56 protein-coding genes and 1 tRNA gene (2 of these 57 only partly in view) are annotated in these 55976 nt (G+C 62.9%); 31 read left to right on the forward strand and 26 right to left on the reverse strand.

What is annotated here, in order from left to right:
* The 9 genes from xylA to ACI3KW_RS14960 all read left to right on the forward strand — a co-directional run.
* Window positions 1-381, forward strand: partial view of a xylose isomerase gene (gene xylA, locus ACI3KW_RS14920; protein WP_404848722.1) — the 3' portion only. Its footprint begins 927 nt before the window's first position; only the last 381 of its 1308 coding nucleotides appear in the window; its start codon lies off the left edge, out of view; the stop codon is at window positions 379-381.
* A gap of 125 nt (window positions 382-506) precedes the next feature.
* Window positions 507-2117 carry a glycoside hydrolase family 43 protein gene (locus tag ACI3KW_RS14925; protein ID WP_404848723.1) on the forward strand — a complete coding sequence of 537 codons (1611 nt, stop codon included), beginning with the start codon at window positions 507-509 and terminating at the stop codon, window positions 2115-2117.
* A gap of 275 nt (window positions 2118-2392) precedes the next feature.
* A complete protein-coding gene (locus tag ACI3KW_RS14930) occupies window positions 2393-3244 on the forward strand; it encodes a DUF2189 domain-containing protein (RefSeq protein WP_404848724.1) in 852 nt (283 codons plus the stop codon).
* A gap of 72 nt (window positions 3245-3316) precedes the next feature.
* On the forward strand, window positions 3317-3622 hold the full coding sequence (locus ACI3KW_RS14935; RefSeq protein WP_113123488.1) for a hypothetical protein: 306 nt from the start codon (window positions 3317-3319) through the stop codon (window positions 3620-3622).
* A gap of 84 nt (window positions 3623-3706) precedes the next feature.
* Window positions 3707-6421, forward strand: coding sequence for a DNA mismatch repair protein MutS (gene mutS, locus ACI3KW_RS14940; RefSeq protein WP_404848725.1), 2715 nt, complete (start codon window positions 3707-3709; stop codon window positions 6419-6421).
* The gene (locus ACI3KW_RS14945) at window positions 6402-9200 is read left to right on the forward strand and encodes a [protein-PII] uridylyltransferase (RefSeq protein WP_404848726.1); all 2799 of its coding nucleotides are present in this window, start codon (window positions 6402-6404) and stop codon (window positions 9198-9200) included. Before mutS ends, ACI3KW_RS14945 begins: the two co-directional genes overlap by 20 nt.
* A 171-nt stretch (window positions 9201-9371) precedes the next feature.
* Entirely contained in the window at window positions 9372-10934 is a 1563-nt protein-coding gene (murJ, locus tag ACI3KW_RS14950; protein ID WP_404848727.1) for a murein biosynthesis integral membrane protein MurJ, read from the forward strand.
* Between the two features lie 78 nt (window positions 10935-11012).
* Window positions 11013-12044 (forward strand): tryptophan--tRNA ligase, encoded by a 1032-nt coding sequence (gene trpS, locus ACI3KW_RS14955; protein ID WP_404848728.1) that lies wholly within the window; start codon window positions 11013-11015, stop codon window positions 12042-12044.
* 71 nt (window positions 12045-12115) lie between these two features.
* On the forward strand, window positions 12116-12586 hold the full coding sequence (locus tag ACI3KW_RS14960; protein WP_404848729.1) for a universal stress protein: 471 nt from the start codon (window positions 12116-12118) through the stop codon (window positions 12584-12586).
* Between the two features lie 12 nt (window positions 12587-12598).
* On the opposite strand, the gene ACI3KW_RS14965 is transcribed toward ACI3KW_RS14960, so the two are convergent.
* Window positions 12599-12901: a DUF3817 domain-containing protein gene (locus ACI3KW_RS14965; protein ID WP_404848730.1), complete on the reverse strand. Its 303-nt coding sequence runs from the start codon at window positions 12899-12901 to the stop codon at window positions 12599-12601.
* A 138-nt stretch (window positions 12902-13039) separates the two neighbouring features.
* On the opposite strand from ACI3KW_RS14965, the gene ACI3KW_RS14970 reads away from it, so the two are divergent.
* A complete protein-coding gene (locus ACI3KW_RS14970) occupies window positions 13040-13606 on the forward strand; it encodes a NifU family protein (protein WP_113123494.1) in 567 nt (188 codons plus the stop codon).
* Window positions 13607-13746: 140 nt separating this feature from the next.
* On the opposite strand, the gene ACI3KW_RS14975 is transcribed toward ACI3KW_RS14970, so the two are convergent.
* The 3 genes from ACI3KW_RS14975 to ACI3KW_RS14985 all read right to left on the reverse strand — a co-directional run bounded on the left by ACI3KW_RS14975 (window position 13747) and on the right by ACI3KW_RS14985 (window position 16364).
* Window positions 13747-14772: a hemolysin family protein gene (locus ACI3KW_RS14975; RefSeq protein ID WP_404848731.1), complete on the reverse strand. Its 1026-nt coding sequence runs from the start codon at window positions 14770-14772 to the stop codon at window positions 13747-13749.
* A gap of 75 nt (window positions 14773-14847) precedes the next feature.
* The gene (gene ybeY / locus ACI3KW_RS14980) at window positions 14848-15321 is read right to left on the reverse strand and encodes an rRNA maturation RNase YbeY (protein WP_404848770.1); all 474 of its coding nucleotides are present in this window, start codon (window positions 15319-15321) and stop codon (window positions 14848-14850) included.
* Window positions 15318-16364, reverse strand: a complete 1047-nt coding sequence (locus ACI3KW_RS14985) for a PhoH family protein (RefSeq protein ID WP_390888832.1) — start codon at window positions 16362-16364, stop codon at window positions 15318-15320. Before ACI3KW_RS14985 ends, ybeY begins: the two co-directional genes overlap by 4 nt.
* A 188-nt stretch (window positions 16365-16552) precedes the next feature.
* Between ACI3KW_RS14985 and ACI3KW_RS14990 the strand changes: the two genes are divergently transcribed.
* On the forward strand, window positions 16553-16783 hold the full coding sequence (locus tag ACI3KW_RS14990; RefSeq protein WP_404848732.1) for an AbrB/MazE/SpoVT family DNA-binding domain-containing protein: 231 nt from the start codon (window positions 16553-16555) through the stop codon (window positions 16781-16783).
* Window positions 16780-17190, forward strand: a complete 411-nt coding sequence (locus ACI3KW_RS14995) for a type II toxin-antitoxin system VapC family toxin (RefSeq protein ID WP_404848733.1) — start codon at window positions 16780-16782, stop codon at window positions 17188-17190. The genes ACI3KW_RS14990 and ACI3KW_RS14995 overlap by 4 nt, the downstream gene beginning before the upstream one ends.
* A gap of 35 nt (window positions 17191-17225) precedes the next feature.
* Here ACI3KW_RS14995 and fabA read toward each other — a convergent pair whose 3' ends face one another.
* Entirely contained in the window at window positions 17226-17756 is a 531-nt protein-coding gene (gene fabA, locus ACI3KW_RS15000; protein ID WP_113123500.1) for a bifunctional 3-hydroxydecanoyl-ACP dehydratase/trans-2-decenoyl-ACP isomerase, read from the reverse strand.
* Between the two features lie 75 nt (window positions 17757-17831).
* Window positions 17832-19229, reverse strand: a complete 1398-nt coding sequence (gene miaB, locus ACI3KW_RS15005) for a tRNA (N6-isopentenyl adenosine(37)-C2)-methylthiotransferase MiaB (protein ID WP_404848734.1) — start codon at window positions 19227-19229, stop codon at window positions 17832-17834.
* Window positions 19230-19345: 116 nt separating this feature from the next.
* Between miaB and ACI3KW_RS15010 the strand changes: the two genes are divergently transcribed.
* From ACI3KW_RS15010 to ACI3KW_RS15020, 3 genes are all read left to right on the forward strand, one after another.
* Entirely contained in the window at window positions 19346-19549 is a 204-nt protein-coding gene (locus tag ACI3KW_RS15010) for a hypothetical protein (RefSeq protein WP_404848735.1), read from the forward strand.
* 256 nt (window positions 19550-19805) lie between these two features.
* Window positions 19806-20381 (forward strand): HPF/RaiA family ribosome-associated protein, encoded by a 576-nt coding sequence (locus ACI3KW_RS15015; protein WP_113123502.1) that lies wholly within the window; start codon window positions 19806-19808, stop codon window positions 20379-20381.
* A 47-nt stretch (window positions 20382-20428) separates the two neighbouring features.
* The gene (locus ACI3KW_RS15020; protein WP_113123503.1) at window positions 20429-20896 is read left to right on the forward strand and encodes a PTS sugar transporter subunit IIA; all 468 of its coding nucleotides are present in this window, start codon (window positions 20429-20431) and stop codon (window positions 20894-20896) included.
* Window positions 20897-20968: 72 nt separating this feature from the next.
* Here ACI3KW_RS15020 and ACI3KW_RS15025 read toward each other — a convergent pair whose 3' ends face one another.
* Window positions 20969-21256, reverse strand: a complete 288-nt coding sequence (locus ACI3KW_RS15025; protein WP_404848736.1) for a DUF1150 family protein — start codon at window positions 21254-21256, stop codon at window positions 20969-20971.
* A 15-nt stretch (window positions 21257-21271) separates the two neighbouring features.
* The gene (locus ACI3KW_RS15030) at window positions 21272-21691 is read right to left on the reverse strand and encodes an Hsp20 family protein (RefSeq protein WP_404848737.1); all 420 of its coding nucleotides are present in this window, start codon (window positions 21689-21691) and stop codon (window positions 21272-21274) included.
* 147 nt (window positions 21692-21838) lie between these two features.
* On the opposite strand from ACI3KW_RS15030, the gene ACI3KW_RS15035 reads away from it, so the two are divergent.
* Window positions 21839-22678 (forward strand): glycosyltransferase family 2 protein, encoded by an 840-nt coding sequence (locus ACI3KW_RS15035; protein WP_404848738.1) that lies wholly within the window; start codon window positions 21839-21841, stop codon window positions 22676-22678.
* Between the two features lie 62 nt (window positions 22679-22740).
* On the opposite strand, the gene ACI3KW_RS15040 is transcribed toward ACI3KW_RS15035, so the two are convergent.
* Window positions 22741-23283 carry a TetR/AcrR family transcriptional regulator gene (locus ACI3KW_RS15040; RefSeq protein WP_404848739.1) on the reverse strand — a complete coding sequence of 181 codons (543 nt, stop codon included), beginning with the start codon at window positions 23281-23283 and terminating at the stop codon, window positions 22741-22743.
* A gap of 89 nt (window positions 23284-23372) precedes the next feature.
* Between ACI3KW_RS15040 and ACI3KW_RS15045 the strand changes: the two genes are divergently transcribed.
* The 12 genes from ACI3KW_RS15045 (at window position 23373) to ACI3KW_RS15100 (ending at window position 39793) form a co-directional block, all read left to right on the forward strand.
* Complete coding sequence (locus ACI3KW_RS15045; RefSeq protein ID WP_404848740.1) at window positions 23373-24896, forward strand: MFS transporter; 1524 nt, start codon at window positions 23373-23375, stop codon at window positions 24894-24896.
* 138 nt (window positions 24897-25034) lie between these two features.
* A complete protein-coding gene (gene rpmI, locus ACI3KW_RS15050; RefSeq protein ID WP_035099236.1) occupies window positions 25035-25235 on the forward strand; it encodes a 50S ribosomal protein L35 in 201 nt (66 codons plus the stop codon).
* 22 nt (window positions 25236-25257) lie between these two features.
* A complete protein-coding gene (rplT, locus tag ACI3KW_RS15055; RefSeq protein ID WP_113123509.1) occupies window positions 25258-25659 on the forward strand; it encodes a 50S ribosomal protein L20 in 402 nt (133 codons plus the stop codon).
* A 110-nt stretch (window positions 25660-25769) separates the two neighbouring features.
* Window positions 25770-26900 (forward strand): phenylalanine--tRNA ligase subunit alpha, encoded by a 1131-nt coding sequence (gene pheS, locus ACI3KW_RS15060; RefSeq protein WP_404848741.1) that lies wholly within the window; start codon window positions 25770-25772, stop codon window positions 26898-26900.
* Entirely contained in the window at window positions 26901-27533 is a 633-nt protein-coding gene (locus ACI3KW_RS15065; protein WP_404848742.1) for a DNA polymerase III subunit epsilon, read from the forward strand.
* A gap of 12 nt (window positions 27534-27545) precedes the next feature.
* A complete protein-coding gene (gene pheT, locus ACI3KW_RS15070; protein WP_404848743.1) occupies window positions 27546-29972 on the forward strand; it encodes a phenylalanine--tRNA ligase subunit beta in 2427 nt (808 codons plus the stop codon).
* 41 nt (window positions 29973-30013) lie between these two features.
* Window positions 30014-30706 carry a nucleotidyltransferase family protein gene (locus tag ACI3KW_RS15075; protein WP_113123513.1) on the forward strand — a complete coding sequence of 231 codons (693 nt, stop codon included), beginning with the start codon at window positions 30014-30016 and terminating at the stop codon, window positions 30704-30706.
* Entirely contained in the window at window positions 30703-33717 is a 3015-nt protein-coding gene (addB, locus tag ACI3KW_RS15080; RefSeq protein ID WP_404848744.1) for a double-strand break repair protein AddB, read from the forward strand. Before ACI3KW_RS15075 ends, addB begins: the two co-directional genes overlap by 4 nt.
* Complete coding sequence (addA, locus tag ACI3KW_RS15085; RefSeq protein ID WP_404848745.1) at window positions 33714-37157, forward strand: double-strand break repair helicase AddA; 3444 nt, start codon at window positions 33714-33716, stop codon at window positions 37155-37157. Before addB ends, addA begins: the two co-directional genes overlap by 4 nt.
* Window positions 37158-37239: 82 nt before the next feature.
* Entirely contained in the window at window positions 37240-37563 is a 324-nt protein-coding gene (gene trxA / locus ACI3KW_RS15090) for a thioredoxin (protein ID WP_035099248.1), read from the forward strand.
* A gap of 173 nt (window positions 37564-37736) precedes the next feature.
* Window positions 37737-38060 carry a thioredoxin gene (gene trxA / locus ACI3KW_RS15095; RefSeq protein WP_113123580.1) on the forward strand — a complete coding sequence of 108 codons (324 nt, stop codon included), beginning with the start codon at window positions 37737-37739 and terminating at the stop codon, window positions 38058-38060.
* A gap of 113 nt (window positions 38061-38173) precedes the next feature.
* Window positions 38174-39793 carry a glycoside hydrolase family 3 protein gene (locus ACI3KW_RS15100; RefSeq protein ID WP_404848771.1) on the forward strand — a complete coding sequence of 540 codons (1620 nt, stop codon included), beginning with the start codon at window positions 38174-38176 and terminating at the stop codon, window positions 39791-39793.
* A 14-nt stretch (window positions 39794-39807) separates the two neighbouring features.
* Here the strand turns inward: ACI3KW_RS15100 and ACI3KW_RS15105 are convergent, their stop codons facing one another.
* The 15 genes from ACI3KW_RS15105 to aroA all read right to left on the reverse strand — a co-directional run bounded on the left by ACI3KW_RS15105 (window position 39808) and on the right by aroA (window position 52752).
* Window positions 39808-41100, reverse strand: a complete 1293-nt coding sequence (locus ACI3KW_RS15105; RefSeq protein ID WP_404848746.1) for a bifunctional folylpolyglutamate synthase/dihydrofolate synthase — start codon at window positions 41098-41100, stop codon at window positions 39808-39810.
* Between the two features lie 78 nt (window positions 41101-41178).
* Window positions 41179-41637 (reverse strand): preQ(1) synthase, encoded by a 459-nt coding sequence (gene queF, locus ACI3KW_RS15110; protein WP_404848747.1) that lies wholly within the window; start codon window positions 41635-41637, stop codon window positions 41179-41181.
* Window positions 41638-41755: 118 nt separating this feature from the next.
* Entirely contained in the window at window positions 41756-42730 is a 975-nt protein-coding gene (accD, locus tag ACI3KW_RS15115; protein WP_113123518.1) for an acetyl-CoA carboxylase, carboxyltransferase subunit beta, read from the reverse strand.
* 231 nt (window positions 42731-42961) lie between these two features.
* Window positions 42962-43783 (reverse strand): tryptophan synthase subunit alpha, encoded by an 822-nt coding sequence (gene trpA / locus ACI3KW_RS15120; RefSeq protein WP_404848748.1) that lies wholly within the window; start codon window positions 43781-43783, stop codon window positions 42962-42964.
* 2 nt (window positions 43784-43785) lie between these two features.
* Complete coding sequence (gene trpB / locus ACI3KW_RS15125; protein WP_404848749.1) at window positions 43786-44997, reverse strand: tryptophan synthase subunit beta; 1212 nt, start codon at window positions 44995-44997, stop codon at window positions 43786-43788.
* 57 nt (window positions 44998-45054) lie between these two features.
* Window positions 45055-45702: a phosphoribosylanthranilate isomerase gene (locus ACI3KW_RS15130; RefSeq protein WP_404848750.1), complete on the reverse strand. Its 648-nt coding sequence runs from the start codon at window positions 45700-45702 to the stop codon at window positions 45055-45057.
* A 7-nt stretch (window positions 45703-45709) separates the two neighbouring features.
* Window positions 45710-46075 (reverse strand): lipopolysaccharide assembly protein LapA domain-containing protein, encoded by a 366-nt coding sequence (locus tag ACI3KW_RS15135; RefSeq protein ID WP_404848751.1) that lies wholly within the window; start codon window positions 46073-46075, stop codon window positions 45710-45712.
* Window positions 46076-46105: 30 nt separating this feature from the next.
* Complete coding sequence (locus tag ACI3KW_RS15140; protein WP_035099264.1) at window positions 46106-46387, reverse strand: integration host factor subunit beta; 282 nt, start codon at window positions 46385-46387, stop codon at window positions 46106-46108.
* A gap of 37 nt (window positions 46388-46424) precedes the next feature.
* On the reverse strand, window positions 46425-47390 hold the full coding sequence (gene sppA / locus ACI3KW_RS15145; protein ID WP_404848752.1) for a signal peptide peptidase SppA: 966 nt from the start codon (window positions 47388-47390) through the stop codon (window positions 46425-46427).
* A gap of 63 nt (window positions 47391-47453) precedes the next feature.
* Window positions 47454-47786, reverse strand: coding sequence for a BrnA antitoxin family protein (locus ACI3KW_RS15150; RefSeq protein ID WP_404848753.1), 333 nt, complete (start codon window positions 47784-47786; stop codon window positions 47454-47456).
* Window positions 47767-48063 (reverse strand): BrnT family toxin, encoded by a 297-nt coding sequence (locus ACI3KW_RS15155; RefSeq protein ID WP_404848754.1) that lies wholly within the window; start codon window positions 48061-48063, stop codon window positions 47767-47769. The genes ACI3KW_RS15150 and ACI3KW_RS15155 overlap by 20 nt, the downstream gene beginning before the upstream one ends.
* 133 nt (window positions 48064-48196) lie before the next feature.
* Complete coding sequence (locus ACI3KW_RS15160; protein WP_404848755.1) at window positions 48197-48697, reverse strand: GNAT family N-acetyltransferase; 501 nt, start codon at window positions 48695-48697, stop codon at window positions 48197-48199.
* 71 nt (window positions 48698-48768) lie between these two features.
* Entirely contained in the window at window positions 48769-50490 is a 1722-nt protein-coding gene (gene rpsA, locus ACI3KW_RS15165) for a 30S ribosomal protein S1 (protein ID WP_113123524.1), read from the reverse strand.
* A 162-nt stretch (window positions 50491-50652) separates the two neighbouring features.
* Window positions 50653-51294, reverse strand: coding sequence for a (d)CMP kinase (locus ACI3KW_RS15170; protein WP_404848756.1), 642 nt, complete (start codon window positions 51292-51294; stop codon window positions 50653-50655).
* 108 nt (window positions 51295-51402) lie between these two features.
* Window positions 51403-52752: a 3-phosphoshikimate 1-carboxyvinyltransferase gene (aroA, locus tag ACI3KW_RS15175; RefSeq protein WP_404848757.1), complete on the reverse strand. Its 1350-nt coding sequence runs from the start codon at window positions 52750-52752 to the stop codon at window positions 51403-51405.
* Window positions 52753-52931: 179 nt separating this feature from the next.
* On the opposite strand from aroA, the gene ACI3KW_RS15180 reads away from it, so the two are divergent.
* Entirely contained in the window at window positions 52932-53336 is a 405-nt protein-coding gene (locus tag ACI3KW_RS15180) for a TIGR02300 family protein (RefSeq protein WP_113123526.1), read from the forward strand.
* A gap of 140 nt (window positions 53337-53476) precedes the next feature.
* Window positions 53477-53552 (forward strand) — tRNA-Ala (locus ACI3KW_RS15185).
* 88 nt (window positions 53553-53640) lie between these two features.
* Here ACI3KW_RS15185 and dmeF read toward each other — a convergent pair.
* Both dmeF and ACI3KW_RS15195 read right to left on the reverse strand, forming a co-directional pair.
* On the reverse strand, window positions 53641-54588 hold the full coding sequence (gene dmeF / locus ACI3KW_RS15190) for a CDF family Co(II)/Ni(II) efflux transporter DmeF (protein WP_404848758.1): 948 nt from the start codon (window positions 54586-54588) through the stop codon (window positions 53641-53643).
* A 9-nt stretch (window positions 54589-54597) separates the two neighbouring features.
* A complete protein-coding gene (locus ACI3KW_RS15195) occupies window positions 54598-54864 on the reverse strand; it encodes a metal-sensing transcriptional repressor (RefSeq protein WP_113123529.1) in 267 nt (88 codons plus the stop codon).
* 113 nt (window positions 54865-54977) lie between these two features.
* On the opposite strand from ACI3KW_RS15195, the gene ACI3KW_RS15200 reads away from it, so the two are divergent.
* Window positions 54978-55976, forward strand: partial view of a winged helix-turn-helix domain-containing protein gene (locus tag ACI3KW_RS15200; RefSeq protein WP_404848759.1) — the 5' portion only. It continues 144 nt past the right edge of the window; the window shows 999 of its 1143 coding nt (coding positions 1-999); its start codon is at window positions 54978-54980; the stop codon falls past the right edge of the window.

Below are 55976 nucleotides of genomic sequence, written 5' to 3' on the forward strand. Positions count from 1 at the left end.
CCCAACAATGCGGGCGAAATGGCTCTGGCCTTCTATTACATCCTCAAGCAGGGCGGTCTGGGCAAGGGCGGCTTCAACTTCGACGCCAAGGTGCGCCGCCAGTCGCTGGACCCCGCAGACCTGCTGCATGGCCACATCCTGGGTCTCGACACCCTGGCGCGCGGCCTCAGGGGCGCCGTCGCCCTGATCGAGGATGGCGAATATGACAAGCTGCTCGATGGCCGCTATGCCGGCTGGGACAATGGCTTGGGCAAGGACATCCTTGCCGGCAAGCTGAGCCTGGCTGACATCGCCGCCAAGGTGCATGCCGATGGTATCAACCCGCAGCCCAAATCCGGCCGCCAGGAATATCTCGAAAACCTAGTCAACCGCTTCGTCTAAGCCAAAACGCTGACCCCTTCCCTGCCAGGGAGGGGGTCTGTCAACCATCGCAGACCCCTCATCCGGCGCTGCGCGCCACCTCTCCCACAAGGGGAGAAGGGAAGCGGTGGCGGGGAGGAGGAAATATGCCCCAGATCACCAATCCCATACTGCCCGGCTTCAATCCCGATCCGTCCATCCTGCGGGTGGGCGATGATTATTACATCGCCACCTCGACCTTCGAGTGGTTCCCGGGCGTGCAGATCCATCGCTCCAAGGACCTTGCCAATTGGGACCTGGTCACCCGCCCGCTGACCCGCAAGGCGCAGCTCGACATGCGCGGCGATCCCGATAGTTGCGGCGTCTGGGCGCCCTGCCTTACCCATGACGGGGAAAAATTCTGGCTGGTCTATACCGACGTCAAGCGCAAGGACGGCTCGTTCAAGGACGCGCATAATTACATCGTCACCGCGCCCGCCATCGAGGGACCCTGGTCCGATCCCATCTATGCCAATTCCTCGGGCTTTGACCCCTCGCTGTTCCACGATGACGACGGCAGGAAGTGGTTCGTCAACATGCTGTGGGACCATCGCACGCGGCCGCTGAAGTTCGCCGGCATTGCGTTGCAGGAATTCGATCCCGCCCAGGGCAAGCTGGTCGGCCCGATCAAGAATATCTACCAGGGTACCGACCTCAAACTGGTCGAGGGCCCGCATCTCTATAAGCGCAACGGCTGGTACTATCTGCTGACCGCCGAAGGCGGTACCGCCTATGACCACGCGGTCACCTTTGCCCGTTCGCGCAATATCTGGGGACCATACGAGACCCACCCGGACAAGCACATCCTGACCTCCAAGGACGCGCCCTTTGCCGCCCTGCAGCGTGCCGGCCATGGCGATCTGGTCGAAACGCCCGAGGGCAAGACCTATCTGGTGCATCTGACCGGCCGCCCCACCACGCAGAACCGCCGCTGCGTATTGGGCCGCGAAACCGCCATCCAGGAAGCCTATTGGGGCGAAGACGACTGGATTCACGTGAAACACGGGCCGGTCCCCTCGCTGCATGTGGAAGTGCCCGGCACGTTCGACAGTGCCAAATACTGGGCCGAGCAGCGCTACACATTCGAAGGCGCGCTGCACAAAGATTTCCAATGGCTGCGCACGCCCGAGCCGGATCGGATTTTTGCCCTCAAGGATAACAAGTTGCGCCTGTTCGGCCGCGAGTCGATCGGCTCGTGGTTCGAGCAATCCCTCGTCGCCCGCCGCCAAACCCATTTCTCCTATGATGCGGAAACCGTGGTCGATTTCGCCGCCACCGACGAGCGCACCATGGCGGGCCTGACGGCCTATTACAGCCGCTACAATTTCTTCTATCTGGCCGTCACCGCCCATTCCGATGGCCAGCGCGAATTGCTGCTGATGAGTTCGGAAATGAGCTGGCCCGACGGCAATCTGCGCTTCCCGGCCGATCCCGTGCAGATTCCCAACACAGGCAAGGTCAAGCTGGCCCTGAGCATTCGCGGGCCCAAGCTGCAATTCTTCTATGCGCTGGAAGGGCAGGATTTGCAGCCCATCGGCCCGGTGCTCGACGCCTCGCTCCTCTCGGATGAATGCGGCGGCCACCAGGCTCATGGCAGCTTCACCGGCGCCTTTGTCGGCATGGCCGCGCATGATCTGAATGGCACGGCGAGTCCCGCTGATTTTGATTATTTTGTCTATCGGCCAGTCGAGGACCCGACGGATCGCTACGAGGTCTGACGAGGAAAGCCCGCCTCCCCTCGCCACCCACAATGTCATTCCCGCGAAAGCGGGAACCTCTGTTTGCTTTCCGGCATCCAAAACAGAGGTTCCCGCCTGCGCGGGAATGACCCGGTAGTGTAGCGGCCACGCAGTCTTCACAATTTTCCGAGCTGGGGCGACAATCTGCCGCAGCTAGGCTATTCTTCCTCGTCTAACAGGTCGCGCTTCGTGGCCGAAGCGATGTTACCCGGTCATGCAACGCGACCTCCCCATGTTCTGGAGGAGGACATTTCATGGCGAATTTTCACGTCATCGGTGGCGCCACCGAGGTGCTGGACCACCCAACAGTTCGTAAAATCACCCTGGCCGACCTGATCGATGCCCTCAAGCGCGGCGCGTCCGATTTCTGGGCCAAACCATCCCATTATGTGCTGCTCACTTTGATCTATCCGATTGTCGGCATCGTCTTGGCCGTGTGGATGTCGGGCTATCACACCTGGCCCCTGCTCTATCCGCTGATGGGCGGCTTTGCCCTGATCGGCCCCTTTGCCGCCATCGGGCTTTATGAAATCAGCCGCCGGCGCGAATTGGGGCTCGATACCTCCTGGATCCACGCTTTCGAGGTGCTGCGCTCGCCCGCCATCGCCTCGATTGCCGCTATCGGGGTATTCCTCTTCGCCGTGTTCACCCTCTGGCTGACGGCGGCGCAGGGGCTTTATGAAAACCTCTTCGGCTCCTCCGCTCCTACCCAGCTCAGCGCCCTGATCAATCAGGTGCTGACCACGCCGGAAGGCTGGACGCTGCTGATCGTGGGGAACCTGCTGGGCCTGGCCTTTGCCGTGATCACGCTGTGCACCACGGTGGTGGCCTTTCCGCTGCTGCTCGATCGCGATGTCGGCGCCTATGTCGCTGTGACCACCTCGATCCGCGCGGTGCTGAAAAACCCCATCCCCATGCTGGCCTGGGGCCTGATCGTCGCCATCGGACTGGCGCTGGGGTCGCTGCCGCTGTTTGTCGGGCTAGCCGTGGTGATCCCGATTTTTGGCCATGCCACCTGGCACCTCTATCGCAAGGTCATCGAGCCGGTCGAAATGGCGCCGCGCCCGCGTCGCCGTGCATCTACGGCCAAAGCAAGAACTCGCTAAAGCCTGAACATTCCGCCATAATCCTGGGCACCGGTTCCTCTGGCCGGTGCCCTTGTCTTTGGCCGAGATGTCATGCGTCGCTTCCTGATCACCGCCGTACCCATCATCCTTGCCGTGCTCTGTGCCCTCGCCATCGTGCCGTGGCTGTTGGGCGTTCCGGGCACCGACAATAATTACGCCAAGGGCTGGACCATCGGCTTTTATGCCCTGCTGGCCTATCTCACCGTCTTCATCGTCCTGGCCATTTTGCGCGTCGCCGCTCATCTGGGCTGGTTCCGCTTTCCCGCCCATACCGCCGATAGTCTGTCCTGGTCGGCCGTGCTGGGTTTCGTCATCGCGCAGGGCCTTGCCTGGTGGTTGATTCTGGCTGGCAATTGAGCGGGACAATGGCCCTTGCGCGGTTGTATCGGGCTGCAACCTGCCCTAGTTTGGCCGCTTCCTGCCGCATAGTTTAAAGCATTCATGGACCAGTCGCTCCCCGACTCCGCATCCCTCTCGCCCGCCCCGGCCCTGACGCCGATGATGGCGCAATATTTCGAGATCAAGGCGGTCAATCCGGGCTATCTGCTGTTCTACCGCATGGGCGATTTCTACGAGCTGTTCTTCGAGGACGCCGAGATCGCCAGCGCTGCCTTGGGCATTGTGCTGACCAAGCGCGGCAAGCATCTGGGCCAGGATATCGGCATGTGCGGCGTGCCCATCCACGCCGCCAATGACTACCTCAACAAGCTGGTCAAACTGGGCCACCGCGTCGCCATTTGCGAACAGGTGGAAGACCCCAAGGAAGCCAAGAAGCGCGGCGCCAAATCGGTGGTCAAACGCGATGTGGTGCGGCTGATCACCGCCGGTACGCTGACCGAAGACGATCACCTCGATGCCCGCGCATCCAATTTCCTCGCCGCCCTCGCCATGGTGCGGCATGGGGAAACCGATTTCGCCCTGGCCTGGACAGATGTGTCGACCGGGGAAAGCTTCACCGCCGATCTCGCCGCCGATCAATTGCAGGACGAATTGGCCCGCATCGATCCGGCCGAGCTGATCCTGAGCGAGGCGACGCGCCTGGCTTTGGTGGAGCGGCATCTATTTGCGCCCGCCTGGCTGCCGATCAGCCATATCGCCCCGGCGCAAAGTTTTGACAGCGAAGCGGCATCAGCCACTTTGCGCGACGCTTTTCCCGGCGGTGCTTTCGACCCATCCGCCCTCTCCCGCGCCGCGCGCTCGGCTCTGGGCGCCATCGTCGCCTATATCAGCGACAGCCAGAAGGGCGTCGGCGTCGCCCTGCGCGCGCCCGTGCTGGGCGCTACTGCCCGCAGCATGGCGATTGATCAGGCTACCCGCGCGAGTTTGGAACTGCACCAGACCCAGCGCGGCCAGCAACGCGGCTCGCTGCGCAATGCCATCGATCTCACCGTCACTGCCCCCGGCTCGCGCCTGCTCTCGGCGCGATTGGCGGCGCCGCTGGCTGATGCGGTGGCGATCAATGAACGGCTCGACGCCGTCTCGGTTCTGGCCGGCGATACCATGCTCAATGGCCGCCTGCGCAGCGATCTCAAGGCGGTGCCCGACCTGGCCCGCGCGCTGACGCGATTGGCACTCGATCGCGGCGGGCCGCGCGATCTGGCCGCTATCGGCAAGGCGGTCAGCGCGGCCCTTGCGCTTTCAAGCCATTTTGCCCGGCTCGATGATGTTCCCACGGTCCTTGCCCGGCTGTCGGCGACCCTGGCCGCTGCGCCCGCGCCGCTGGCCTCCATGCTAGCGCTGGCGCTGGATGATGAATTGCCGCTATTCAGCCGCGATGGCGGCTTTGTGCGCAAGGGCTATGACCAGACCTTGGATGACGAGCGCGCGCTGGCCAGCGAGACCCGTGCTGTCGTCGCCGCGCTGCAGGCGCGGTTGATCGAGGAAACCGACGTCCGCTCGCTCAAGATCCGGCATAATGGCGTGCTCGGCTATTTCGTCGAAGTGCCCGCCGCCCACGGCACCAAGCTGCTCGAAGAGCCGCATCGCCAGAGCTTTATCCATCGCCAGACGCTGGCCAATGCCATGCGCTTCACCACGACCGAATTGGCTGATCTCGAGGGCCGCATTGCCCGCGCCCATGAGGCGGCGCTCGATATCGAGCTGAGGATTTTTTCGAGCCTGCGCAGCGAGGCTCTCGGCCGCACCGATGCCTTACGCGAACTCGCCGATGCCCTGGCCGAACTCGACGTCACCGCCGCGCTGGCTCATCTCGCCGCAACCCGCAATTATGCCCGGCCGGAAATCGACACTTCCCTGGCCTTTGAGATCAAGGCCGGCCGCCATCCGGTGGTCGAGAATATGGTGCAGGCCGAGGGCCACAGCTTTGTCGCCAATGACGCGGACCTCTCCGGCGCCGACGATATCGGTGGGGGCCGGCTCTGGCTGGTCACCGGCCCCAATATGGGCGGTAAATCGACCTTTCTGCGCCAGAACGCGCTGATCGCCATTCTGGCGCAAATGGGCAGCTTCGTGCCCGCCGCGTCAGCCCATATCGGGGTTATCGACCGGGTCTTTTCCCGCGTCGGCGCATCCGACGACATTGCCCATGGCCGCTCGACCTTCATGGTCGAAATGGTCGAAACCTCGGCCATTCTCAATCGCGCCACCCGGCGCTCGCTGGTGGTGCTGGACGAAATCGGCCGCGGCACCGCGACCTTCGATGGTCTCTCCATCGCCTGGGCGGCCGTCGAAGCCTTGCACGAAACCACCGGTTGCCGGGCGCTGTTCGCCACCCATTTCCACGAGCTGACCAGCCTCGCCAAAACCCTCTCCCGCGTGTCCAATGTCACCATGAAGGTGCGCGAATGGGAGGGCGAAGTGGTGTTCCTGCATGAAGTGGGGCCCGGCGCCGCCGACCGTTCCTATGGCATCCAGGTGGCGCGCTTGGCCGGCCTGCCCGAACCGGTGCTTGCCCGCGCCCGCCAGGTGCTTGATATTCTCGAGCAACGCTCGGCTGGTACGGCCTCTTCCAGCCAGAAGGCCAGCGTGTTAGATGATCTGCCGCTCTTTGCCCATCAGCCTGCTGCCAAACCGGCGGGTCCTGATCCAGTCCATGCCGCGCTCGACGCCGTTCGTCCCGACGAAATGACCCCCAAGCAAGCGATCGAAGCCCTCTACGAACTAAAGAAACTCCGCGATGACGCTCGCCGAAGCTGAAGCCAAGCCGCGAAAACCCCAGTTCGCGCTGAAAAGCGCCGAAATCCTGCTGGCTGAACTGGACGCCGCCATCGGCGATGAAGCGCCCAAAAGCGCCGCCGCCCGCGCCGTCGTCTTGGCCCATATGCGCCAGACCCTGGCCGCCGCGCGCAAATCGGCCGAAGAAGAACTGCTCGCCAATGGCAAGGGCACCCGCTGCGCGCAAAATCTGTCCGATGCGCAGGACGAGATCATCACTGCGGTCTATCTCTTCGCCACCAGCCGGGTCTATCCGGTCGACAATCCTTCCGGCGCCGAGGCCATCGCGCTCTCCGCCGTGGGCGGCTATGGCCGCGGCACCCTGGCCCCCGGCTCTGATATCGATCTGCTGTTCATCCTGCCCTATAAGCAGACGCCCTGGGGTGAGCAGGTCACCGAATATATCCTCTATCTGCTATGGGATCTGGGCCAGAAGGTCGGCCACGCCGTCCGCTCGGTCGATGAGAGCATCCGCATGGCCCGCGCCGACATGACGGTGCGTACGGCCACGCTCGAGGCGCGTTACCTGACCGGCGACAAGGCTTTGTTCGACCAATTGGTCCGGCGCTTTGAAACCGAGATCATGCCCAAAACCGGGCCGGAATTCATTGCCGCAAAAATGGCCGAGCGCGATGAACGGCACAAGGCAATGGGCAATACCCGCTATGTGGTCGAGCCCAATATCAAGGACGGCAAGGGCGGGTTGCGCGACCTCAACACCCTGTTCTGGATCGGCAAATATTTCTACCAGGTCAAAACCAGCCATGAGCTGGTCGGCAAGGGCGTGCTGTCCAATGGCGAATATCGCCTGTTCTCGCGCGCCGAGGACTTTTTATGGGCGGTGCGGTGTCACCTGCATTTCCTCACTGGCCGCGCCGAGGAAAAGCTGACCTTTGACGTGCAGCCCGAACTGGCCCACCGCATGGGCTATGCCCAGCGCCTGGGCATGCTGGGCGTCGAGCGCTTCATGAAGCGCTATTTCCTGGTCGCCAAGGATGTGGGGGATTTGACCCGCATCATCTGCGCTTCTCTGGAATTCAACCACGCCAAGGACATGGATCTGGTGGGCCGCGTGCTGGCGCCGTTCCGTTCCGGCAAGTCCAGGATCAAGGGCGAAAGCGATTTCGTGCTCGATACCGGCCGGCTCAATATCGCCGCCCCCGACGTGTTCGAGAAGGATCCGGTCAACCTGATCAAGATTTTCCTCGTCGCCGGGCGCGAGGAATTGCTGTTCCATCCCGATGCCATCAAGGTCATTTCCCGCTCGCTGCGCCTGATCGACAACAAGGTGCGCAATGATGCCAAGGCGAACAGCCATTTCCTGACCATCCTGACCGCGCCCATGTCGGTCGAGCGCATCCTGCGTGCCATGAACGAGAGCGGGGTTTTGGGCAAGTTCGTGCCCGATTTCGGCAAGATCGTCGCGCTGATGCAGTTCAACATGTACCACCATTATACGGTGGACGAGCATCTGATCCGCTCGGTCGGCGTCATGGCCGATATCGCCAATGGCGGCCTGCGCGATCAGTTGCCGCTGACCCACGAATTGCTGCCCCAGCTCAACGATACCCGCCTGCTCTATGTCGCGCTGTTCCTGCACGATATCGCCAAGGGCCGCCCGGAAGATCACTCCATTGCCGGCATGCGCATTGCCAAAAAGCTCTGCCCGCGCTTTGGCCTGACGCCGGCAGAAACCGATACCGTCAGCTGGCTGATCGAGCATCATCTGCTGATGAGCGAGATCGCCCAGGCCCGTGACATCCAGGACCCCGAAACCGCCAAGGCCTTTGCCGATGTGGTGCAATCGCCCCAGCGCCTGGCGCTGTTGATGATCCTCACCGCCTGCGATATCCGCGCCGTCGGCCCCGGTGTCTGGACCGGCTGGAAGGGCAGCCTGCTACGCGCGCTCTACTATGCCACCGAACCTTTATTGTCCGGCGGCCATAGCCAGGTCACCCAATCGGACCGCATCGAAGCTGCCCGCCGCCAGCTGGCCGAAAAGCTCGACACCTGGCTGCCCGCCGATGTCGGAGCCTATATGGCCCGCCATTACGATCATTACTGGCTGCGCGCCGAGCCCGAATTGCAGTTCGAGCATGCCCGCATGATCCGCCAGGCCGATAGCTCCGGCGAAACCTTTGCCGGCTCGATCCGCATCAAGGCCTTCGAGGGCATCACCGAAGTCAGCTTCTACATGGCCGACCACCCGCGCCTGCTCTCGCTGATCGCCGGCGCCTGCACCATGCAGGATGCTTCGATCATCGGCGCGCAGATTTTCTCGACCCGCGATGGCCGCGCCATCGACACATTCCGGCTGCGCCGCTCCTTCACCTCCGACGAGGACGAAAAGGTCCGCGCCACCCGCATCATCGATACGGTCCGCCAATTGCTGCAGGGCAAGCGGCAGATCCTGATCGATCTGGGCAAGGAAAGCCGCCACAACAAGCGCCTCAAGCCGTTCGCCCTGCCCGCCCAGGTTTCGGTCTCCAACGCGCTATCGGAAAAGTTCACTGTGATCGAAGTGTCCGGCCTCGACCGCATGGGCCTGCTCCACGCCATGACCCGCGAGATTTCCGATCTCAACCTCACCATCGGCTCCGCCCATATCGGCACCTATGGCGAAAAGGCCGTCGACGTCTTCTACGTCACCGATTTGACCGGCCAGAAGATCATGTCCAAGCCGCGCCAGCGCAAAATCCACGACGCGCTGATGAATGTGTTCCACCCCAAGCCGGCGGAACAGAAGGTGGTCAATGGGTAGGCAGGGTGGCGTTGTGCACCCCTCACCTCTCCCTTTGGGGGAGAGGTCGACGGCGAAGCCGGCGGGTGAGGGGGCCTTCCCCCAACACCAGGCCAGGAAAAGGCCCCCTCACCCGGCCCTGCGGGCCGACCTCTCCCCCGAAGGGAGAGGTGAAGAAGGCGCCTCCCCCTCATGAGCCTCTACCGCAATTTCCTCTCCGTGGGCGGGCTGACCCTGGTCTCCCGCATTGCCGGCTTTGCCCGTGATGCGCTGATGGCCGCCGTGCTTGGCATCGGCCCCGCCGCCGACGCCTTCAACGCCGCCTTCCGCTTTCCCAATCTGTTCCGGCGGCTATTTGCCGAAGGCGCCTTCAACACCGCCTTCGTGCCGATGTTTTCGACCGCGCTCGAAACGCAGGGCGAAGAAGCGGCCAAGCTGCTGGCCAGCCGCATCATGAGCTGGCTGGTCGCGGCTATCCTCGTCGTCACCATCTTCGCCGAAATCTTCATGGAGCCCCTTATGCGGGTCTTCGTGCCGGGGTTCGATGATCCGGAAAAACTCGCGCTGACGGTCTACCTGTCGCGCATCATGTTCCCCTATCTCGCCTGCATGTCGCTGATGGCGGCTTATGCCGGCATTCTGAACACGCTTGGGCGCTTTTTCGCCTCTGCCTTCGCGCCCATAATCCTCAACATCGTCAATATCGCCGCCCTCGTCCCGCTGGCCATCCTGGTGCTGGAGGACAAGGCCGATATCGCCTTCTGGGTTGCCATCGCCATGCTGTTGGGCGGCGTTGCGCAATTGGCGCTGGTCTATGGCGCCGTGCGCCGCGCCAATTTCGTGCCGCGCCTGGGTATTCCCTGGCCCAATGCCGAAGTGCGCCGCTTTTGGCTGCTGGCCATTCCGGCGATTCTCGCCGGCGGCATCACCCAGATCAATATCCTGGTGGGTACAGCGATTGCCTCAAGCGCCGACAATGCCATCTCCGTGCTGTCCTATGCCGACCGGCTCTACCAGCTGCCGCTGGGCATTATCGGCATCGCCATCGGCACGGTGCTGCTGCCCGAGCTCAGCCGCCATCTCAGCGCCGGTCGCAATGCCGAGGCGGCACAAAGCCAGGACCAGTCGCTGCTGCTCTCCATGCTGCTCTCCATGCCTGCCGCCGCGGCGCTGGCGGCGCTTTCCGTCCCCATCGTCCGGGTGCTGTTCGAGCGCGGCGCCTTCGACGCCAGCGCCACCGTGCCCGTCGCCGAGGCGCTGGTCGGCTACGCCTGGGGCCTGCCCGCCTTCGTGTTGATCCGCGTGTTGCAGCCGGGCTTTTTCTCGCGCAAGGACACCATCACCCCCACCATTTTTGCGGGCCTCTCCGTGCTCGCCAATATCGGCATTTCGCTTTGGCTGTTCCCCAGCCTGCAACATGTCGGCATTGCGCTCGCCACCACCATTTCCTCCTGGCTCAATGCGGTGCTGCTGGCGCTCTTCCTCGCCCGGCGCGGCTATTTTGCCCTGCCCGCGGCTTCGCTGCGCAAACATCTGCTGACCATCGCCAGCAGCCTTGTCATGGCCGGTGTGCTCTATCTACTGGCCCAGCGCGCCACGGCGATCTTTGCCCCCGGCGCGCCTTTCCTGACCCAGGCTGCGGCGCTATTCGCCATCTGCGTCTTCGGCTGCCTGGTCTATTTCACCCTGGTTCACATTACCGGGGCGCAACGATTGGGCATGCTGGCCAGCCGGCTACGCCGCAAGCGGGCCTAGCCGCCGGGATGACATCGCGGCCCAACGGATATAAGTGTTCCCCAATACAAGCGTAACTGAACCGCTAGGCTCTCCTTTATGGCTTTCACCCCTCGCGTCTTTTCCGGCATCAAGCCTTCGGGCGATCTGCATCTGGGCAATTATCTCGGCGCCATTCGCCGCTTCGTGCCCCTGCAGGACACGCATGAGACCATCTATTGCGTGGTCGATATGCATGCCATTACCGTGTGGCAGGACCCTGTTGACCTCAAGCGCTGGACCTATGAGATCGCGGCCGCCTATATCGCGGCGGGCGTCGACCCCAAAAAGTCGATCATCTTCAACCAGTCCCAGGTGATGGAACATGCCGAGCTGAGCTGGATTCTCAATTGCGTCGCCCGCATGGGCTGGATGGCGCGGATGACCCAGTTCAAGGATAAGGCCGGCGAAAACAGCGAGAATGTCTCGCTGGGCCTGTTTGCCTATCCCTCACTGATGGCCGCCGATATCCTGCTCTACAAAGCCACCGGCGTGCCGGTGGGCGAAGATCAGAAACAGCATCTGGAACTGACGCGCGACATCGCCAAGAAGTTCAATCACGACTTCAAAAAGCAGATCAAATCGCTGGGCCATAAGGGCGACTTCTTCCCCATCACCGAAACCCTGGCCACCGGCCCCGCCATGCGCGTCAAGTCGCTCAAGGATGGGTCCAAGAAGATGAGCAAGTCCGACGCCTCGGACCTGTCGACCATCTATATGATGGACGATGCCGACATGATCGCCAAAAAGATCAAGCGCGCCACCACCGATGCCGAGGCCCTGCCCAGCGAGGCTGCGGGTCTGGCCGGGCGTCTCGAAGCGGAAAATCTCGTGGGCATCTATGCCGCTCTGTCCAATCGCAGCGTGGATGACGTGTTGGGCGAATTCGGTGGCCAGGGCTGGGGCACCTTCAAGCCCGCACTGGCCGACCTTGCCGTCGCCGTGCTCTCCCCGATTGCCGATGAAATGAAGCGGCTGGTCAGCGATCGCGGCGAGATGGACACCATCCTGCGCAACGGCGCCGATCGAGCCCGCACCATCGCCCAGCCGATCATGGACGATGTTCGCAATATCGTTGGCTTTATTCGCTGATAAGCGTTTCCAGGAAAAGTGCGGCGCGGTTTTCCGTCCGGAAACGCGACAACAAGAAATAAGGAAACGCAATGTACGAGACCGAGTACAAGCGAAAATTCCTCGTCGTCATTGACGAGACGCCCGAATGCGACCGCGCCTTGACCTTTGCCGCCTATCGCGTCAAGCGCACCGGCGGCGTTGTGGTGCTGATGAGCGTGGTGCAAAGGCCCGAATTCATCGGCCTGGGCGTTGAAGATGTGCTGCGTGCCGAAGCCGTCGAGGAAGCCGAGCGCAATCTCGATGCGCGCCTCGCCCGCCTCAGGGACATTGGCGACATCAAGGTCGAATCGGTGATCCGCGAGGGCGAAGGCCCCGAACAGATCGAAAATGTCATCGGGGAGGACCGCGACATCGCCATCCTGGTGCTCGCCGCCTCAACCTCCACCGATGGCCCCGGCCCACTGGTGATGCACTTCGCCAGCCGCGCCAATGCGCTGCCGATCCCGCTGACGGTTGTTCCGGGGCGGATGAGCGACGAAGAGATTATCGCGATCTGTTGAGGGCTAGCCGCCTCAGGCGATCCGCGCCTCGTCCAGCAACTGCTTGCGCTTCAGGAACGGGTCGTTGAGAAATGTGCCGAACGGCACGAAGGCCGCAATCGTGGTGCGGGCCCATTCGCCGCGGGCAAAGCCGCGGCCCCAAAGGCACGCAATCATCGCCACGATATAGGCAATGAATGCCACCCCATGGATCATGCCCACCGGCGGCACCAGGGCCGGCATGCCGAACCAATATTTGAGCGGCATGGCGACTAGGAACAGCGCCAGCGTGGTAATGCCTTCGACAAGGCCGATAAAGCGGAACAAGCGGATCATGGCAAAAGCCATATCGGCCGCCGGCTGTGCTGTGAACGCGGCGCATGGTCGCGATGCGCGATTGGCCTTGCACTCCGCGTCTAAAAGACTATTTTAGAAGCGTTCTAAGTGTAGAACCTGCCCGTCCGAGGATCATTGATGTTCATCCAGACCGAAGCCACGCCCAATCCGGCAACCCTCAAATTCCTGCCCGGACGCGATGTGCTCGTTGGCGAACCGCGCGATTTCCGCAATCTCGATGCCGCCGCAGCCTCCCCGCTGGCCACGGGCCTGTTCGCCATTTCCGGCGTCACCGGCGTGTTCCTGGGTTCCGATTTCATCTCGGTCACCAAGGACGACACCAATTGGGCCCATATCAAGCCGGCCATTCTGGGCGTCATCATGGACCATTTCCTGTCCGGCAAGCCCGTCATCGCTGAAGGCGCCGCTCCGGCCGCCGACTTCGACGAGGTCGAGGAATTCTTCGAAACCGAAGACAGCGAGACCGTCGAAGTGATCAAGGAATTGCTGGCCACCCGCGTGCGCCCGGCCGTCGCGATGGATGGCGGCGACATCATCTTCAAGGGCTTCAAGGAAGGCACGGTGTTCCTCCACATGCAGGGTGCATGTTCAGGTTGCCCGTCCTCCACTGCCACGCTCAAAAGCGGCATCGAAAACCTGCTCCGCCACTTCGTCCCCGGCGTCGAATCGGTCCAGCAGGTCTAACTCGTCCAGTTACGCAGCAAGCCAAAGGCCCAGGGAGCAATCCTTGGGCCTTTTGTTTTACTTTTGGCCGTTTGGCTCGGTGGATGCGACTGGCGCTGCGCCTAACTGCCAAAAAAGCCCGGATCGCTCCGGGCTTTTTCTTATTCTGCTGCGGCCTTTTCGGCTTCGCTGCGCTGGTCGGTGATCGCCAGCGGTTCGCCCTCGGGGCGTTTGCGGCGGATGCGCAGGCGCTTGATGCGGCGGCTGTCCGCGGCCAGGATTTCAAAGTCAAAACCATCAAGCCGCGTGACGCGTTCGCCCCGCTTGGGCACGTGCCCGGCCAGGTCGAACACCAAGCCGCCAATGGTTTCCACTTCCTCGCCGAATTCGCCGGGGTCGAAATCCGGCCCGATTAGCGTGCGCACATCGCTCAGCTCGGCGCGGGCATCGGCGATATAGGTATCAGTCCCCACCTTGCGGATCAGCGCTGCGGCCAGCTCGTCGTGTTCGTCCTCGATCTCCCCGACCACGGCTTCAAGCAGATCCTCGATGGTCACCAGCCCGTCCGTGCCGCCATATTCATCCACCACGATGGCCATATGCACGCGGCTGGCGCGCATGGACTGCAGCAGATCGCCCACCGGCATGAAGGTGGGGACGAACATGGCCGTGCGCATCAGATCGAACTTGCCGATTTTCTGCTTGAGCACGGTGGAAACCAGTTTGACCGGCACATCCTTGCTCGGGTCCGTCACCGGCTCGGTGATCTTGCCCAAGGCGTCCTTGACGTGGATGAAGCCCAAAATATTGTCCAGCCCATCGTCATAGACCGGCAGGCGCGAATGGCCGACTTCGCGGAATTTGGCCAGAAGCGTGCCCAGGTTAATATCGAACTCGATGGCCTGGATATCGCTGCGCTCTACCATCACGTCGGCAACCGACACATTGGAGAGCTTGAGCACATTTTGCAGGATGGTCCGCTCGCTTTCGGAAAAGTCGGCGGTTTCGGCGCTGCCCTGCTCTTCGAGCGCGACCTGCAGGTCGTCGCGCAGGGAAACCGTGCGCAAGGCCAGCATGGCCTTGATGCGGTTCCAGATCGAAGGCCCCCGTGACTGGACGGGGGCGGGACTAGAAGGAGGCTCGGGATTGGTGGGCGCTGTGTGGCCCAGACTGTCGCTGTCGTTCATTGGCATGATGCCGCAAAACTGCGGCTTTCTATCCTCGGAATGGGAAAACTGCGCCCCAATTATAGGGGCACCGCGCTAATCGGCATAGGGGTCGTCTATCCCCAATGCCGCCAATATCTGGGTTTCAAGGCTCTCCATTTGAAGGGCCTCGGCGTCGGTAAGGTGATCATACCCTAAAATATGCAGAAATCCATGCACCACGAGATGGGTGAAATGGTCGGGCAGGCTTGTGCCCTGTTCAGCCGCTTCCCGCTCCAGCGTTTCGCGCGCCAAAGTAATGTCGCCCAGGATGCCAACAACCGGTCCGAAGGGCTCGATCTGGGGAAAGCTCAGCACATTGGTCGAGCTGTCCTTGCCGCGCCATTGCTGGTTGAGCTCGTGCTGCTCCTCGTCATTGGTGAGCAGGATGGACAGCTCAGCCGCCCCCTTGATCTTGGGCTTGGCATGCTTGAGCGCCTCCAACACGGCGCGTTCGGCCAGAGGATCGAAATCCTCCGGCCAGTTTTCATCATTGCGAATAATAGCAATGTCTATGGGTAGTGCAGTCAGCGCGTGCTTCCTTCGGCCTTGTCAGCCAGTTTCTTGGCCGTATCAGCCTCGTAAGCCCGCACGATGCGACCCACCAGGGCGTGGCGAACCACGTCCTTATCGTTAAATCGGCTGATATGCACGCCCTCGACGCCATCGAGCAGATGCACTGCCTCGACCAGCCCCGATTTTTCCCCGCGCGGCAGATCGACCTGGGTCGGATCGCCAGTGACGATCATCTTGGAGTTCTCGCCCAGACGAGTCAGAAACATCTTCATCTGCATCGAGGTGGTGTTCTGGGCTTCGTCGAGGATCACCACGGCATTGGCCAGCGTACGGCCACGCATAAAGGCCAAAGGCGCCACTTCGATAATGCCCGAGGTGATGCAGCGCTCGACATTTTCCGGCTTCATCATGTCGTAAAGCGCGTCATAGAGCGGGCGCAGGTAAGGATCGACCTTTTCCTTCATATCGCCCGGTAAAAAGCCCAGCCGCTCGCCGGCTTCCACGGCCGGCCGCGACAGGATGATGCGGTTGATATCGCCGCGCTCAAGGAGCGAAGCGGCATGCGCCACCGCCAGATAGGTCTTACCCGTACCAGCCGGACCCACGCCGAACACCAGCTCACTCCGGTCCATGGCGCGCATATAGGCGTCCTGGGCGGGCGTGCGGGCGACGATGGTGGATTTACGCGTGGCGATCTGGGCCATGCGCACCTTGCCCTTGCGTTCCAGCGTCGGCAGGGTCAGCTGGCTATCCTCGGTCTCGATCATCCGGATCACTGCGTCCACGTCGGCAATGTCGACGCTGCGGCCTTCCTCGAGACTGGCATAGAGCGATTCCAGCACGCGCCGCGCCTGGTCGACCGAGCTGGCCGCACCTTTGAGCAGAACATGATTGCCGCGGGGAGTGGCCGAAACCTTGAGCCGCTGTTCGATCAGGGCCAGGTTCTGGTCAAAATCGCCATAGAGCTGTGCAGCCAGACGATTGTCTTCAAAAGCGAGTTCGAGTTGCGATGCGAGTGCGTTGTCGGCGGTCGGTGACAAGTGCCTGCTCAAACTGATGTGGCTCCCGAAAGGAACGCGGCGCGGGCTTGCACCGCGAATACAAGGCCAAGGCTAGGCCGATTTGCGCGTGATGTCTGTAGCAATATTGTGACTGTCTGTGTGGTCATCAGCCACCAGATGGTGCTTGAACGGCCAGCCATCAAGTAATACCTTAAGAAAAATATTCCTTACCAAGGATCAGGTCGATGAGCGCGACAGTAACAAGCAAGGGGCAGGTCACCATTCCCAAACCCGTCCGCGACCTGCTGGGTATTGAGCCTGGAACGCGCGTGGACTTCCGCCGTACGCCCCAGGGTCAGATCATTCTGGTCCGCGCCGATCCCGCTCCCCCCAGCCGCTTTGCCAAGCTGCGCGGCCACGCCGGTAAGGGATTGAGTACCGATGCGATCATGGCGCTGACTCGCGGCGACTCGTGATCCTGGTTGACACCAACGTCCTACTCGATCTGGTGACCGACGATCCGGATTGGGCCGGTTGGTCCCTCTCCCAGCTGGAGATTGCATCCCTCAGGGGACCGCTGCTGATCAATGATGTCGTCTACGCCGAAATGGCCGTGCGCTACGAGCGCATAGAGGATTTGGAAGTTTTCCTCAGCGAGGCTGGCCTTGTGCTGACCCCGATACCGAAATCGGCACTGTTCCTCGCTGGAAAGGTGTTTGCCCAATATCGGCGGGCGGGCGGCGTCAGATCAGGGGTGTTGCCGGATTTTTTCATCGGCGCGCACGCAGCCGTCGAGGCGATGCCGCTCCTGACCCGCGATGTCGGGCGCTATCGCACCTATTTCCCAACCCTGGAGCTGATTGCACCCGCTGTCGGCACATAGATTTCCGGGCGCCAGGCCGCCGCAACGGAGAGCTTCTAGCTTGCCGGCCTGATCAGACCCACCTTCATATCCTTGGCGGTGTAGATGACCTTGCCATCCGCCACCACGCGGCCATCGCCTAGGCCGAGCGTCAGCGCGCCGCGCTTGACCCGGTGCATGTCCACTTCATAGCGTACGAGCTTGGTCTTGGGGGTAATGTCGCCCTTGAACTTGACCTCGCCAACCCCGATCGCGCGGCCCTTGCCGGGCGAACCCGACCAGCCCAGCCAATAGCCGATGATCTGCCACATCGCGTCCAGCCCCAGACAGCCCGGCATCACCGGATCGCCGGCAAAATGGCACTCGAAGAACCACAGCTCGGGCGAAATATCCAATTCGGCCACGATATGGCCTTTGCCGTGTTCGCCGCCATCAAGGCTGATCTCGACAATCCGGTCCATCATCAGCATGGGCGGCGAGGGCAATTGGGCATTGCCCGGCCCAAAATAGCCGCCCCGGGCCGAACTCAGCAGGTCGGCCTTGGAATAAGAGGATTGCGGGGTGTGAAATTCAATGGGATCGGCCACTCAATTGCGCTCCTGGTTCAAACCACTAGGAGTAATGCAAAGTAGTGGTGTTGCAAGCCGGTGTCCGGCAGGACTTCAGGCGGCCTGTGCTCGCCTCAGCCGTCCCACCAGCGAATTGGTGGATGTCCCGATGATCTCCACCTGATGGATTGCCCCGATCAGATCGGTCGATCCTTCCAGATGCACGGCCTGCAGATAGGGCGAGCGTCCGCCCACCTGCCCCGGCATGCGGCCGGGGCGCTCGATCAGCACCGGCAGGGTCCTGCCGACGCAAGACGCATGAAAGGCCGTGGTCTGGCTATTGACCAGGTCCTGCAGCCGCCACAGGCGCTCATTCTTGACCTCTTCGGCGATCTGGTCGCCCAAATTGGCGCCTGGCGTGCCGGGGCGGGTCGAATATTTGAACGAATAGGCCGAGGCATAGCCGACATCGGCGATGATCTTGAGCGTGTCCTCGAAATCCTGATCGGTCTCGCCGGGGAAGCCGACGATGAAATCGCCCGAGAGCGCCATGTCCGGCCGCGCTGTCTTGATGCGCTCGATGACCTGCAGGTATTCGGCCGCCGTATGGCGCCGGTTCATCGCCTTCAAAATCGCATCGGAGCCCGACTGCACCGGCAGATGCAGGTAAGGCATCAGGATATCGAGATCGCGATGCGCTGCGATCAGGGCATCGTCCATGTCGCGCGGATGGCTGGTCGTATAGCGCAGGCGTTCCAGCCCCGAAATTTCGGCCAGCAGATAGCTCAGTTCACCCAGGCCCACCGCCCGGCCCGCGCCGTCGACGCCGTGATAGGCATTGACGTTCTGACCCAAGAGCGTGATTTCCTTGACGCCGGCTTCCACCAGCCCGCGCGCCTCGGCAATCACCTGGCTCACCGGGCGGCTCACTTCGGCGCCGCGGGTATAGGGCACCACGCAGAAGCTGCAAAACTTGTCGCAGCCTTCCTGCACGGTGAGGAACGCGGTCAGCCCGCGCTTGATCGTCACTTCCTTCTTGGGCGCCGGCAAATGGTCGAACTTGTCTTCCTCGGGGAAGTCGGTGTCGATCACGGCTTGCTTGAGGCTCGGATGCATATGCCGCTGCGCCTCGGCGCGGGCCAGCATGGCGGGCAAGCGGTGATAAGCCTGCGGCCCGAATACCATATCCACCACCGGAGCGCGGCGGGCGATTTCCTCGCCCTCGGCCTGCGCCACGCAACCGGCCACGCCGATCATCATGTCGCCGCCCAAAGCGCGGCGCTCATTCTGCAATTCCTTGAGCCGCCCCAGCTCGGAAAACACCTTTTCCGAAGCCTTTTCGCGGATGTGGCAGGTATTGAGCAGCACGAGGTCCGCCTGCGCAATGTCGCCGGTTGGCTCATAGCCCTGCGGCGCCAAGGCGTCGGCCATCCTGTCGCTGTCATAGACATTCATCTGACAGCCATAGGTCTTGATGAAAAGCTTCTTGGTATTGGCTGATATCTCGGTCATGGCCGCTCTTTACCAGAGGAGGAGGCAAGACTCCAAGCCCGAGACTTCAGGTGCCAGACCTTGCAACCCCACACCACGCGCATGGGTTAATACCGGACAGCAGACAGGAGGTCGCCATGCTCAAAAAACCCAGTCGTGATAAATCAAGGTCCGATGCCGCCGCCATGAAGGACGGCAAGAAACCCGGACCCGAGGATAGCCCCGTCCAGGTGCGCAATGCCGGCAAGGAGGCGCAGGCCGATTCGCCCAAGGACTGGGACGACCAGGACGAAGCAGTCGACGAGAGCTTCCCGGCCAGCGATTCCAGCGCCAAATACTAGGCGCGCTGCCGCATTGGCCGGCTGCGACATCGCCGCAAATCGCCGCCCCGCGAAGGCTATGGCCAAACTTGGGCGAAGTCATCTGCTTTAACGGTCCCAAGCGGGGAGTTGCGCATTGCATGGGCAAGGCCAGCGGGGCTAGCATCATGGATGTCGCGTACCCATTTGAGTACAGGCGAGACGTGATCCCGAAATCCGGGAACCGGCTTTCGGAGATCCTCGTGTCGATAACAACGACAAGAAGGAAGAGGAAGCCATGACCTTACGCATTTCGGGAAAGAACATGGATGTGGGCGATGCGCTGCGCGGCAAGGCGGCGGATCATTTCGCCACGGTCGTCGGGAAATATTTCGACGGCGGCTATGACGGCCACCTGACCCTTACCCCCGACGGCATCGGCTTCCGCGCGGATTGCGTGGTGCATCTGGATACCGGCGCGACCCTGCAGGCCAGCGCCCAGGGCGGCGACGCCACATCGGCCTATGAAATCATGGCGCTCAATATCGAAAAACGGCTGCGCCGCTACAATCGCAAGCTCAAGTCTCATCGCAAGGGACCCAATGGCGTTTCGGATGGGGTGACCGCGCAATATACCGTGTTTGGGGCGGGGGATGAGTTCGACGAATTGGACGCGGATTACGCGCCCCCGGTGATCGCCGAAACCACCAAGAACCTGCGCCAGATGAGCGTGGAAGAGGCGGTGATGGAGCTCGATCTCACCGGCGGCCAGGTGGTGATGTTCCGCCATGCTGGACATGGCGGGCTAAATGTGGTTTACCGCCGCTCCGACGGCAATATTGGGTGGATCGATCCCGCCCTCGGGACCAATTGAACGCGCCCGGCGCCACAATTGAGCCAACAATAGTCAAGGCAGACTTTATGGAATTGTCCGATATCCTGGCGGAACGGGCAGTGCTTTCTTGCACGAGCCTGAAATCAAAACGCCAGTTGTTTGAACAGCTTGCCGCAAAGGCAGCCGAGATGACCGGGCGCCCGGTCGAAGACATCTGTTCCGCTATCACCAGCCGGGAAGAACTCGGCTCCACTGGCCTGGGCAATGGCATTGCCATTCCCCATGGCAAGATTGCCGGCCTTGATGGGGTCACCGCCGTGTTCGCGCGGCTGGACGATCCCATTGAGTTCGACGCGGTTGATGACCAGCCTGTGGATATCGTGATGATGCTGCTGGCCCCTGCCGGGGCCGGCGCCGACCACCTCAAGGCCCTGTCGCGGGTGGCGCGCCTGCTGCGCACCGAAAGCGTGGTGGACGATCTGCGGCGAACCGATGATCCGCACCGGCTCTATCAATTGCTGACCAGCCCGCTCGAGGGCCATTACGCCGCCTGAAACGGCTAATCCCAATAGAAAAACCCCCGGATCGTCTCCGGGGGTTTTTGCTTGCTGGCCTACGGCCCGGCACTAATGCACCGTGGCGAGGCCCAGATTCTTGTCGCCCAGCCAATCGGCCACAGCATCTTCCGTGTCGGTGACCAGAAGTGGCGTGCCATCGGCCGACATGACCAGCTGGTAGAGCTCATCATCGTCGAACTGGGCGTCCGCAATCATGGTCGAAAGGGTCTGCCCGTCGACCGGGCGCACATAGACGACGGCATCGCCGCCCAGAGCCATGAACTGGGCAGGGGTCAAGCCCCTGAGGGGATGGACGGGCGCGTCCGCTGCGGGCGCATCATTTCGTTTTTCATACATTTGTCGGCCCTTTCCTCAAACTGAGCGAATGTCGATACGTCGGGCGATCTTTGGCGCTTGCGGGCGCTCAAGAGCAACAACGAGCATACCGTGCCCTAAAGTTGCATCTTTCACGATCATGCCATCGGCAAGAAGGAAGGACCGCTGGAACTGCCGCGCGGCGATACCGCGATGCAGATATTGTTTTCCAACCTCATCCTTCTGCCGGCCGCGGACAATGATCTGATTGTCCTCGGCGATCACTTCGAGCTCATCAACCGCAAAACCGGCGACCGCGATGGAGACGAGGAACTGTTCGGTTCCCGCATCATCTTGAGTTCGCTCGATATTATAGGGCGGGTAGCCGTCGGCGGACTTGGCCAGCCGATCAACTCGTTCCTCAAAGGCATCAAAGCCGAGGAGAAATGGGGCGGAAAACACCGAAATACGCGACATCTACGCCGTCCTTGGTCACAAGCAACGTCTTGGCAAAGGACCCAAAGAGAGTGGCATCCAGCGCCTGACGAAGATATGGGACAATGACCTGCCCGGTTCAAGTCCGGCATAATGCAGTCCTGTTTATGAATGGATGCTGACGCGCAAATGACCGAAACTGTCGCCGTGATCATGCCGGCCTATCGGGCCCAGGATACAATCGGGTCCAGCGTTGCCAGCGTGCTGGCGCAAAGCTATCCGCATTTCCAATTGCTGATCGTCAGCGATGACGGGGTCGACTATGCCGAGCTGCTGGCAAAGCAGGGCATTGCCGATAAACGTATATTACAGCTCTCGAGCGGCGTCGTGGGTGGCGGGGCCTCGGCGGCCCGCAATCTGGCGCTTGAGGCCAGCTCGGCGCCCTATGTGGCGATTCTGGATGCCGACGACCGCTTCAAGCCGGAAAAACTGGCGCGGGCCCTGGCGGCTTTGGCCGATCACGCCATTGTCAGCACGGCGCTCGATGTGATGAGCGATAGTTTCGTGCATCTGCGCCATGTCGCCATGGGGCGAGACCGTCTGGTCAAGGCCGGGGCACATAAATGGCTGAACCTGTCGATGGATTCGATGATCGTGTGGGATCGCCGGCGCACCGACGGGCGCTATGATACCACCATCAGCAATATGACCGATCTTGAATTGCTGCTGCAGCTTTATCGGGGGGTGCCGCAATCCTGGCATCTGGGCACGCCGCTGCATGATTATATCAAGCGATCGAGTTCGATGAGCAATGGCGCCAATGTCGCGGCGGGAATGATCGCCAGCAAGAATGTGATTCTGGCCCGCGTGGAGGCGGGTTATTACGGGCTGCCGGAAGAGGACGCGGTGGAGATCGCGCGGTTCCTGCGCATTTCGCTTGAGGCGGAGAAGCTCTATGGCGACGCGCTGGCGGCACAGCCGGGGCTGTTGTTCGAGGATCATCTGGAGCCGATGTTGGGTCGGAGCTAGACGCCGGCATCGGGGGTATCCGCTTGCCGAATAGAGACCGCGCAACGCCGCCCCCTGCCCCCTCAGCTCAGCAACACCGCAATGATATCATCGTGGATGGCCTGCCATTCGGCATCGCTGAAGGGATGCAAGCCAAAGCCCCGCAGCGTGAAAGCGCCTTCGGCGGCGAGCAGCGCCAGCCGGGCGCGCCGGCCGCGTTCGGTTGCAGGATCGATGCGGGCAAAGAGCCCGCGATAATAATCGATCGTGCTGCTGCGAAATTGCGGGGAGCGGATGAAGCTGGCCATCAGCGCCGCCGCCCGGCCCCCGCTGGTGGGATCTGCGCCCGCGCTGGCCTGCACATGAGCCAGGATGTGGCGCTCGGAGTGATCCCCGGCCTCGGCCAGGAATTGTTCGGCCAGCTTGTCATAGACGGCGACGACCCGCTCCAGCATCGCGTCGATCAATATGTCCTTGCTGGCATAGGCATAGAGCACGCCGCCCTTGCTGACCCCCGCTTCGGCCGCCACCGCATCGATGGTGAGATGGGCCGCGCCATCGCGCAGCACCACCTGTTCGGCGGCATCCAGAATCGTGCCGCGATCGATCGTCTGGCGTCGGCCCATTATTTCTCTCTTTTAAAACCGTCTGGACGGATATATATCGCACCCTGTCTTATAACAATGAAATTCGCGCCTTGCGCAAAGAGGTTTTGATGTCTCGCCCCGCCAATCGCTGGCTCACCCTGGTCGCTGTCATGCTGGCTTTCGTGCCGATCGTGGTCGATATGACGATCCTGCATATTGCCGTGCCGTCGCTGACGCTCGCTTTGGGCGCCAGCGGCACCGAGATCTTGTGGATCATCGATATCTATCCGCTGATGATGGCGGGCCTGCTAGTGCCAATGGGCACGCTGGCCGATCGGGTCGGGCACCGCCGCATGATGCTGGTTGGGCTGGCGATCTTTATTGTCGCCTCGGTGCTGGCCGCCTTTGCACCGACAGCCATGGCGCTGATCGGCGCGCGAATTATCCTGGCTTTGGGCGCCTCCATGGTCATGCCCTCCATTCTCGCCATCATCCGACAGACCTTCGAGGATGATCGCGAACGCGCCATTGCGCTGGGCCTGTGGGGTACAGTGGGCTCGGCCGGCGCGGCTCTGGGGCCGCTGGCGGGCGGCGTTCTGCTCGAGCATTTCTGGTGGGGCTCGGTGTTCCTGGTCAATGTGCCGATCATGCTGGTGGTGTGGCCGCTGGCCCATTTTGCCGTGCCCAGGCGCCAGCCACAGGGCGGCGGCAATTGGACCATCGGGCAGGCGCTGATCCTGATCGGCGGGCTGATCGCCAGTGTCTACGCTATCAAATCGGGGTTCAAGGCGGGCTCGTCGCCGCTGGTGACCGGCGCGACGCTGGTGGCCGGGTTGGGCCTGCTGCTCTGGTTTGCCCGTCAGCAATTGACTGCGGCCTCGCCCATGCTGGACCTGAGCCTCTTCACCCGGCCGGCCCTTTCCATGGGCATGATCATTGCGCTGGTGGTGTCCGGCTCGCTGGCCGGGGTGGAGCTGACCATTGCCCAGGAGCTGCAATTCGTGGTGGGCAAATCCCCGCTCGAGGCGGGACTGTTCATGCTGCCGCTGGTGGTGGCTTCGGCCATGGGCGGGCCGCTGGCGGGCTATCTGAGCAATCGTCTGGGTCTGCGGGCGGTGGCAGTGCTGTCGCTGGCGGCGGCAGCTGCTGCATTGGCCGGGCTGGGGGTGAGCGATTTCCATCAGCCGGGTCTGGGCGTGATCGTCTTTATGGTCCTGCTGGGCCTCTCGCTCAGCATCGGGCTGACGGCTTCATCCATCGCCATTATGGGTAGTGCGCCACCCGAGAAGGCGGGCGCAGCCGGCTCGCTCGAAGCCACTGGTTACGAGTTGGGTGCGGGGCTGGGCATCACCTTCTTCGGCGTGCTGCTGGCGGCCAGCTATGGTGCCGGCATGGTGGTGCCGCAGAATCTGGCGGGGCTGGTGCCCGAAGGCGCCCGCCATTCCATCGGCGAGGCCATGGTGGCGGCCAATGGGCTGGGTGGCGCCAATGGGGACGCTCTGGCCCAGGCGGCGCGTGAGGCATTTTCCAGCGCGCATGGTACGGTTTTGCTGACCGCGGCCAGCCTGATCGCCGTGCTGGCCGTGGCGGTGCTGATTGCGCTGCGTAATTATCGCGAACCCAAGGGCGGAATGGCCAATAGTCACGGGTGAGGCAACGGGCTCTTGCCTTCCCCCGGCTTTCCCCCTATAGAGCCCACTTCTCCGGACCGCCCGGCCAACAGGCATGCCGTGGCGGTTCTTGAATGCGATGGGCCCAAATCCATCCAAATACTCTAAAGGACCCGCAAAATGCCCAAGATGAAGACGAAATCTGGCGCGAAAAAGCGTTTCAGTTTCACAGCGACCGGTCGCGTCAAGGCTGGTGTCGCAGGCAAGCGTCACCGTTTGATCAACCACAACGCAAAGTACATCCGCACCAACCGCGGCACCAAGATCCTGTCCAAGGGCGACGAGGGTCTGGTCAAGTGGTACATGCCGTACAACCGCTAAAACGCTGAAAGGAAGCTGACACATGTCACGCGTTAAAAGAGGCGTTACCAACCACGCCCGTCACAAAAAAGTTTTGAAGGCTGCGGAGGGCTATTATGGCCGCCGCAAGTCCACGATCCGTATCGCCAAGCAGGCCGTCGAAAAGGCCGGCCAGTACGCGTATCGCGATCGTCGCGTCAAGAAGCGCAATTTCCGCGCCCTGTGGATCCAGCGTATCAACGCTGCCGTGCGCGATTACGGCCTGACCTATGGCCGATTTATCGACGGCCTCAGCAAGGCTGAGGTTGCCGTCGACCGCAAGGTACTGAGCGATCTCGCGATCACCCAGCCCGAAGCGTTCGGCGTGCTGGTCGAAAAGGCCAAGGCAGCACTCGCGTATCTCGAAGGCGTCGAAAAGACGACCCACGAGCGCGTCACCGCCTAATACCTCGCTTACGCTGAGGCCCAAATTGACGCCTTGCGCTACCCCGAAAGGGCTGGCGCGAGGCGTTTTGTTTTGGTCTAACGCCCGCAGTTCATTTGGAAGCTCCTTAGATGTCCCTCGATAGCCAGATCGACACCCTCCGCGCCGAACTTTCGGCCGCCATTGCCAATGCCGGCGACGATGCCGCGCTCGACACTGTGCGTGTTGCGGCCCTGGGCAAGAAGGGCAGCGTTTCCGCGCTCCTCGCGTCGCTGGGCTCCATGGCCCCGGAAGAGCGCAAAAGCGCGGGCCCGGCCATCAACGGGCTCAAGCAGGAGATTGCCAGGCTGATCGAAGCCAAGAGCGGCGCGCTCAAGGCGGCAGCGCTCGACGCGCGGCTCAAGGCCGAGACGGTCGATATCACCCTGCCCTTGCCCGCAGCACCCACGGCGCGCGGCCGCATCCACCCGATCAGCCAGACCATTGACGAGATCACCGCGATCTTCTCTGACATGGGCTTCTCGATCGCCGAAGGGCCCGATATCGAGACCGATTATTTCAACTTCACCGCGCTCAATTTCCCCGAAGGCCATCCGGCCCGGGAAATGCACGACACCTTCTTCATGAAGCCGGGCGCCGATGGCGTCAAAAAAGTGCTGCGCACGCACACCTCCCCGGTGCAGATGCGGGTGATGCAGCGGACCAATGAAAAGCCGGCCGCCAGCTATCTGACCCCGCCAATGGATCCGCCGATCCGCGTGGTGATGCCCGGCCGCACCTATCGCAATGACTCAGACCAGACCCACACCCCGATGTTCCATCAGGTCGAGGGGCTGGTGATCGACAAGTCGAGCCATATCGGCCAGCTGCGCTGGGTGCTGGAGGAATTCCTCAAGGCCTATTTCGAAGTGCCCAATGTGACGCTGCGCTTCCGCCCGAGCTTCTTCCCTTTCACCGAACCTTCGATGGAAGTGGACGTGCAATGCGACCGCTCGGGCAATGAGGTCAAGATCGGCGAAGGCAGCGATTGGCTCGAAATCCTGGGCTGCGGCATGGTGCATCCCAATGTGATCCGCAATGCGGGCCTCGATCCCGATGTCTATCAGGGCTTTGCCTGGGGCATGGGGATCGACCGTATCGCCATGTTGAAATACGGCATGCCGGACCTGCGCGCCTTCTTCGACGCCGACCAACGCTGGCTCGATCACTACGGCTTCCGCCCGCTCGACCTGCCAACGCTATTCGGCGGGCTGAGCAGCTAAATGAGCGACAACCCGCTCGACCCGATCTTCATCGTCACCGATATAGAAAGCGACGGGCCGACGCCGCTGCATAATTCCATGCTGAGTTTTGCTTCGGTCGCCATCGAGGCCGATGGCACGCACCATGGTGAGTTCGAGGCGCAGCTGACCCAGCGGCCGGATCGGACCACCAATGAGCAGACCATGGCCTGGTGGGCGACCCAGCCCGAGGCGTGGGAAGCGACTACGGCCAATGCCGAGGCGCCCGCAGTGGTGATGCCGCGCTTTGCCGATTGGGTGGACAGCCTGCCGGGGCCAAAGGTGTTTGTTGCTGCGCCGATGATTTTCGATGGGCTGTGGATGGACCATTACCTGGACGAATTCGCCGGCACGCGCGTGCTGAGCGGGCCGTTCAAGAGCCGGCAGATTTTCAAAGGCGGCGGTGTGTGCCTTTACACCATGGCCGGCACTTTGCGCGGCGCGCCCTATCTCGATTGGGGCATGAGCAAGCTGCCGGCCGAATTCTACGGCCATATCGCCCACACCCACAAAGCCATCGACGATGCACGGGGCTTTGCCCATGTGCTGGTCGAATTGTTCAAGATTTCCCGTGCCCTGCCGCCGATCAGCGGCAGCAAGTCCGATTTCCGCTAAGGTGCCAGACAAATGAAATTCACTCTCGATTGGCTCAAGGAGCACCTCGATACCACGGCTTCCGTGGAGGAGATCGGCACGGCGCTGACCTCGGTCGGGCTGGAACTGGAAGGCGTTGAAAACCGGGGCAAGGCGCTCTCGGCCTTTGTCGTGGCCCATGTGGTGCTGTCCGAACCCCATCCCAATTCCGACCACCTCAATGTCTGCAAGGTCGATGCCGGCACGGGTGAATTGGTCGACGTGGTCTGCGGCGCGCCCAATTGCGTGACCGGGATGAAGTCGGTGTTCGCTTTCCCCGGTACCTATATTCCGGGCAAGGATTTCGAGCTCAAGGCCGGTGTCAGCATCCGCGGCGCGCCCTCCAATGGCATGCTGTGCTCGGCCGCCGAACTCGAACTTTCCAACGAACATGATGGCATTATCGAGCTGCCGGCGGATGCGCCGATTGGCCAAAAATATGTCGACTATGCCGGGATCAATGGCGTGGTGTTCGATATTGCCATCACCCCCAATCGCGGTGATGCCACCGGGGTTTATGGCGTGGCGCGGGACCTGGCAGCGTTCGGGCTGGGAACGCTGAAAGCCACGGACATGTCGCCGGTGCCGTCCAAGGGCAAGAGCCCGATCGCGCCGCTACCCCAGCTGTTCTCGGCTGACGAGCCCAAGGCGATCCGCAAATTTGGCGGACGCTATATCAAAGGCGTGAGGAACGGACCCTCGCCCGATTGGCTGCAGCAGCGCCTGCGCGCCGTGGGCCTGCGCCCGATCAACGCCATTGTCGATATTACCAACCTCGTCTCGCTGGGCTGGGGCCGGCCGCTGCATGCCTATGACGCCGACAAGATTGCCGGCGCGCCCCTGCTGCGCAATGCCAAGCCCGGCGAAACCTTCGACGCGCTGGACAACAAGATCTATGCGCTGGACGAGACCATGACGGTGATTGCCGACGATATCGGCGCGCTGTGCCTGGGCGGTGTGATGGGCGGCATTCGGTCGAGCGTGACCGAGGGCACCACCAATGTGTTTATGGAATGCGCCAGTTGGGACCCCGAACTGATTGCCCGCACCGGCCGCAAGACCGGCATCGTTTCGGATGCCCGCTATCGGCTGGAGCGCTCGGTCGATCCGGCGCTGACCGAACCAGGGCTGGAACTGGCGACGCGCCTGGTGCTCGAACTCTGCGGCGGCGAGCCGATGGAGCCGGCGATTTCGGGCGAGGATGTCTTCCCGGACACCGTTGTCGAATTCCCGCTGGGTGAGGTCAAGCGCCTGACCGGGTTGGAGCTTGGCGCGGAACGGATCGAGGCGATCCTCACCGCGCTAGGCTTTGTGCTGTCGGGTACGGGCGATACGCGGACGGTCAAGGTGCCGAGCTGGCGGCCGGATGTGACGCAGAAGGCGGACCTGGTCGAAGAAGTGATGCGCATGGTGGGCGTGGACAACGTGCCCGTCGAGCCGCTGCCGCGGCTCAACCATGTGGCCCAGCGCATGCTGACCAGCATCCAGAACCGCCGCCGCATTGCCCGCCGGGCACTGGCGGCGCGGGGGCTGGATGAAGCGGTGACCTGGTCGTTCATTCCCCATGCCGAGGCGGTGCGCTTCGGCGGCGGGCAGGAAAGCCTGCAATTGGCCAACGCCATCGCCTCGGACATGACCGATATGCGGCCTTCCCTGCTGCCGGGGCTGCTGGCGGCGGCGCGGCGCAATGCCAATCGCGGTACGAGCGATCTGGCGCTGTTCGAGGTCGGCCAGGTGTTCCTGAGCGATACGCCGGACGGGCAGCACACCTATGCCACCGGCATTCGCACCGGCACGGCCAAGCTGAGCGGCGCCGGACGCCATTGGAGCGGCAAGGCCGAGCCGGTGGGCGTGTTCGATGCCAAGGGTGATCTGGGCGCGGCGCTCGATGCGCTGGGCGTCGATATCGACAAGGTGCAGATCTTTGCCGAGCCGGCGCCCTGGAGCCATCCGGGCCGCGGCGGGCGCATTGCGCTCAACCCCAAGGTAACCCTTGGCTGGTTTGGCGAATTGCACCCGGCCTGGGCAGCTGAGCTCGATATCGAAGGGCCGGTCTCGGCATTCGAGCTTGATCTGGATGCCCTGCCCGAAGCGCGCAAGAAGGCGACCAAGACCAAGCCGGCGCTGACCCTGTCGGGCCAGATGCCACTGTCGCGCGATTTTGCCTTTGTGGTCGATCGGGGCGTGACGGCCGCGACGATCCTGAAGGCAGCGCGTGGGGCCGACAAGGGGCTGATCCGCGACGTGAGCGTGTTCGATGTATTCGAAGGCACCCACGTCGGCGAGGGCAAGAAGTCGGTGGCCATCGAAGTGACGTTGCAGCCTTTGGACAAGACGCTGACGGACGAGGAAATCGAAAAGGTTTCGGCATCCGTGGTGGCGGCGGTGACCAAGGCGAGTGGCGGGGTGCTGCGGGCATAGGGGCGCTGGACAAAGCGGGGGGGAACCATTCAAATCCGGCCATGAGTGAACCCCGATTCCCCGATGTGATGCTGCTGGCGGCGGGCCTGGGCACGCGGCTGCGGCCCTTGACCGACAGCGTGCCCAAGCCGCTGGTGCCGGTGCTGGGTGTGCCGCTGATCGAGCGGATCATGGCCAATGCGCGGGCCGAGGGCGCCAAGCGCTTTGTCGCCAATGCCCATTACCGCGCCGATCAGCTGCTGGCCCATTTCGGCGGGCTGCTCAAGGTCAGCCGCGAGGATGATCTGCTGGGCACTGGCGGCGGCATCAAGCGGGCACTGCCCATGCTGCATTCGGACCCGATTTTCGTGATGAATACCGATGCCTTCTGGCCGGAGGGGCAGGACCAGCCGCTGGGGCGGATGCTGCAGCGGTTCGAGGCCGAAGACGAGGCCGTGGTGCTGCTCTGCGTACACCCGCGGCGCGCGACGGGGTTTGATCGCAGCCACGATTTTTGCCTTGACCCCATGGGACGGATCACCCGCGACTATGGCGCCCCGGTGATTTACGGCGGGGTGGCGCTGCTGGGCAAAAGCTGGTTCGCCGATGCTGCCGACGGGGCGTTTTCGCTGAACGATGTTTTCGAAGCGGCGCTGGAGCGCGAAGCCCTGTTCGGCGTGGCGCTGGACGCCGATTGGTATCATGTGGGCGACCCGCAAGCTTTGGCCGAGACCGAACGGCTTTTGGCCCGATGAGCCTTTACTCCATCCCGCCGCATGAGCGGTTTCTCGCCACGCTGGCTGAGCGGGTGATGGATGGCACATTGCTGGGCGGCTGGGACCGCGCCAGCAATCCGTTCTGGCTGAGCGATGTCACCATCGTCGTGCCGACGCGCCGGGCCAAGCAGGTTTTGGCCGATGAATTTGCCCGGCGCGGCACGGGCCTGCTGCCCGACATCCGTACCTTTGGCGGCGAGACAGCGGACGAGGAACCGTTCCTGCCGCCCTTCGATGTCGCCGCGGCCCCGCCCATGGCCACGGCGCTGGAGCGGCGGCTGGTGCTGTCGCAATTGGTGGCGGCCTGGGCGGCAACGCCGGCGGGGCGACAGGCGTTTTCCAGCCCGCCTACGGCCGCCGAAATCCTTTCCATGGCCGAGTCACTGGGCGCGTTGATCGATGACCTGCTGACCGAGGAACGCAGCGCTGCCGATATCCGCGCCATCGTGCCTGAACTGGCGGGCGAGCTGGGCGCCTATTGGCAGCAGACGCTGACCTTTCTCGACATCGCGCTCAGCTACTGGCCCGAGCGGCTGGCGGCCAAGGGGCTCGAAGACGGCATGAAATTGCGCGGCCTGCGGCTCGACCGGCAAGCGGCGGCAGCGCCTTTGCTCTGGGGCGACCGGCCGGTGATCGCGGCAGGCTCCACCGGCTCGATCCCTGCTACCGCCAGGCTGCTCAAGGCCATCCACCAATTGCCCCGCGGGGCGGTAGTGCTGCCGGGGCTCGATTGCAGCATGAGCGAAGCCGACCACGCCGCATTGCTCGATGCAGCCAACAATCCCCACGGCCACCCGCAATATGGCCTGGCGCGGCTGCTGCGGCTGCTGGGCGCGACGGTGGGGGCGGTGACCGAACTGGGCCAGAGCGACAATCTGCGCACCATTCTGGTCAATCGCGCGCTGGCGCTAACCAAGGATACGGCGCGCTGGCCTGAGCAACGCCTGACCCAGCTCGAAATCGGCATGGCCTGCGACGGGCTCTCCATCATCGCAGCCCGCAATGAGGACGAGGAAGGCCGCGCCGTGGCGCTGGCGGCACGGCAGGCGCTGGCCGGCGGCAAGAGCGTGGGCATCGTCACCCCCGACCGCAATCTGGCCCGTCGCATCGCCGCCGAGCTCAAGCGCTTCGCCATCGAGGTGGATGATGCGGCGGGCGCGCCGCTGTTCCAATCCCCGGCGGGCCGGCTGCTGCGGCAGATCCTGACCCTGGCGGCGGGCAATTGCGCGCCGGTGGACATGATGGCGCTGCTGCGCCATCGCGCCGCCCGCTTCGGCATGGCCCGCCCCGATATTGCGCGATTGGCCGATGATATCGAACTGGGCCTGTTGCGCGGGCAGCGGCCAAATCCGGGGTTGGCGGGCCTGCGTGCCCTGCTGGCGGCTAATGTCGGTGAGGTGACGACCCATGTGGCCAAGCGGCTGAATGCACGACAGGCCGAGGCCATCGAGGCGCTGTTCGGCCGTATCGAGACGGCACTGGCGCCGCTGTTGGCCCTGCTGGGCGAGCGCCGGATCACGGCGAGCGCATTGGCTGCGGCGATCTGCAGGGCTTTTGAGGCGGTGGCTGATGGCGCCGAGATTCCCGGCCGCGCGGAACTGGCCGATTGGGCCAGCCAGATGGCGGCGCAGGCCGGGGAGGGGCACAGCTTTCCGCCCACCGGACTCGATAGCGTCCTTGCGGCGCTGATGGCGGGGTTCCAGGTGCGCACGCGCGAGGAGCGCCGCAGCGATATCGCCATCTGGGGGCAGATCGAAGCCCGCCTGATGAATCCGGACCTGCTGATTCTGTGCGCGCTCAACGAGGATAAATGGCCTGAAGCGGCTGATCCCGGCCCCTGGCTCAGCCGGGGCATGCGGCTGGCGGCGGGGCTCGAGCCGCCAGAGCGGCGGCAGGGGCTGGCGGCGCATGACTTCGCCCAAGGACTGGGCAATGAAAGCGTCATCATCGCCTTTTCCGGCCGCATCGGCACCAGCCCCGCTTTGCCCTCACGGCTGGTGCAGCGGCTGGAGGCCTTTGCCGGCGAGGACAATGTGGCGGCCTGGCAAAAGCGCGGTGCGGTGTGGCTCGAACAGGCGCGTCGGCTCGATGCGGTGACCGAAACCCGCGCCGCCACGCGGCCGGCACCCAATCCGCCGGTCGATACCCGGCCGCGCCAGCTTTCGGTCACCGAGATCGAAACGCTGATGCGCTCGCCCTATGACATTTATGCCAAGCATGTGCTCCGGCTGCGGCCGCTCGACGCTTTGGGTGAGACACCGGAGGCGCGCGAGCGCGGCACCATTATCCACGATATCCTCGCCCGCTTCGTCGAGGAGGGGCATGACGTGATGGCCGCCAATGCCGCCGCGCTGTTGCGGCAATTTGCGGTCGAGGCTTTTTCGGGGCTCGAAGGCATCGCCGAGCGGCGCGATATCTGGATCCGGCGGTTCGAGACCGCGGCGCGGCAATTTCTCGATTTCGAGCGCGCGCGCAATGCCGAGGTTCTACGGCGCCATGCCGAGATCGAGGGGCTGTGGCCGCTGCCCACCGGCTTTACCCTCAAGGGGCGGGCCGACCGGGTCGATGAAATGCTCGATGGCAGCTTGCAGATCCTCGACTTCAAGACCGGCTCGCTCCCCACGCCGGGGGCAATGAAGGCGTTCGAGGCGCCGCAAATGCTGCTCGAGGCGCAGATGGCGCGGGCGGGCGCCATGGCGGGTGTACCGGCCGCCGACACGTCGCGGCTGACCTATATCAAGATCGGGCTGGGGCCCGAGGCGTTCAGCCCCAAGGATTTTTCGCTGGGCGAGGGCCACACCATCATGAGTGCGGCCCAGGACATTGCCGAGCGCATGCAGCGCCATGTGGATTTTTTCCTGTTCAACCAGATGCCCATGCCGGCCCGCATCCTGCCGCTCAAGACGCAGCGCTTTGCCGGCGCCTATGACCATCTGGCGCGGGTCGACGAGTGGACCGCGGTGGACGAAGATGAGGAGGACGGCTTTTGAGCGAGCGCGGCAAACCCGTCATTTCTCCAGAGACCCGCACCAATCAGGCAAAAGCGGCGGACCCGAACCTGTCGATCTGGGTGTCGGCCAATGCTGGCTCGGGCAAGACTTTTGTGTTGACCCGGCGCGTGCTGCGGCTGCTGCTGGCCGGAGCTACCCCACAATCCATCCTGTGCCTCACCTATACCAAGGCGGCGGCGGCCGAAATGCGCGGTCGGCTGGCGCGGGAACTGGCCCGCTGGGCCACCCTGCCCGAGCCCGAACTGGTGCGGGAGCTCAAGGAGATCGAAGCCAATGCCTATCGGCCCGCACTGGTCGAGCGGGCGCGGACCCTGTTTGCCCAAGCGCTGGAGACGCCGGGCGGGCTCAAGATCGTCACCATCCACGCCTTCTGCGAATCGGTGCTGCATCGCTTTCCGCTCGAAGCGGGCGTGCCCTTCGATTTCAAGGTGATCGAGGACGAGGAACGCATCCAGCTGCTGACGCAGACGCGCGAGGCCGTGTTGGCACAGGGCCTGCGCGGGGAAGGCGCGACGGCAGCGGTCGAGACGCTGTTCGGCCTGCTCAGCGATTTTGCGCTAAGCGACGCCATCGAATTGGCGCTGGGCGACGGGCGCAAGCTCAAGGCAGTGCTGGCCGACATCCCGCGCGCCAAGGCCAATCTGCGCCAGCTGGTGGGGCATAGTGGGGAGAGTTCGTCCGGGCTGCAGCGGCAATTGGTCGAGCAAAGCCTGCTGACGCCGGAGGGGATCAGGGAGATCGTTCGGCTGTTCGGCGGCGATCCCAGCGGCAACAATCGCTTCGTGGATCTGCTGGCGCGGCTGGACCCCGATGCCATCGATGGCGGCACCTTGCGCACCGCCTTCCTCACCGACAAGGGCACGGCCCGCAAGCTGCTGACCGCCAAGCAGCAGGCGGACCGCCCCGATATCCTGACCTTGCTCGAAGCCGAGCAGGCCCGTGTTACGGCGCTGGTCGACGCGCTCAGCACGGCGCTGTTGGTCGAACGCAGCGAGGCGCTGCTCGACGTGGTGGCGCTGATTGCATCCCGCTACCAGGCGCATAAGCGCGCGCGCTCGCTGCTCGATTTCGACGATCTGGTCGAAAAGCTGGGTGACCTGCTGGAAAATCCCGATGCCGGACCCTGGGTGCAGTACAAGCTCGATACCGGCATCGATCATATCCTGGTCGATGAAAGCCAGGATACCAATCCCGAGCAATGGCGGGTGGTGCGGGCCATTGCCGACGAATTCTTCAACGGCGCCGGCGACGTGACACGGCTGCGTTCGCTGTTCGCGGTGGGCGACCAGAAACAGTCGATCTATTCGTTTCAGGGGGCCGAACCGACCCTGTTCGGCGCCACCGGCGAGCTGTTCCGCCGCCGCGCTGCCGAGGTCGAGGTGCCCTTCCTGCCGCTGCGGCTGCATATGAGCTTTCGCACCTTGCCCGAAGTGCTGGCGGCGGTCGACAAGGTCAGCGACGATCCCAATATCCAGGACGCGCTGCTCGAAAGCGAGAAGGTGCATCACGACACCAGCCGACCCACCAAGGGCGGCAGCGTGTGCTTGTGGCCGCCACTGCAACAGGCCACTTCGGCAGGCGACGCTGGCGAATGGCCGACCGAGCCGGCCGAGGGTGGCGAAAAAACTGCGCCGCGTCAGGTCGCCGAGCGCATTGCGCGGGAGATCAAGGGCTGGATCGACACCAAGCGGCCGCTGACCAATCGCGGCCGGCCGGTGCGGCCCAATGACGTGCTGATCCTGGTGCAATCGCGCGGGGCGGTGTTCCAGGAGGTGATCCGCGCGCTGCGGCAGGCGGGATTGCCGACGCCCGGCGCTGACCGGCTGGCCGTGTCCGACCATATCGCGGTGCTGGACCTCTTGGCGCTGTGCGATGTGCTGCTCAATCCGGCCGATAGCTTGCAATTGGCCGCGCTGCTGCGCTCGCCTTTGTTCGATATCGGCGAGGACGAGCTGTTTACGCTGGCCCAGCCGCGCGAGAAAGGCCGTACGCTGTGGCAGGCGCTGGAAACAGCGACCACGCCGGGCTGTGCCGAGGCCTATCGGGCCCTGTCGCGCTGGCGCGGCGAACTCGATTTCGAGCGGCCATTCGAATTCCTGACCCAGGTGCTCTATGCCGAGGGCGGGCTGCGGCGCTTTCACGCCCGGCTGGGCGAGGAAGTAGACGAGGTCTTCGCCGAATTGCTGGAACTGGCGCTGGCCCATGAGCAGGGGTCGCAGCCATCCCTGCAGGGCTTTGTTGTCGCCATGCGGCAAAGCGCGGTCTCGATCAAGCGCGAGCTGGCCGAGGCCGGCAATGGCGTGCGGGTGATGACGGTGCATGGCGCCAAGGGGCTCGAGGCCCCCATCGTCATCCTGGCCGATGCCGCCAGCAAGCCGCAGGGCAATCAGGTCAATCGGCCGGTTTACCTGTTGACCGAGGCGCCTGGCCCGCTGCTGGTGCATGCCTCGGGCAGCAAGAACCATGTGCCGGGCAGCCTTGGGGTCAAGAGCCAGGTCGAGGCCAATCTGGCCAAGGAATATTGGCGCCGGCTCTATGTCGCCATGACGCGGGCCGAAGACGAGCTTTATGTCACCGGCGCGCTGACCCCCTCGGCAAAACCCGAACGGCAGCTCGAGGGCACCTGGTATCAGGCCATCGAGCGAGCGCTCCGCGCGGACGCCGAAATCGTGCTCGACGGGGATGGCCGCGAGACCGCGCTGATCTATCCGCGCGACCGGGAGGCGCCGCAACCGGTCAAGCGGCTGGTCGAACCGGCCGCCGCTGCCAGCCTGCCCCAGGCTTTTGCGGCGGTGCCGGCGCCCAAGGTGACAAAACTGGTTGCCCCCTCCTCGGCCCGCAGCCATGTGGAGCCGGCTGTGGCGCTAGATAGCCTTGCCGAGCAGTTGCGCGATGCCGAAGCGGCGCGCAAGGAGGGCATTGCGCTGCATGCCCTGTTGCAGCATCTGGGTCGGGTTGAGCCGAGCCTGTGGCCGGCCGTGGTGCCCAAGGCGCTGGCTGCTTTATGGCCCGAAGCACCCGACCAGCATGCCCGGATCGGGGCCAAGGCCATGTCCATCCTCACCAAGCCCGAACTGGCACCCTTATTTGCCGCCAATAGCCGGGCGGAAGTGCCATTTTCGGTGGCGGCGCAACGGGATGGCACCCCGATCCGGCTGGCCGGGCGGATCGACCGGCTGGTCATTGACGACTCAAGGCTATTGGTGATCGACTACAAATCCGACATGTCGGTGCCCGGCAGCCCGGAGAACGTGCCGGGGCCGTATTTGACGCAATTGGGCCTGTATGCGCTGGTTGCAGGCCAGCTCTTCCCGGGCCATTCCGTCGAGGCGGCCATCCTGTGGACTGGATTGGAATCATTGATGATTTTGCCGTCTGATCACCTTCGCGCAGCGACCCGGGGCTTCACCTTGCAGTGACGCAGGCTTGCAGCAAGGCTGGACTCTCACCAGCTTTGGGAGCAATGAGACCACCGCTTTCAACCAAAAGGCAACTTAACCCATGACTACACACGTTTCCGACGCCAATTTTGGCGAGGAAGTCCTTAACTCCAAAGAGCCCGTTCTCGTGGATTTCTGGGCGGAGTGGTGCGGGCCGTGCCGCGCGATCGCACCTGTGCTCGATGAGCTTTCGAGCGAATTGGCCGGCAAGGTCAAGATCGTCAAGCTGAACATCGACGAAAACCCCTCCACCACCGTCAAATACGGCGTTCGCTCCATCCCCACCATGATCCTGTTCAAGGGCGGGGAAGCTGCCGACATGAAGATCGGCGCGGGCACGCCCAAGGCCGGCCTGACCAAGTGGCTCGAAGGCCACGCGGCCTAAGACCGTCCATTCAAGAATTGCAGAACACCGCTGGGGCGACCCGGCGGTGTTTTTGTTTGTGACATCGCCCGCGCAAAGACTTTCCTCGCCCCGGTGCGCACTACATTTTGTATGCCTTTCCATGGCGGCCGACTCTCTATAGTATTCATCGTTCTTTACCGATGGAGACGATCATGGCCCACCACGTTACCGATGCCAACTTTGCCGCCGAAGTGCTGAATTCCAGCGAGCCGGTGCTGGTGGATTTCTGGGCGGAATGGTGTGGGCCCTGCAAGGCGATGGACCCGATCCTGGAACAGGTCGCGCTCGATCTGGCCGGCAAGGTCAAGATCGTCAAGCTCGACGTCGACAGCAATCCCAGCACCGTGACGCAATATCATGTGCGCGCCATGCCCACGATGATCGTGTTCAAGGACGGCCAGCCGACCGATGTGAAAGTGGGCGCCGGCCAGTCGCGCGCGCAGCTGATCAAGTGGCTGGAGAGCCACGCCGCCTGATTGGCTGATATCACCGGGCCTGATAGTCTCTCCTCCATAAGAAGACTTGGGAGGAGAGGCCTGTGGCCCCTGTCGATCTCGCTGCTGCCCCGTTCAATCTCGACGACGAAGCCATGGCGTGGGTGCATGCCACCCGCGACGGCCTAACCCCGCGCGACAAGCTGGCCCAGCTCTTCGTGCTCTTGGCGCGGGGTGAGCCAAGCGAGGTGCTCGAGCAATTGCGCGCCTTCAAGCCGGGCGGCATTACCCGGGTCTATTCGGGGGATCTGGCTAGCGAAGTGGAGCTGGCCCAAGGCCTCAACGGCATTGGCCCCGTGCCCATGCTGGTCAGCGCCGATCTTGAAGGCAGCCGCATGAGCCTGCCCTTCGGCACGCCGGTACCCAATCCGCTGGGGCTGGCGGCGGTGGACGATGTGGAAGCGACCACCGCCATTTCCACCATCATGGCGCAGGAAGCCCATGCCGTTGGGCTCAATTGGAGCTTTACCCCCGTCATCGATATCAATGCGGCCTTCCGCAGCGCCATTGTGGGCACCCGCTCCTATGGCAGTGATGTGGACCGCATCGAGCGCCATGCGCTGGCCCAGATCGCCGCCTTCCAGGCCAATGGCGTCGCCGCTACGGTCAAGCATTGGCCCGGCGAAGGCTATGACGATCGTGACCAGCATCTGGTGACCACAGTCAATCCGCTGACCATGAAAGCCTGGGAGAGCAATTTCGGCCGGCTCTATCGCGCCGCCATCAAGGCCGGCGTAATGAGCGTGATGTCCGCCCATATCGCCTTTCCCGCCTTTGTGCGGGCAATCGACCCGGATGCCGGTGCCGAGGCCTATCGACCGGCTTCGTTGAGCAAGATATTGAACGAGGACCTGTTGCGGCGCGAGCTGGGCTTTAACGGTCTCATCATTTCTGATGCCACGCCCATGGCGGGCATGGGCGACTGGGGGCCGCGCGATGTGGTCCTGCCCGAGGTGATCATTGCCGGCTGCGACGTGATCCTGTTCTCGGACGATCCCAATGCCGATCTGATGCGGCTGGTTAAAGCCGTCGCCGATGGACGGCTGAGCCAGGAGCGTGTGGACGAAGCGGTGACGCGGGTGCTGGGGCTGAAGGCTGCTTTGGGGCTGCATCGCAATTCCGCCCCGCCCAGCCTTGCCGCGGCCCAGCAGGTGGTGGGGAGCGAGGCTAATCGCATGACGGCCAGCGCGGTGCATGCGCGGGTGCCGACGCTGGTCAAGGACGTGGCGGGGTTGTTGCCGCTGTCGCCGGCCAGGCACAAGCGCGTATTGGTGTTTTCCGGTGGGGCGATCATTCCATTCGTGCCGCAGCCATTGCCGCTCAGCGTGCCGGAGCGGCTGGATCGCGAGGGTTTCTCCGTCACCCTGTTCGAACCCGGCATGAGCGTCAGTCCCAAGGATTTTGATCTCGTGCTGTATCTCTTCGCCGAGGAAACCGTGCTGACGCGCAGCCGGATTTTCCTTGATTGGGTCAAGCTCACCGGCAGCGTCTTCGACGGCATGGCGCGCTATTGGCACGACCTGCCCACGCTGATGATCAGCTTCGGCTATCCCTATTATCTCTACGACGCGCCGCGCGTGCCCACCTATGTCAACGCCTATGGCTCTAGCGAAGCGCTGCAGGCAGCGGTGGTCGAGGCGCTGATGGGCCGCACGGAATTTGCCGGCACCAGCCCGGTAGACCCGTTCTGCGGGAGCGAGCAGGGCAAATATTGAGGCGGGGCTGCAGCTTACTCCGGGAACGTCCCGTTCTTGAGTAACACCTGCCCCGCCAGATAGAGCGAACCCGAAATCACCACGCGGGCATTTGGTATCGTGGCGGCTGATTTGAGCGCTGCCTGGATCGATCGCGCGGGTGTCGCATTGAACCCGGCCTTGTTGGCTTCGTCGGCAATGTAGCCGGCATCATGCGCATTGGTCTCGCCGGGAATGGTGAGCGTGATGATGCGCTCAGCCATGCCGGCAAAGGGCGCCAGCACCGCGCTGGGCGAGCGGGTGTTCATCATGCCCATGATCAGCACCAGCGGCGCGGGGCGGGCGCGCTCCATATCGGCCAGCGCCCGGGCCAGGGCGCGGGTGCCGTGGGCATTGTGGCCGCCATCGAGCCAGAGTTCGGCGCCGGGGCCGAGCAGATCGCGCAGCTTGCCCGCGACCGGGGACAGCCGGGCGGGCCAGCTGACATCCCCCAGCCCCTTGGCAATGGCGGCTTCATCGACCGGCAGCCCGAAATGGCGGATGGCGGCGATGGCGACCCCGGCATTTTCGAATTGATGATTGCCCACCAGTTTGGGCGGCGGCAGATCGAGCAGGCCCGCTTCATCCTGATAGATCAGGCGGCCGTCCTGGGCGAAGGCATCGAAATCCTGCCCGCCTACAAAAGGCACCACACCCAGCTTGGCGGCGACCCGGTTGATCGAGGCCAGGCCCTCATCGGCCTGACGGGCGACGACAGCGAGTGCACCCCGCTTCATGATATTGGCTTTTTCAACCGCAATCTTGCCGATCGTATTGCCCAAGAACGCCATGTGGTCGAGATCGACCGGGGTGATGATGATGCCCAGCGGGTGTTCGACCACATTGGTCGTGTCATAGGTGCCGCCCATGCCCACTTCGAGCAGCAGGTAATCCGCCTTGATCTCGGAAAACAGCACGAAGGCGGCGGCCGTGGTGACCTCGAAATAGGTGATGGGTTGGCCCGCATTGACCTGTTCGACCCGCTCCAGCACTTCATTGAGCCGGCGGGTGGAGACCAGCTTGCCCGCCAGCCGGATGCGCTCGTTGAAGCGCACCAGATGGGGCGAGGTATAGACATGCACCGACTTGCCCGCGGCTTCCAGCATGGCCCGCAGATAGGCGATGGTGGAACCCTTGCCATTGGTGCCGGCAACATGGATCACCGGCGGCATCCGATCATGCGGCCGGCCCAGTTCCTCGAGCAGGCGATTGAGCCGCTCCAGGCTGAGGTCGATCAGCTTGGGATGCAGCACCGAAAGGCGCTTCAGGATGGCGTCGGTACGGGACATGGGGCGGACTCAATTACGGCACGGGATCAGCCGGGCCGGTGTACAATGGGTCGGGCTGGGCCTCAAGGGCGGCGTGGGCTAGCCGCGGCCGCGATAGGAGGGCACGCCGGTGTCGGGCAGCCAGATGCCCTCGGGCGGGGTGCCGGTCTGCCAGAACACATCGATGGGAATGCCGCCGCGCGGATACCAATAACCCCCGATACGCAGCCAGCGGGGGTCAAGCAGCGCCACCAGCCGGCGGCCGATCGAGACGGTACAATCCTCGTGAAAGGCGCCGTGATTGCGGAACGAGGTCAGATAGAGCTTGAGCGATTTGGATTCGACCAGCCAATCGCCGGGCACGTAATCGATGACCAGATGGGCGAAATCGGGCTGGCCGGTCACCGGGCAGAGCGAGGTGAATTCGGGCGCGGTGAAGCGGGACACGTAATTGGTGTCGGCTTGCGGATTGGGCACGCGTTCGAGGATTGCCGCCTCGGGGGAAGCGGGAATGCCGGAATTCTGGCCGAGCTGGGTAAGATTGAGCGTTTCAGACATCAAAATTTCTCCTGCGGACAGGCAACACAGACCTGCGCGGGTTTTCGAATAGACGCTCACGGCGCATAAAAAAAGGCCGGTCGCACTGGACCGGCCTCTCAAAGCTTGAATGCCGAAATTATTCGGCGTGGGCGGCGCTGGGCGCGGCCAGGTCGCCGTCATCGCCTTCGGCGGCAATGGCTGCATCGCGCAGGCTGACGGCGGGCAGGGCCGGCGCCGTGCCGGTCAATTCGGCAGTGGGCTCGGCGCGGGTCAGGATGCCGGCGAGCGAGCCGATGGTAGAGCGCAGATTGTGGCGATGCACGACCATGTCGACCATGCCATGCTCATGCAGATATTCGGAGCGCTGGAAGCCCTTGGGCAGCTTTTCGCGGATGGTCTGCTCGATGATGCGGGCGCCGGCAAAGCCGATGCGCGCGCCGGGCTCGGCCAGATGCACATCGCCCAGCATGGCATAGGAGGCGGTGACGCCGCCGGTGGTGGGGTCGGTGAAGACCACAAAGAACGGCAGCCCCGCTTCGCGCAGGCGCAGCACGGCAACCGTGGTGCGCGGCATTTGCATCAGCGAGAAAATACCTTCCTGCATGCGGGCGCCGCCGGAGGCGACGAACAGCACAAAGGGCGTCTTGCGGGTGACGGCGGTTTCCAGCCCGGTGATGATGCCCTGCCCGGCTGCCATGCCGAGCGAGCCGCCGATGAAATCGAAATCCTGCACGGCAACCGTGGTGTCGCGGTCATAGAGCTTGCCGGTGGCGACGATGACAGAGTCATCATAACCCGTCTTGGCGCGGCTTTCCTTGAGGCGATCGGTATAGCGCTTCTGGTCGCGGAATTTGAGCGGATCGACCGGCACGGCGGGCACCGGCACGAGATCGTATTTGCCTTCGTCAAAGAAGGTCGCCAGGCGGTCAGCCGGCTTGATCTTCATGTGATAGCCCGAATTGGGCACCACCCACTGATTGGCCTCGAGATCGCGATAGAACACCATCTCGCCGGACTCGGGGTCCTTCACCCACAAATTCTCCGGCGTCTCGCGCTTGTTGGAGAGGAAGGAGCGAATTTTGGGGCGGACGAAGTTGTCGATCCAGTTCATGGCGGCGGCCTTATCGGATGTCCTGTTGGGACAGGACGTAATGATCAATTGTGGCGGATATTATCAGGGGTGGCGCAGCATGGCAAAGCGGGGTGGGGATAAGCTGGCTGGCTTCTTCCTTCTCCCCTTGTGGGAGAAGGTGGCGCGCAGCGCCGGATGAGGGAGCGATGGGGAGAGACCCCCTCACCCGCCCTTCGGGCACCCTCTCCCACAAGGGGAGAGGGAAGAAGATCAGGCCCGCGCCCGCTTCACGCCGGCGGCCAGGCTTGCCACGATATCGCGGACAGCGCTGACGGTTTGGTCAGTGGCCTTGCCATCGACCAGCGACTTGCCCACCGCATCGACCAGCACGGTGCCCACCACGATGCCATCGGCATGCCTCCCGATTTCGGCGGCGTCTTCGGCAGTCTTGATGCCAAAGCCGACAGCGACCGGCAGATCGGTATGGCCCTTGATGCGCTCGACCGCCTCGCCCACCGCGCCGCGCGACTTGATGGCGGCGCCGGTAATGCCGTTCATTGAGACATAATAGACAAAGCCGGAAGTGTTTTTAAGCACTGCGGGCAGGCGCTTGTCATCGGTGGTGGGGGTGGTGAGGCGGATGAAATTGATGCCGGCCTTGAGGGCGGGAATGCAGAGCTCTTCGTCCTCTTCCGGCGGCAGATCGACGATGATGAGGCCATCGACGCCCGCATCTTTGGCGGCGGCGACGAATTTGTCGACGCCGAAAATATAGATGGGGTTGTAATAGCCCATCAGCACGACCGGGGTGGTTTCGTCCTTGCGGCGGAAATCCTCGACCATGCCCAGCACACCGCGCAGCGTCTGCCCGGCGGCAAGCGCCCGCTGGCCGCCGAGCTGGATGGCAACGCCATCGGCCATGGGATCGGAAAAGGGCATGCCCAATTCGATCACATCGGCGCCGGCCTGCGGCAGGGCTTCGAAAATGGCCTGACTGGTGGCCAGGTCCGGATCACCGCCCATGACGAAGGTCACCAGAGCCGGACGGTTCTGGGCCTTGAGTTCGGCGAAACGCTTTTCAATACGCGACATGGCTAGAGCAGTCCCAGATAATTGCCGACGCTTTCGACATCCTTGTCGCCGCGCCCGGAGAGGCACAGCACCACGGACTGATCCTTGCTCAGCGTCGGGGCAAGTTTGATGACCTGGGCCAGGCCATGCGCGGATTCGAGCGCGGGAATAATGCCTTCCATGCGGGTGCAGAGTTGGAAGGCGGCGAGCGCTTCATTGTCGGTAATGGGCACATAGGTGACGCGCTTGGTGTCGTGCAGGAACGAGTGTTCCGGGCCGACGCCGGGATAATCAAGGCCCGCCGAAATGGAGTGGCCTTCCAGAATCTGGCCATCCTTGTCCTGCAGCAGATAGGTGCGGTTGCCATGCAGCACACCGGGGGAACCGCCGGTCATGGAGGCGGCGTGACCATTTTCGACATCGACGCCATGCCCGCCCGCTTCGGCGCCATAGATGGCGACTTCCGGATTGTCGAGGAAAGCGTGGAACGTGCCGATGGCGTTGGAGCCGCCCCCGACACAGGCAACGATCGCGTCGGGCAGCTTGCCCTCGGCCTCCTGGAACTGTTCCTTGAGCTCGGTGCCGATCACCGATTGGAAATCGCGCACCATTTCGGGATAGGGATGCGGACCGGCCGCCGTGCCGATCAGGTAATAGGTGGTGTCGACATTGGTGACCCAGTCGCGCAACGCCTCGTTCATGGCGTCCTTGAGCGTGCCGGCGCCAGCGGTGACGGGCCGCACTTCGGCGCCCAGCATCTTCATGCGCAGCACATTGGGCTTTTGCCGCTCGACGTCGGTGGCGCCCATGAAAATGGTGCAGGGTAGATCAAATTTGGCGCAGACCGTGGCCGTCGCCACGCCATGCTGGCCGGCGCCGGTTTCGGCGATGATGCGGGTCTTGCCCATGCGCTTGGCCAAAAGGATCTGGCCTAGGCAATTGTTGATCTTGTGGGAGCCAGTATGGTTGAGCTCTTCGCGCTTGAACCAGACCTTGGCGCCGCCCAGATGCTCGGTGAGGCGCTTGGCGAAATAGAGCGGGCTGGGGCGACCGGTATAGTGGATCGCCAGGTCCTTGAGCTCGGCCTGATAGGCGGGATCGACCTTGGCGGCGCGGTATTGCTGCTCCAGATCAAGGATCAGCGGCATCAGGGTTTCAGCGACGAAACGGCCGCCATAGAGCCCGAAACGGCCATGCTCGTCCGGGCCGTTGCGCAGGGAATTGATGCCGTCCATGATGGTCCTCTCGATGCAACTCGACAGGCCAGCAGGTGGGTCTGTCAACGCGCCGTGTTAGCCGGCTGCCCGGGCGTTCCGAATGAACGCTTCGATCAGCCGCTTGTCCTTGACGCCGGGCGCCGATTCGACGCCGGAGGACACATCGACCCCAAAGGGGCGCACGGTCTTAATGGCGTCGGCCACGGTTTGCGGCGTCAGGCCACCCGAAAGCATGAAGGGGATGGACGGGTCAAGCGCCTTGAGCAGGGACCAGTCGAAGGTTTCACCCAATCCGCCGGGCCGATCGGCGCCTTTGGGCGGCTTGGCATCGACCAGAATGCGGTCGGCAACCTCGAGAAAGCCGGCCACCTGCGCCACATCTTCGGCCGAACCGATGGGAACGGCCTTCATGATTTCCACACCCGCCTCGGCGCGGATGGCCGCGACACGATGCGGTGTCTCGGGGCCATGGAGCTGGATCCAGTCGGGGCCCAAAGCCGCCACTTCGGCCACCGTGCTATTGTCGGGATTGACCAGGACCACGCAGGTTTCCACTCGTCCACGGGCTGCCGAGATCAGCGTTGCAATGTCCTCGATCGAGACATGGCGGGGCGAGCGCGGAAAATGCATGAAGCCCACCATGTCGGCGCCGGCCGCTATGGTGAGGTCCAGCATTTCGGGGGTCTTGATGCCGCAGATTTTAATGATCAGGGGGTCGGCCATGGGTTGCTCAGCGGAGCTCCAAAAGGTCATCGACGTCGCTCAGCGGCCCGCCGGCTGGCGATTGGCCCTGGCTTTTGCGCAGAGATTCAAGCTCGGTATTGAGCATATGGGCCTCGCGGCGCCAATGGCGCTCGCGCTGGCGGTGCTGTCCCTGGGCAAACCAGGTGGCAATGCCACCTAAGAGCACGCCCACCAGCAGCACGACATAGAGCACCACGAACAGCGGCACGCCATAGCCGGGCGTCGCCAATTGCTCGACCGGCACGAAGGGATTGAAATTGACGATCACGAATTGCCGATTGGCCAGGGCAAAGACAATCAACACCAAACAAAGCGGCACGAGGACCAGCCAGCCGACAATCTTGTTGAGCATAGTCGCTTTGCCTTGGGGCTGCTTGCCCGGTTACGAGCGGTTGAGCCGCTCGCGGATTTCCTTGCCCGCCTTGAATTGCGGCACGTATTTCTCGCCAACATCGACCTGTTCGCCGGTGCGCGGATTGCGCCCGACCCGGGCCGGACGGTTCTTGACCGAAAAGGCGCCAAAGCCGCGCAGCTCGACGCGGTCGCCCCGCGCCATGGCATCCCCGATCTCATCGAGGATGGCATTGACGATGTTTTCGATATCACGCTGGAACAGATGCGGATTTTCCGCCGCGAGTTTCTCGACGAGTTCCGACTTGATCATCCTTGGCTCCGGGTATGAGGCCGCTGCGCTCCGTGGGTCACGAGGCTGCGCCAACCTGCCAAAGCGAGACCAGCCCGTCAAGCGTGATGGCCCCATTCGCAGGCAAACCAAGCGCTGCGCGGGCCTGTCCGCCTAAAAAAGTGCCAATCCAGCCCAAGCTGGAGCTTTCCAGCGGCCAGGCCGTGACGATTTGCAAGTCCTTGGGCACGTCGCGTTCGGCCTCGAGCCAGGCCTGCGCTTCCAATTCGCCGCCAACCGCATCGATCAATCCGGTCTCGACGCCGACCCGCCCGCTCATGATGCGGCCATCGGCCAGATCCAAGGCCACCGGCCGCGCCAGATTGCGCCGTTCGGCGACGATATCGACGAACCATTGAAAGCTGTCATCGACCAAGGCACCAATGGAGGCGCGCACATCGCCCACCATGGGCTCGTCATAATCGGGCTCGGCCTTGAGCGGGCCGGAGGCGACCTTGTCGAGATCCACGCCGATCGTATCGAGCAGCTTGCCGGCATTGATGTGCTGGTAGAGTACGCCGATCGAGCCAACGATGGAGAGACGCCGGGCAAAGATCTGGTCGGTGCCGATAGCGGCCATATAGGCGGCCGAGGCGCCTAATTCCTTGATCACCGCAACGACCGGCTTTTTGGCCCGCAATTGGCCGAGCGCTTCATACAGCTCCTCGCCGCCTGCCGTGGTGCCGCCGGGCGAATTGATGGCGACGACCACAGCCTTGACGCTGTCATCCTCGGCCAGCTCCTCGATCAGCTTGAGACGCGTCGGATCGGTGGCGATGGTGCCATCGATCACCACGCGGGCGATGTGTTCGCCCACCGGGGCATTGGACAGGGCAAAGCGGCCGGCCAGTGCCAGAATGGCAATGGCCAACGCCACAAAAGCCAGAATGCGCCAGAACCCCCGCGAGCGCCGATAGGTCTCGGCGGCAATGACCTCATGCGGATCGCTGGGACGGGATGGCTCTTCGATAGGCTGATCACTCATCATCGCCTCGCAGGTTTGGTGACCGAAGGGGTAGCGAGCAGCGACAGGCTTGGCAAGACAGGATCAGCCGGCCTTCTTCTGCGCCCGTTTTTCCTGCGCCGTCACATAGGCCCGCAGCGCTTTGTTGATGTCGGTTTGGTAACCCTTGCCATCCTTGGCGTGGCGCTTGAACCAATCGAGAATGTCGGCGTCGAGGCGGATGGTCAGCTGCGCCTTGAGGGCACGATACATCGAGCCCCGTTTGGCATTGTCAAAGAACTCGTTGCCTGCCTCCGGAATATCCGAGAAGTCGATCTCGTCGTCACCACGACTGGCCAACGCATCGAGTTCCGCCAATTGCTCTGCAGTCAGCGGCTTGCTGGTGTAGGCGACGTATTTAGGACTTTCGTCGTTCATATCGACTCCTTTCCGTTCTCGAAGCGACACGAGCTGAAATCATTCTGATAACCAATAGGCCATCCGAGCCTAGTCGTGCGGTATGGACGACAAACAAAACGATCTGTCCAACCTTACCGATGGTTTGAAGCCGCGTCTCTCCATCGACAACCCGAGCATCCTCGGTCAGTTCGTCAGGGTCGTCGAATACAGCTGTTGCCAGTCCAAACGATAGGCCGTGCTTAACCAGATTCCGTCGATCCTTGACTGGATCCCAGTCAAACCTATTACCGGCCAATTTGCACCTACGTATTTGTAACTACGAACTATGTTTATGGCAATAAAATTCAGTCGTCGGCTGAAGCCAACGTTGGCACGTCATAGGGATTTTATCTATCCGGTCGGCTACTTAGGTAGCCATACCTACAAGGTCAAAGCCGCTTGACCATAAACCGCGCCGCGGCCTCGTAGGTCAGCAGCTTCTCAGTCAGTTCGGGGGCCGGGAAAGGCCGAAAACCGTGTTTGGTCCAGAACGGGATCGAGCCGTTGACCGCGACCAGACTCATATTGGTAAAGCCTTGCGCACGGGCATGGCGCTGGATGTCGCCGATGATCATGGCGGCGGCGCCCGTGCCGCGGGCGGCGGATAGCAGGGCCAGGTCGTGGAGATAATAGGTATCGGCATCGGGTGGGATGGCGCCGAGCAGCGCGTTGAGCGCGGGCAGCGATTTGAAGCGCCAGGGATGGGAGAGGATATAGCCCGAAGGGATACCATCGAGTTCAAGCAGACGCGTGCCATCGGGGTAAAGCAGCTGGCGTTCGGCGAAGACCGAGAGGTCCTCGGGAAAGCCGGGATGCACTTTTTCAGCGATCGCTTCGACCACGGGCAGATCGAATGTGGTCAGGGGCCGCCAGTGCATTGCTTGTTTCATGGGGCTTCTTAAAGGCAAAAGGCCCGCACTGTGAAGTGCGGGCCCCTGCAGATTTGCAAAGCTAGGACGAATTACTTCTCGTCGCGGCCCTTGAGCGCAGCGCCCAGGATGTCGCCGAGCGAAGCGCCCGAATCGGACGAACCGTAATTGGCGACAGCTTCCTTTTCCTCGGCGATTTCGAGCGCCTTGATGGACAGCTGGATGCGGGACGTCTTGCGATCGTACTGGGTGACGCGTGCGTCGACCTTTTCGCCCTTGCTGAAACGCTCGGGACGCTGGTCGTTGCGATCGCGGCTGAGGTCAGCACGACGGATGAAGGCGGTCAGCTCGCTGTCGGCGATACGGACTTCAATGCCCCCATCGTTGACTTCGATCACGGTGCCGGTGACGACAGCGCCCTTGCGGATGCCGCCGGCTTCGCCAGCAGTGTCGCCCGAGGCGGCCGAAGCTTCGCCAGCGGAGAGCTGCTTGATGCCCAGGCTGATGCGTTCCTTTTCGACGTCAACATCGAGGACCTTGGCCGAAACCATGTCACCGCGGTTGTAGTCTTCAAGGGCCACTTCGCCCGACTTCTGCCAATCGAGATCGCTGAGGTGAACCATGCCGTCCACATCGCCGTCGAGGCCGATGAACAGGCCGAATTCGGTCTTGTTCTTGACTTCGCCTTCGATGACCGAACCGACGGGGAACTTCTCGGCGAAGGATTCCCACGGATTCTGCAGGGTCTGCTTGAGACCGAGCGAAATGCGGCGCTTGTCGGGATCGACCTCGAGCACGACGACTTCGACTTCCTGGGAGGTCGAGACGATCTTGCCGGGGTGAACGTTCTTCTTGGTCCAGCTCATTTCCGAAACGTGGATCAGGCCTTCAATGCCCGGCTCCAGTTCGACGAACGCACCGTAATCGGTGATGTTGGTCACGCGGCCGGTGAACTTGGCCTCGATCGGATACTTGGCTTCGATGCCATCCCACGGATCGGCCTGAAGCTGCTTCATGCCGAGCGAGATACGGTGGCTCTCGTGGTTGATGCGAACGATCTGGACCTTGATGGTCTCGCCGATCGTGAGCACTTCGGACGGGTGGTTCACCCGGCGCCATGCGATGTCGGTGACGTGCAGCAGGCCGTCAATGCCGCCGAGATCAACGAACGCACCGTAATCGGTGATGTTCTTGACCACGCCGTCGACAACCTGGCCCTCTTCGAGCTGCTGGACGATTTCCGAACGCTGTTCAGCGCGCGATTCTTCGAGGATCGCACGACGCGACACGACGATATTGCCGCGACGCTTGTCCATCTTCAGGATCTGGAAGGGCTGCGGCACGTTCATGAGCGGAGCGATATCGCGGATTGGGCGGATATCGACCTGCGAACGCGGCAGGAAGGCAATGGCGCCTTCGAGGTCGACGGTGAAACCACCCTTGACCTGGTTGAAGATGGTGCCTTCAACGCGCTCATTGTTGTTGTACATTTCTTCGAGCTTGACCCAGCTCTCTTCGCGGCGAGCCTTCTCGCGCGACAGCACGGCTTCACCGGCAGCGTTTTCGACGCGGTCAACATAGACCTCGACGATCGAGCCAACCTGGATGGTGCCGTCACGGCCGGCCTGGCCGAATTCCTTGAGCGCGATGCGCCCTTCGGTCTTGAGGCCCACGTCGATGATCGCCAGATCCTTTTCGATCGCGACCACGGTGCCCTTAACAACGGCGCCCTCAAGGGGTTCGTTGTCGATGAACGAGTCCATCAGAAGGGATTCAAAATCTTCTTTCGTCACAGTTTGCTGTGCCAAATTCATATCTCCAGTGCACCGGGGGCTTGAGGTTGAGACCGGAAACCCGCCATTCCGCAAATGCAAAATGCCGGCGCGCGAGCGCCCGATCGATGTCTATTGGGTATGTTTCCGGACCAAAGCTTGGCTGATTGGCGGGACCGAAACACGCAAGGAGGAAATTAAAGCTTAGAGCTTTGCCTTGTGCGCCATGGTCGTTTCGACAATCGCGATGGCTGCGCGGAGTGCGGCCTCTATATCGAGAAGCGTCGTATCGAGCAAGTGCGCGTCGTCAGCTTTATAGAATCCGCCATTGGGATTGGCCATGTCGCGGGCGTCCCGCTCCTCTATCTGGTGATAGAGGGCGTAACGATCAACCTCTAGCCCGCGCGATTCCAGTTGGCGGGCGCGGCGCTCCATGCGGGCCTTGCTATCGGCCTGAATGAACAGTTTCACATCGGCATCGGGGCAGATATTGGTGCCGATGTCGCGCCCATCGAGCACGGCGCCACCCGACTGAGTGGCAAAATTCCGCTGATAATCGAATAGAGCCGCCCGCACCGGGCCGATCACCGCGACCTTGCTGGCCAGCACGCCCGAGCGGGCCGAGGTCAATTCCGCCACATCGGCCAGATGACTGGCGTCGAGCGCCCGCGCCGCGGCAATGGCGGCATCTTCAAAGCCGGGCTGGTCTTCCCAGTCGGACGCCGCGCGGCCGACGGCGCGATAGAGCAGGCCGGTGTCCAGGTGCGGCAGGCCATAATGGCGGGCAAGGCCCGAGGCCAGCGTGCCCTTGCCGGAGGCGGCGGGTCCGTCAACGGCAATGATCATGGCAGCTCCCCTCGCATGCGCGTTTGTTGCCTATTGGCTTTGGCATAATCACCGGCGGAAAAGAACCGGCAATCGGTAGAAATCCCCGTGCCGTGGCCAGCCAGCGCCCTACCCCGCCAAAAAGCTGGCGCCGACGGCGCTCAATGCGGTGACAAAGCCAGGGAAGCTGGCGGCGATGGGCCGCGCATCATCGATGGTGACAGGCGCCTTGCTGGCCAGCCCCAGCACCAGAAAGCTCATGGCGATGCGGTGATCGTGGTGGGTGTCGACCTGCCCGCCACCCGGCACGGCGCCGACGCCCTTGACCAGCAATTGATCGCGGCCTTCAAGGCATTCAACGCCATTGGCGGCGAGCCCAGCTGCCGTGACCGCCAGACGATCGCATTCCTGCTCGCGCAGGGCGGCGATGCCTTCGATCATCGTCGAGCCATCGGCATAGGCCGCAGCGATCGCCAAGGCCGGAATGTCGTCAAGCATAGCGCCGGCATGGTCGGCCGTTACATGCACACCCCGCAGTCGCGAGGAGCGGACACGCAGATCGGCGACATGTTCACCCCCGGCCTCGCGCTGATTGACGAAGGCAATATCGCCACCCATTTCGAGCAGTGTATCGATCAGCCCGGTGCGGTTGGGATTGATCAGCACATTTTCGATCACGAGATCGGAGCCGGGTACGATGAGGGCCGCGACAATGGCATAGGCGGCCGACGAGGGATCGCCCGGCACGACGACGCGGCGTGGCTTGAGTTCGGGCAGGCCGGCCAGGGTAATGATCGCGGCACCATCGGAGTCAAGAACGGTTGAAATCTGCGCGCCGAAATCGGCCAACAGCTTCTCGGTGTGATCGCCGGTGGGCACCGGCTCGACAATGGTGGTGGTGCCGGGGCTGGCAAGACCCGCCAGCAGCAGCGCCGATTTGATCTGCTCGGATGGCGCCTTCATGGTGTAGCGGATCGGGGCGGGGGCCAGCGGTCCCTGGATGGCGATGGGCAAATGCCCGTCATCGCTCTCCAATACGCTCATGCCCGTAACCGCCAGCGCATCGAGCAGGGGCTGCATCGGCCGCCGGGTCAAAGTCGGCCCGCCGGTAAAATGGCTGATGAAGCGATAGGGTGCCAGAACACCCAGCATCAGGCGCACGCCCGTGCCGGCATTGCCGAAATCGAGCGGCGTGGCCGGCGCGAGCAGGCCATTGATCCCCAGACCATGCACATCGCAGCCGCCCTCATGCAGATCCACGACCACACCGAGTGCGCGCAGAGCGTTTGCTGTGGACAGCACGTCCTCGGCCGCCAGCAGGCCCTCGATGCGCGTGCGGCCGACGGCCAGCGCCCCAAGGATCAGCGCGCGATGGGAAATCGCCTTGTCGCCGGGGGTGGAAAAGCGCCCGGAAAGCGGGGCAGCGCGCTGGGCGGAGAGCGGTTGGGCGTGCGGATCGGCGTCGGGCATGGCGGCCATGGGCTGGTTTGCGGCGGGGCGGGTTTAGCATGGCCCAGCCGCCCGAAGCCACCGCCGAGATGGCCGGCCGCCGTCGCGCCCGCATTTTCGGTTTGACAGGGGCCTGGTTTGCCCATAACCGGACTGACCGAAGCGGCGGCACCTGCCCCCCGCAAACCCAATCCCCACGAGGAACATCGATGGCCAGTTCCGAACGCGGCACCAAGCGGACCGATCCCGATACCGGGAAGAAGTTCTACGACCTCAACATGGACCCGATCGTCTCGCCCTATACCGGCAAGAGCTATCCGCGCTCGTATTTCGAGCAGCTGCTGGTCGGCAAGCCCTCCCCCGCCACCGCCCGCAAGGTGGATGACGAGGATGAGGTCGAGGAAGAAGAGGAAGTCGAGGACGTCGCAGCGCCCGAAATCGTCTCTCTGGAAGATGCCGATGCCGAAGAATCCGGCGACGAGGCCATTCCCGATACCGACGATGTCGAAGTCGACGAAGAACTCGGCGATGACGATGCAGACGTCTTCCTTGAGGAAGACGAGGACGAAGACGACGAGCTCGGCTTCGATGTCGGCGGCGACGAAGACCGCTGATTTCACACCACTTTTCCGCCGGATTCATAAAAAATCCGGCGGGACAAAAAAGTGTCAAATAGGCACTTGCATGGGGGCGGATCATCCAATAGGTTCCGCCTCGCTCCGGACGGGTTAGCCCTTCTGGAACCCACCAAAATGGGGCCTTAGCTCAGCTGGGAGAGCGCTTGCATGGCATGCAAGAGGTCAGCGGTTCGATCCCGCTAGGCTCCACCATTTCCTGAAATTGTTCCGCATCGCGCTGGCAGGTCCCTTGAGGATCAGCCCAGCACTGAGAGAATTTTCGGGGCCCGGCTCAGCGGCTCTAACGCCGCATCACCTCCACCGTGACATGGGATAGCCCAGCAAGGCCGGCGAGGCGCTGCTTGTACCAGTCGGCGTCATGCGTGGTTGGGGTCAGCACCGAAACGATCAGTCCGGCATGGCCGGGACCCAGGCGCCAGAAGTGGAGGTCGGTCACCGTATCGCCAGCCGATTCGATATTGGTGCGTACTTTTTTTGCTATGGCCTGGTCGGGCACCGTATCGAGCAGCGTTGCCGAGGACTGACGGATCAACATCCACGACCAGCGCGCAATGACGGCAGCGCCGACCAGACCCACCAGCGGGTCCATCCAGAGCCAGCCGAAGCTGCGGCCGGCCACCAAGCCGACAATAGCCAGAACAGAGGTCAATGCATCGGCCAGCACATGCAGATAGGCCGCGCGCAGATTGGAATCATGTCCGTGATTATGGTGATGGTGATCAGCCTCGTGATCATGGTCATGCTCATCATGCGCGTGGTGGTCGTGATGCTGATGGCCGCTCGAATCATGCAGCAGGAAGACGCTGACGATATTGACCACAAGCCCGAGCACGGCGACCGCGATGGCTTCGTCGAACCGGATCGGGGCAGGCTGCAACAGGCGCAGCACGCATTCATAGGCAATGAGCAGCGCCACCCCGCCCAGAATCACCGCGCTGGCAAAGCCGGCCAATTCCCCGACCTTGCCGGTGCCGAAGCTATAGCGGGGATCATGGGCGTGGCGGCGGGCATAAAGATAGGCGCCGGCAGCAATGGCGAGCGCTCCGGCATGCGTGGCCATGTGAAAGCCATCCGCCAGCAAGGCCAGCGAGCCGAAAGCGGCGCCGGCGGCGATTTCAGCGACCATCATGGCGGCAGTCAGCAGGATGACCCAAAAAGTGCGCCGCGCATTGCGATCGTGATCGGCACCGAGAAAGACGTGGTCGTGGGTTTGGTCAGCAAGGCTCATCGGACGATCTCAGAGATATTTGGTGATTTCGCGGAATACGGCGAGCCGCGATTTGATTTCGGGCGGCAGGGGCGCGTCGCTATCGGCCAGGTGATGGTCGATATGGTCGATGATGATCAATTGCTTGGCCTTTTCGAGCGCGCTGATCACGGCTGACATCTGCTGGGCAATGGCCAGGCCGTCCTGGCCCTCGGCGACCATCTTGACCACCTTGCTCAAATGCCCCTCGGCGCGGCGGAGACGGGCGTGGATTTGTGGATCATCGATATGGCTCATGAACGTATCCTATCCCCCTGGAGGGGATATTGGCAAGGCAGGCGAAAGCGGGTGGCGGAGACCTTTGCGCCGTTCTAGGTTTGTTTCCAGAAAACCCATTGCCGAGTCGTCCCTTGCCGAAATCCCGTGCTTTGTCGCCCGATCATGCCCGCCATATCTGGTTGAGCGCGCAGCGCCTCGACACTGCGGCCCCGTTTGGCGAAGGGCCGGGGGCGGTGCTGAAAGCGATTGCGCATCTGGGCTATGTGCAGATCGACACCATCAATGTCATTGAGCGCTGCCACCATCATATCCTGTGGTCGCGCCTGCCCGGCTATGCCCGCGCCCATCTGGCACAGGCGCAATCGGTCGACAAATCGATCTTTGAATATTGGACCCATGCGCTGAGCTATGTGCCGGTGGCGGACCTGCCGTTTTTCCTGCCGGCGATGAAGCAATATCGGCAGACGCCCAGCCGCTGGTTCGGCTCGGTGACCCCGCTCGAAATCCGCAAGATGGCCAAGCGGTTGCGGGACGAGGGACCGCTGTCGATTCGCGACATTGGCGATGACGAACTGGTCGACAAGGATCATCCCTGGGCCAGCCGCAAGCCGAGCAAGCGCGTGCTCGAGATGATGTTTTTCCAAGGGCTGGTGACGATCGGCACGCGGCAGGGCATGGTCAAGACCTATGACCTGATCGGGCGCCATTTCGGCTGGGACAAGCCGCCCAAGCCCGCGACCGAGCGGCAGATCACGGCTTATCTCTTGGATCGCGCGCTGCGCAGCCAGGGCATGGTGAGCCTCGATTCGGTCTGTCATCTGGATGCACCGCGCAAAAAGGCGGTGCGCGAGCTGATCGAGAGCCGGGTGCGGCGCAAGCTGCTGGTGCCGGTGCATATCGAAGGCCACGATAAGGCGGAGCATTGGGCCGCGCCCGAAACGCTGGCCCAAGAGCGTGTGGCGCCACCGGGGCTCACCCATATCCTCTCGCCCTTTGACCCGCTGATCATCCAGCGCAAGCGGCTCAAGCTCTTCTTCGGCTATGAGCATTTGTTCGAGGCCTATGTGCCGGCAGCCAAGCGCAAGCTGGGCTATTTCGCCCTGCCCGTGCTGGTCGGAGACCGCATCGTC

This window comes from Devosia sp. ZW T5_3 (assembly GCF_044987315.1).
Lineage (GTDB): Bacteria > Pseudomonadota > Alphaproteobacteria > Rhizobiales > Devosiaceae > Devosia.

Excerpts from the sequence above, each read along its gene's own strand:
- ACI3KW_RS15065 (WP_404848742.1), top strand. The coding sequence starts at position 26,901 with ATGAGCGACAACCCGCTCGACCCGATCTTCATCGTCACCGATATAGAA.
- trpA (WP_404848748.1), bottom strand. The coding sequence starts at position 43,783 with ATGTCGCGTATTGAAAAGCGTTTCGCCGAACTCAAGGCCCAGAACCGT.
- addB (WP_404848744.1), top strand. The coding sequence starts at position 30,703 with ATGAGCCTTTACTCCATCCCGCCGCATGAGCGGTTTCTCGCCACGCTG.
- ACI3KW_RS15030 (WP_404848737.1), bottom strand. The coding sequence starts at position 21,691 with ATGTCGCGTATTTCGGTGTTTTCCGCCCCATTTCTCCTCGGCTTTGAT.
- ACI3KW_RS14930 (WP_404848724.1), top strand. The coding sequence starts at position 2,393 with ATGGCGAATTTTCACGTCATCGGTGGCGCCACCGAGGTGCTGGACCAC.
- ACI3KW_RS14965 (WP_404848730.1), bottom strand. The coding sequence starts at position 12,901 with ATGATCCGCTTGTTCCGCTTTATCGGCCTTGTCGAAGGCATTACCACG.
- ACI3KW_RS15020 (WP_113123503.1), top strand. The coding sequence starts at position 20,429 with ATGGAATTGTCCGATATCCTGGCGGAACGGGCAGTGCTTTCTTGCACG.
- ACI3KW_RS15180 (WP_113123526.1), top strand. The coding sequence starts at position 52,932 with ATGGCCAGTTCCGAACGCGGCACCAAGCGGACCGATCCCGATACCGGG.
- ACI3KW_RS14945 (WP_404848726.1), top strand. The coding sequence starts at position 6,402 with ATGACGCTCGCCGAAGCTGAAGCCAAGCCGCGAAAACCCCAGTTCGCG.
- ACI3KW_RS15035 (WP_404848738.1), top strand. The coding sequence starts at position 21,839 with ATGACCGAAACTGTCGCCGTGATCATGCCGGCCTATCGGGCCCAGGAT.
- rplT (WP_113123509.1), top strand. The coding sequence starts at position 25,258 with ATGTCACGCGTTAAAAGAGGCGTTACCAACCACGCCCGTCACAAAAAA.
- dmeF (WP_404848758.1), bottom strand. The coding sequence starts at position 54,588 with ATGAGCCTTGCTGACCAAACCCACGACCACGTCTTTCTCGGTGCCGAT.
- ACI3KW_RS14935 (WP_113123488.1), top strand. The coding sequence starts at position 3,317 with ATGCGTCGCTTCCTGATCACCGCCGTACCCATCATCCTTGCCGTGCTC.
- pheT (WP_404848743.1), top strand. The coding sequence starts at position 27,546 with ATGAAATTCACTCTCGATTGGCTCAAGGAGCACCTCGATACCACGGCT.
- ACI3KW_RS15015 (WP_113123502.1), top strand. The coding sequence starts at position 19,806 with ATGACCTTACGCATTTCGGGAAAGAACATGGATGTGGGCGATGCGCTG.
- ACI3KW_RS14925 (WP_404848723.1), top strand. The coding sequence starts at position 507 with ATGCCCCAGATCACCAATCCCATACTGCCCGGCTTCAATCCCGATCCG.
- miaB (WP_404848734.1), bottom strand. The coding sequence starts at position 19,229 with ATGACCGAGATATCAGCCAATACCAAGAAGCTTTTCATCAAGACCTAT.
- ACI3KW_RS15010 (WP_404848735.1), top strand. The coding sequence starts at position 19,346 with ATGCTCAAAAAACCCAGTCGTGATAAATCAAGGTCCGATGCCGCCGCC.
- aroA (WP_404848757.1), bottom strand. The coding sequence starts at position 52,752 with ATGGCCGCCATGCCCGACGCCGATCCGCACGCCCAACCGCTCTCCGCC.
- trpB (WP_404848749.1), bottom strand. The coding sequence starts at position 44,997 with ATGGACGGCATCAATTCCCTGCGCAACGGCCCGGACGAGCATGGCCGT.
- ACI3KW_RS14970 (WP_113123494.1), top strand. The coding sequence starts at position 13,040 with ATGTTCATCCAGACCGAAGCCACGCCCAATCCGGCAACCCTCAAATTC.
- rpmI (WP_035099236.1), top strand. The coding sequence starts at position 25,035 with ATGCCCAAGATGAAGACGAAATCTGGCGCGAAAAAGCGTTTCAGTTTC.
- trpS (WP_404848728.1), top strand. The coding sequence starts at position 11,013 with ATGGCTTTCACCCCTCGCGTCTTTTCCGGCATCAAGCCTTCGGGCGAT.
- queF (WP_404848747.1), bottom strand. The coding sequence starts at position 41,637 with ATGTCTGAAACGCTCAATCTTACCCAGCTCGGCCAGAATTCCGGCATT.
- ACI3KW_RS15160 (WP_404848755.1), bottom strand. The coding sequence starts at position 48,697 with ATGAAACAAGCAATGCACTGGCGGCCCCTGACCACATTCGATCTGCCC.
- murJ (WP_404848727.1), top strand. The coding sequence starts at position 9,372 with ATGAGCCTCTACCGCAATTTCCTCTCCGTGGGCGGGCTGACCCTGGTC.
- ACI3KW_RS14990 (WP_404848732.1), top strand. The coding sequence starts at position 16,553 with ATGAGCGCGACAGTAACAAGCAAGGGGCAGGTCACCATTCCCAAACCC.
- ACI3KW_RS15135 (WP_404848751.1), bottom strand. The coding sequence starts at position 46,075 with ATGCTCAACAAGATTGTCGGCTGGCTGGTCCTCGTGCCGCTTTGTTTG.
- rpsA (WP_113123524.1), bottom strand. The coding sequence starts at position 50,490 with ATGAATTTGGCACAGCAAACTGTGACGAAAGAAGATTTTGAATCCCTT.
- ACI3KW_RS15100 (WP_404848771.1), top strand. The coding sequence starts at position 38,174 with ATGGCGTGGGTGCATGCCACCCGCGACGGCCTAACCCCGCGCGACAAG.
- ACI3KW_RS14975 (WP_404848731.1), bottom strand. The coding sequence starts at position 14,772 with ATGAACGACAGCGACAGTCTGGGCCACACAGCGCCCACCAATCCCGAG.
- ACI3KW_RS15075 (WP_113123513.1), top strand. The coding sequence starts at position 30,014 with ATGAGTGAACCCCGATTCCCCGATGTGATGCTGCTGGCGGCGGGCCTG.
- ACI3KW_RS15170 (WP_404848756.1), bottom strand. The coding sequence starts at position 51,294 with ATGATCATTGCCGTTGACGGACCCGCCGCCTCCGGCAAGGGCACGCTG.
- sppA (WP_404848752.1), bottom strand. The coding sequence starts at position 47,390 with ATGAGTGATCAGCCTATCGAAGAGCCATCCCGTCCCAGCGATCCGCAT.
- mutS (WP_404848725.1), top strand. The coding sequence starts at position 3,707 with ATGGACCAGTCGCTCCCCGACTCCGCATCCCTCTCGCCCGCCCCGGCC.
- ACI3KW_RS14960 (WP_404848729.1), top strand. The coding sequence starts at position 12,116 with ATGTACGAGACCGAGTACAAGCGAAAATTCCTCGTCGTCATTGACGAG.
- pheS (WP_404848741.1), top strand. The coding sequence starts at position 25,770 with ATGTCCCTCGATAGCCAGATCGACACCCTCCGCGCCGAACTTTCGGCC.
- trxA (WP_113123580.1), top strand. The coding sequence starts at position 37,737 with ATGGCCCACCACGTTACCGATGCCAACTTTGCCGCCGAAGTGCTGAAT.
- ACI3KW_RS15195 (WP_113123529.1), bottom strand. The coding sequence starts at position 54,864 with ATGAGCCATATCGATGATCCACAAATCCACGCCCGTCTCCGCCGCGCC.
- ACI3KW_RS15130 (WP_404848750.1), bottom strand. The coding sequence starts at position 45,702 with ATGGCCGACCCCCTGATCATTAAAATCTGCGGCATCAAGACCCCCGAA.
- ACI3KW_RS15150 (WP_404848753.1), bottom strand. The coding sequence starts at position 47,786 with ATGAACGACGAAAGTCCTAAATACGTCGCCTACACCAGCAAGCCGCTG.
- ACI3KW_RS15025 (WP_404848736.1), bottom strand. The coding sequence starts at position 21,256 with ATGTATGAAAAACGAAATGATGCGCCCGCAGCGGACGCGCCCGTCCAT.
- ACI3KW_RS15040 (WP_404848739.1), bottom strand. The coding sequence starts at position 23,283 with ATGGGCCGACGCCAGACGATCGATCGCGGCACGATTCTGGATGCCGCC.
- trxA (WP_035099248.1), top strand. The coding sequence starts at position 37,240 with ATGACTACACACGTTTCCGACGCCAATTTTGGCGAGGAAGTCCTTAAC.
- ACI3KW_RS15105 (WP_404848746.1), bottom strand. The coding sequence starts at position 41,100 with ATGTCCCGTACCGACGCCATCCTGAAGCGCCTTTCGGTGCTGCATCCC.
- ACI3KW_RS15140 (WP_035099264.1), bottom strand. The coding sequence starts at position 46,387 with ATGATCAAGTCGGAACTCGTCGAGAAACTCGCGGCGGAAAATCCGCAT.
- ACI3KW_RS15045 (WP_404848740.1), top strand. The coding sequence starts at position 23,373 with ATGTCTCGCCCCGCCAATCGCTGGCTCACCCTGGTCGCTGTCATGCTG.
- accD (WP_113123518.1), bottom strand. The coding sequence starts at position 42,730 with ATGAACTGGATCGACAACTTCGTCCGCCCCAAAATTCGCTCCTTCCTC.